The organism is Massilia sp. 2TAF26, assembly GCF_052115005.1.
GTDB lineage: Bacteria > Pseudomonadota > Gammaproteobacteria > Burkholderiales > Burkholderiaceae_D > Telluria.
The window spans coordinates 1-54422 of sequence record NZ_JBFRFV010000030.1 but is presented as its reverse complement, the minus strand read 5'-3'; the positions used below and the strand labels follow the sequence as shown (position 1 = coordinate 54422).

General features: G+C 65.2%; 56 protein-coding genes (1 of these 56 running past the window's edge). 27 read left to right on the top strand and 29 right to left on the bottom strand.

Features of this window, described 5'->3' with window-relative positions; translation table 11 throughout:
* The 3 genes from ctaD to AB4Z32_RS23235 all read right to left on the bottom strand — a co-directional run.
* Positions 1-824: the 5' portion of a cytochrome c oxidase subunit I gene (gene ctaD, locus AB4Z32_RS23245; protein WP_442124240.1), read on the bottom strand. It extends 793 nt beyond the left edge of the window; 824 of the gene's 1617 nt are visible here — the first part of the coding sequence; it begins with the start codon at positions 822-824; its stop codon lies beyond the left edge, outside the window.
* Between the two features lie 24 nt (positions 825-848).
* The gene (coxB, locus tag AB4Z32_RS23240; protein WP_442124239.1) at positions 849-2042 is read right to left on the bottom strand and encodes a cytochrome c oxidase subunit II; all 1194 of its coding nucleotides are present in this window, start codon (positions 2040-2042) and stop codon (positions 849-851) included.
* 346 nt (positions 2043-2388) lie between these two features.
* A complete protein-coding gene (locus tag AB4Z32_RS23235) occupies positions 2389-3312 on the bottom strand; it encodes a methyltransferase domain-containing protein (protein ID WP_442124238.1) in 924 nt (307 codons plus the stop codon).
* Positions 3313-3433: 121 nt separating this feature from the next.
* Here AB4Z32_RS23235 and AB4Z32_RS23230 point away from each other — a divergent pair, with 121 nt between their 5' ends.
* Complete coding sequence (locus tag AB4Z32_RS23230; RefSeq protein WP_442124237.1) at positions 3434-4237, top strand: ComF family protein; 804 nt, start codon at positions 3434-3436, stop codon at positions 4235-4237.
* Between the two features lie 32 nt (positions 4238-4269).
* Here the strand turns inward: AB4Z32_RS23230 and AB4Z32_RS23225 are convergent, their stop codons facing one another.
* Positions 4270-4890 carry a hypothetical protein gene (locus AB4Z32_RS23225; protein ID WP_442124236.1) on the bottom strand — a complete coding sequence of 207 codons (621 nt, stop codon included), beginning with the start codon at positions 4888-4890 and terminating at the stop codon, positions 4270-4272.
* Between the two features lie 187 nt (positions 4891-5077).
* Here AB4Z32_RS23225 and trmL point away from each other — a divergent pair, with 187 nt between their 5' ends.
* Together trmL and AB4Z32_RS23215 are read left to right on the top strand one after the other, a co-directional pair.
* Entirely contained in the window at positions 5078-5548 is a 471-nt protein-coding gene (gene trmL / locus AB4Z32_RS23220; RefSeq protein ID WP_442124235.1) for a tRNA (uridine(34)/cytosine(34)/5-carboxymethylaminomethyluridine(34)-2'-O)-methyltransferase TrmL, read from the top strand.
* Positions 5549-5638: 90 nt separating this feature from the next.
* Positions 5639-7234 carry a dienelactone hydrolase family protein gene (locus tag AB4Z32_RS23215; RefSeq protein WP_442124234.1) on the top strand — a complete coding sequence of 532 codons (1596 nt, stop codon included), beginning with the start codon at positions 5639-5641 and terminating at the stop codon, positions 7232-7234.
* 16 nt (positions 7235-7250) lie between these two features.
* On the opposite strand, the gene rfaE2 is transcribed toward AB4Z32_RS23215, so the two are convergent.
* Positions 7251-7733, bottom strand: coding sequence for a D-glycero-beta-D-manno-heptose 1-phosphate adenylyltransferase (gene rfaE2 / locus AB4Z32_RS23210; RefSeq protein WP_442124233.1), 483 nt, complete (start codon positions 7731-7733; stop codon positions 7251-7253).
* A 74-nt stretch (positions 7734-7807) separates the two neighbouring features.
* A complete protein-coding gene (locus tag AB4Z32_RS23205) occupies positions 7808-8989 on the bottom strand; it encodes a PilT/PilU family type 4a pilus ATPase (protein WP_442124232.1) in 1182 nt (393 codons plus the stop codon).
* Between the two features lie 120 nt (positions 8990-9109).
* Here AB4Z32_RS23205 and AB4Z32_RS23200 point away from each other — a divergent pair, with 120 nt between their 5' ends.
* Positions 9110-10057 (top strand): hydrogen peroxide-inducible genes activator, encoded by a 948-nt coding sequence (locus AB4Z32_RS23200; RefSeq protein ID WP_442124231.1) that lies wholly within the window; start codon positions 9110-9112, stop codon positions 10055-10057.
* Here the strand turns inward: AB4Z32_RS23200 and AB4Z32_RS23195 are convergent.
* A complete protein-coding gene (locus AB4Z32_RS23195) occupies positions 10035-10610 on the bottom strand; it encodes a hypothetical protein (protein ID WP_442124230.1) in 576 nt (191 codons plus the stop codon). The two genes, AB4Z32_RS23200 and AB4Z32_RS23195, sit on opposite strands and share 23 nt — an antisense overlap.
* A 134-nt stretch (positions 10611-10744) precedes the next feature.
* Here AB4Z32_RS23195 and ubiA point away from each other — a divergent pair, with 134 nt between their 5' ends.
* From ubiA to AB4Z32_RS23160, 7 genes are all read left to right on the top strand, one after another.
* Positions 10745-11599, top strand: coding sequence for a 4-hydroxybenzoate octaprenyltransferase (gene ubiA / locus AB4Z32_RS23190; RefSeq protein WP_442124229.1), 855 nt, complete (start codon positions 10745-10747; stop codon positions 11597-11599).
* A 40-nt stretch (positions 11600-11639) separates the two neighbouring features.
* Positions 11640-11960: a DUF883 family protein gene (locus AB4Z32_RS23185; protein ID WP_442124228.1), complete on the top strand. Its 321-nt coding sequence runs from the start codon at positions 11640-11642 to the stop codon at positions 11958-11960.
* 13 nt (positions 11961-11973) lie between these two features.
* A complete protein-coding gene (locus AB4Z32_RS23180; RefSeq protein ID WP_442124227.1) occupies positions 11974-12366 on the top strand; it encodes a phage holin family protein in 393 nt (130 codons plus the stop codon).
* Complete coding sequence (locus tag AB4Z32_RS23175; protein WP_442124226.1) at positions 12359-12649, top strand: hypothetical protein; 291 nt, start codon at positions 12359-12361, stop codon at positions 12647-12649. Before AB4Z32_RS23180 ends, AB4Z32_RS23175 begins: the two co-directional genes overlap by 8 nt.
* Positions 12650-12775: 126 nt before the next feature.
* Positions 12776-13291, top strand: coding sequence for a DUF4142 domain-containing protein (locus tag AB4Z32_RS23170; protein ID WP_442124225.1), 516 nt, complete (start codon positions 12776-12778; stop codon positions 13289-13291).
* Positions 13288-13830, top strand: coding sequence for a cytochrome b (locus AB4Z32_RS23165; protein WP_442124224.1), 543 nt, complete (start codon positions 13288-13290; stop codon positions 13828-13830). The genes AB4Z32_RS23170 and AB4Z32_RS23165 overlap by 4 nt, the downstream gene beginning before the upstream one ends.
* Before the next feature lie 169 nt (positions 13831-13999).
* Entirely contained in the window at positions 14000-15160 is a 1161-nt protein-coding gene (locus AB4Z32_RS23160; RefSeq protein ID WP_442124223.1) for a diguanylate cyclase, read from the top strand.
* A 12-nt stretch (positions 15161-15172) separates the two neighbouring features.
* On the opposite strand, the gene AB4Z32_RS23155 is transcribed toward AB4Z32_RS23160, so the two are convergent.
* The 4 genes from AB4Z32_RS23155 to AB4Z32_RS23140 form a co-directional block, all read right to left on the bottom strand.
* On the bottom strand, positions 15173-15892 hold the full coding sequence (locus AB4Z32_RS23155) for a hypothetical protein (RefSeq protein WP_442124222.1): 720 nt from the start codon (positions 15890-15892) through the stop codon (positions 15173-15175).
* Positions 15893-16003: 111 nt separating this feature from the next.
* The gene (locus AB4Z32_RS23150) at positions 16004-16198 is read right to left on the bottom strand and encodes a DUF1059 domain-containing protein (protein ID WP_442124221.1); all 195 of its coding nucleotides are present in this window, start codon (positions 16196-16198) and stop codon (positions 16004-16006) included.
* A gap of 72 nt (positions 16199-16270) precedes the next feature.
* Positions 16271-17086, bottom strand: coding sequence for a pyrroline-5-carboxylate reductase (proC, locus tag AB4Z32_RS23145; RefSeq protein ID WP_442124220.1), 816 nt, complete (start codon positions 17084-17086; stop codon positions 16271-16273).
* A 16-nt stretch (positions 17087-17102) separates the two neighbouring features.
* Entirely contained in the window at positions 17103-17804 is a 702-nt protein-coding gene (locus AB4Z32_RS23140; protein WP_442124219.1) for a YggS family pyridoxal phosphate-dependent enzyme, read from the bottom strand.
* 163 nt (positions 17805-17967) lie between these two features.
* On the opposite strand from AB4Z32_RS23140, the gene AB4Z32_RS23135 reads away from it, so the two are divergent.
* The 4 genes from AB4Z32_RS23135 to AB4Z32_RS23120 all read left to right on the top strand — a co-directional run bounded on the left by AB4Z32_RS23135 (position 17968) and on the right by AB4Z32_RS23120 (position 22594).
* The gene (locus AB4Z32_RS23135) at positions 17968-19011 is read left to right on the top strand and encodes a type IV pilus twitching motility protein PilT (RefSeq protein ID WP_442124218.1); all 1044 of its coding nucleotides are present in this window, start codon (positions 17968-17970) and stop codon (positions 19009-19011) included.
* A gap of 9 nt (positions 19012-19020) precedes the next feature.
* The gene (locus AB4Z32_RS23130; protein ID WP_442124217.1) at positions 19021-20157 is read left to right on the top strand and encodes a PilT/PilU family type 4a pilus ATPase; all 1137 of its coding nucleotides are present in this window, start codon (positions 19021-19023) and stop codon (positions 20155-20157) included.
* Positions 20158-20261: 104 nt separating this feature from the next.
* Positions 20262-22076, top strand: coding sequence for an L-lactate permease (locus AB4Z32_RS23125; RefSeq protein ID WP_442124216.1), 1815 nt, complete (start codon positions 20262-20264; stop codon positions 22074-22076).
* A 35-nt stretch (positions 22077-22111) separates the two neighbouring features.
* Positions 22112-22594, top strand: coding sequence for a glutathione peroxidase (locus AB4Z32_RS23120; RefSeq protein WP_442124215.1), 483 nt, complete (start codon positions 22112-22114; stop codon positions 22592-22594).
* 207 nt (positions 22595-22801) lie between these two features.
* Here the strand turns inward: AB4Z32_RS23120 and AB4Z32_RS23115 are convergent, their stop codons facing one another.
* The 7 genes from AB4Z32_RS23115 to AB4Z32_RS23085 are packed head-to-tail and all read right to left on the bottom strand — an operon-like array spanning position 22802 to position 30452.
* Entirely contained in the window at positions 22802-24868 is a 2067-nt protein-coding gene (locus AB4Z32_RS23115) for a glycoside hydrolase family 97 protein (RefSeq protein ID WP_442124214.1), read from the bottom strand.
* A 51-nt stretch (positions 24869-24919) separates the two neighbouring features.
* Positions 24920-25606 (bottom strand): pentapeptide repeat-containing protein, encoded by a 687-nt coding sequence (locus AB4Z32_RS23110; protein WP_442124213.1) that lies wholly within the window; start codon positions 25604-25606, stop codon positions 24920-24922.
* Positions 25607-25631: 25 nt separating this feature from the next.
* Positions 25632-25946 carry a hypothetical protein gene (locus tag AB4Z32_RS23105; protein WP_442124212.1) on the bottom strand — a complete coding sequence of 105 codons (315 nt, stop codon included), beginning with the start codon at positions 25944-25946 and terminating at the stop codon, positions 25632-25634.
* Positions 25947-25984: 38 nt separating this feature from the next.
* Complete coding sequence (locus tag AB4Z32_RS23100; protein ID WP_442124211.1) at positions 25985-26632, bottom strand: NMCC_0638 family (lipo)protein; 648 nt, start codon at positions 26630-26632, stop codon at positions 25985-25987.
* Positions 26629-27870: a glycolate oxidase subunit GlcF gene (gene glcF, locus AB4Z32_RS23095; protein ID WP_442124210.1), complete on the bottom strand. Its 1242-nt coding sequence runs from the start codon at positions 27868-27870 to the stop codon at positions 26629-26631. The genes AB4Z32_RS23100 and glcF overlap by 4 nt, the downstream gene beginning before the upstream one ends.
* 6 nt (positions 27871-27876) lie before the next feature.
* Positions 27877-28947 carry a glycolate oxidase subunit GlcE gene (gene glcE / locus AB4Z32_RS23090; RefSeq protein ID WP_442124209.1) on the bottom strand — a complete coding sequence of 357 codons (1071 nt, stop codon included), beginning with the start codon at positions 28945-28947 and terminating at the stop codon, positions 27877-27879.
* Between the two features lie 23 nt (positions 28948-28970).
* Complete coding sequence (locus tag AB4Z32_RS23085; protein WP_442124208.1) at positions 28971-30452, bottom strand: FAD-linked oxidase C-terminal domain-containing protein; 1482 nt, start codon at positions 30450-30452, stop codon at positions 28971-28973.
* Between the two features lie 74 nt (positions 30453-30526).
* Here AB4Z32_RS23085 and AB4Z32_RS23080 point away from each other — a divergent pair, with 74 nt between their 5' ends.
* Genes AB4Z32_RS23080 through AB4Z32_RS23065 form a run of 4 tightly spaced genes read left to right on the top strand, consistent with a single transcriptional unit; the run spans position 30527 to position 32940 of the window.
* The gene (locus AB4Z32_RS23080; RefSeq protein WP_442124207.1) at positions 30527-31081 is read left to right on the top strand and encodes a cob(I)yrinic acid a,c-diamide adenosyltransferase; all 555 of its coding nucleotides are present in this window, start codon (positions 30527-30529) and stop codon (positions 31079-31081) included.
* 13 nt (positions 31082-31094) lie between these two features.
* A complete protein-coding gene (locus tag AB4Z32_RS23075; RefSeq protein ID WP_442124206.1) occupies positions 31095-32249 on the top strand; it encodes a rhomboid family intramembrane serine protease in 1155 nt (384 codons plus the stop codon).
* Positions 32246-32749, top strand: coding sequence for a hypothetical protein (locus AB4Z32_RS23070; protein ID WP_442124205.1), 504 nt, complete (start codon positions 32246-32248; stop codon positions 32747-32749). Before AB4Z32_RS23075 ends, AB4Z32_RS23070 begins: the two co-directional genes overlap by 4 nt.
* Entirely contained in the window at positions 32725-32940 is a 216-nt protein-coding gene (locus tag AB4Z32_RS23065; RefSeq protein WP_442124204.1) for a hypothetical protein, read from the top strand. Before AB4Z32_RS23070 ends, AB4Z32_RS23065 begins: the two co-directional genes overlap by 25 nt.
* A gap of 88 nt (positions 32941-33028) precedes the next feature.
* Here the strand turns inward: AB4Z32_RS23065 and AB4Z32_RS23060 are convergent, their stop codons facing one another.
* From AB4Z32_RS23060 to AB4Z32_RS23045, 4 genes are read right to left on the bottom strand one after another with little or no spacing between them, the layout of a single operon-like run.
* Complete coding sequence (locus tag AB4Z32_RS23060) at positions 33029-33976, bottom strand: MYG1 family protein (protein ID WP_442124203.1); 948 nt, start codon at positions 33974-33976, stop codon at positions 33029-33031.
* 13 nt (positions 33977-33989) lie between these two features.
* The gene (gene dxs, locus AB4Z32_RS23055; RefSeq protein ID WP_442124202.1) at positions 33990-35861 is read right to left on the bottom strand and encodes a 1-deoxy-D-xylulose-5-phosphate synthase; all 1872 of its coding nucleotides are present in this window, start codon (positions 35859-35861) and stop codon (positions 33990-33992) included.
* Positions 35862-36770 carry a polyprenyl synthetase family protein gene (locus tag AB4Z32_RS23050; RefSeq protein ID WP_442124201.1) on the bottom strand — a complete coding sequence of 303 codons (909 nt, stop codon included), beginning with the start codon at positions 36768-36770 and terminating at the stop codon, positions 35862-35864. It lies immediately after the preceding gene.
* Positions 36767-37036, bottom strand: coding sequence for an exodeoxyribonuclease VII small subunit (locus AB4Z32_RS23045; RefSeq protein WP_442124200.1), 270 nt, complete (start codon positions 37034-37036; stop codon positions 36767-36769). Before AB4Z32_RS23045 ends, AB4Z32_RS23050 begins: the two co-directional genes overlap by 4 nt.
* Positions 37037-37437: 401 nt before the next feature.
* Between AB4Z32_RS23045 and AB4Z32_RS23040 the strand changes: the two genes are divergently transcribed.
* The 3 genes from AB4Z32_RS23040 to AB4Z32_RS23030 are packed head-to-tail and all read left to right on the top strand — an operon-like array spanning position 37438 to position 40345.
* A complete protein-coding gene (locus AB4Z32_RS23040) occupies positions 37438-38553 on the top strand; it encodes an aromatic ring-hydroxylating oxygenase subunit alpha (protein WP_442124199.1) in 1116 nt (371 codons plus the stop codon).
* Positions 38553-39470, top strand: a complete 918-nt coding sequence (locus AB4Z32_RS23035; protein WP_442124198.1) for a DMT family transporter — start codon at positions 38553-38555, stop codon at positions 39468-39470. The genes AB4Z32_RS23040 and AB4Z32_RS23035 overlap by 1 nt, the downstream gene beginning before the upstream one ends.
* A gap of 11 nt (positions 39471-39481) precedes the next feature.
* The gene (locus tag AB4Z32_RS23030; protein ID WP_442124197.1) at positions 39482-40345 is read left to right on the top strand and encodes a sulfurtransferase; all 864 of its coding nucleotides are present in this window, start codon (positions 39482-39484) and stop codon (positions 40343-40345) included.
* 102 nt (positions 40346-40447) lie between these two features.
* Here AB4Z32_RS23030 and AB4Z32_RS23025 read toward each other — a convergent pair whose 3' ends face one another.
* From AB4Z32_RS23025 to polA, 4 genes are all read right to left on the bottom strand, one after another.
* Entirely contained in the window at positions 40448-40579 is a 132-nt protein-coding gene (locus AB4Z32_RS23025) for a hypothetical protein (RefSeq protein ID WP_442124196.1), read from the bottom strand.
* Between the two features lie 96 nt (positions 40580-40675).
* Positions 40676-41425, bottom strand: a complete 750-nt coding sequence (locus AB4Z32_RS23020; RefSeq protein ID WP_442124252.1) for a ZIP family metal transporter — start codon at positions 41423-41425, stop codon at positions 40676-40678.
* 107 nt (positions 41426-41532) lie between these two features.
* Positions 41533-42345 carry a dienelactone hydrolase family protein gene (locus AB4Z32_RS23015; RefSeq protein WP_442124195.1) on the bottom strand — a complete coding sequence of 271 codons (813 nt, stop codon included), beginning with the start codon at positions 42343-42345 and terminating at the stop codon, positions 41533-41535.
* 89 nt (positions 42346-42434) lie between these two features.
* Positions 42435-45197, bottom strand: a complete 2763-nt coding sequence (gene polA, locus AB4Z32_RS23010; protein ID WP_442124194.1) for a DNA polymerase I — start codon at positions 45195-45197, stop codon at positions 42435-42437.
* A 153-nt stretch (positions 45198-45350) separates the two neighbouring features.
* Between polA and AB4Z32_RS23005 the strand changes: the two genes are divergently transcribed.
* The 3 genes from AB4Z32_RS23005 to AB4Z32_RS22995 are packed head-to-tail and all read left to right on the top strand — an operon-like array spanning position 45351 to position 47617.
* Positions 45351-45836, top strand: a complete 486-nt coding sequence (locus AB4Z32_RS23005; protein WP_442124193.1) for a hypothetical protein — start codon at positions 45351-45353, stop codon at positions 45834-45836.
* Between the two features lie 51 nt (positions 45837-45887).
* Positions 45888-46847: a homoserine kinase gene (locus AB4Z32_RS23000; RefSeq protein ID WP_442124192.1), complete on the top strand. Its 960-nt coding sequence runs from the start codon at positions 45888-45890 to the stop codon at positions 46845-46847.
* On the top strand, positions 46844-47617 hold the full coding sequence (locus tag AB4Z32_RS22995; protein ID WP_442124191.1) for a BPSS1780 family membrane protein: 774 nt from the start codon (positions 46844-46846) through the stop codon (positions 47615-47617). The genes AB4Z32_RS23000 and AB4Z32_RS22995 overlap by 4 nt, the downstream gene beginning before the upstream one ends.
* A 38-nt stretch (positions 47618-47655) precedes the next feature.
* Here AB4Z32_RS22995 and AB4Z32_RS22990 read toward each other — a convergent pair whose 3' ends face one another.
* Positions 47656-49986 (bottom strand): UvrD-helicase domain-containing protein, encoded by a 2331-nt coding sequence (locus AB4Z32_RS22990; RefSeq protein WP_442124190.1) that lies wholly within the window; start codon positions 49984-49986, stop codon positions 47656-47658.
* Between the two features lie 205 nt (positions 49987-50191).
* Here AB4Z32_RS22990 and AB4Z32_RS22985 point away from each other — a divergent pair, with 205 nt between their 5' ends.
* Together AB4Z32_RS22985 and AB4Z32_RS22980 are read left to right on the top strand one after the other, a co-directional pair.
* The gene (locus AB4Z32_RS22985) at positions 50192-50734 is read left to right on the top strand and encodes an SRPBCC family protein (protein WP_442124189.1); all 543 of its coding nucleotides are present in this window, start codon (positions 50192-50194) and stop codon (positions 50732-50734) included.
* 126 nt (positions 50735-50860) lie between these two features.
* A complete protein-coding gene (locus tag AB4Z32_RS22980) occupies positions 50861-51331 on the top strand; it encodes a hemerythrin domain-containing protein (protein ID WP_442124188.1) in 471 nt (156 codons plus the stop codon).
* Positions 51332-51539: 208 nt separating this feature from the next.
* Here AB4Z32_RS22980 and AB4Z32_RS22975 read toward each other — a convergent pair whose 3' ends face one another.
* Together AB4Z32_RS22975 and AB4Z32_RS22970 are read right to left on the bottom strand one after the other, a co-directional pair.
* Positions 51540-53639 carry a M13 family metallopeptidase gene (locus AB4Z32_RS22975; RefSeq protein ID WP_442124187.1) on the bottom strand — a complete coding sequence of 700 codons (2100 nt, stop codon included), beginning with the start codon at positions 53637-53639 and terminating at the stop codon, positions 51540-51542.
* Between the two features lie 140 nt (positions 53640-53779).
* A complete protein-coding gene (locus tag AB4Z32_RS22970; protein WP_442124186.1) occupies positions 53780-54271 on the bottom strand; it encodes a porin family protein in 492 nt (163 codons plus the stop codon).
* Positions 54272-54422 lie beyond the last annotated feature (151 nt).

Sequence of the window (54422 nt, the reverse complement as noted above, 5' to 3'; positions counted from 1 at the left end):
GCCGGCAGGATCATGATGTAGACCTCGGGGTGGCCGAAGAACCAGAAGATGTGCTGGTACATGACCGGGTCGCCGCCGCCTGCCGCGTTGAAGAAGGAGGTGCCGAAATGGCGGTCGGTCAGGGTCATGGTGATGGCGCCCGCCAGCACCGGCATCACGGCGATCAGCAGGTAGGCGGTGATCAGCCAGGTCCAGCAGAACATCGGCATCTTCATCAGGGTCATGCCAGGCGCGCGCATGTTCAGGATGGTGACGATGATGTTGATGGAACCCATGATCGACGAGGCGCCCATGATGTGCAGGGCGAAGATCGCCATGTCCATGCCCGGGCCCATCTGGGTCGACAGCGGCGCGTACAGGGTCCAGCCGGCGGCGGTGGCGCCGCCCGGCACGAAGAACGAGGTCGCCAGCAGGATCGCGGCCGGCGGCAGCAGCCAGAACGAGAAGTTGTTCATGCGCGCGAACGCCATGTCGGAGGCGCCCACCTGCAGCGGGATCATCCAGTTGGCGAAGCCGACGAAGGCCGGCATGATCGCGCCGAACACCATCACGATGCCGTGCATGGTGGTCAGCTGGTTGAAGAACTCGGGACGGAAGAACTGCAGGCCCGGCTGGAACAGCTCGGTGCGGATCATCAGCGCCAGCACGCCGCCCGAGAGCAGCATGGTGAACGAGAACCACAGGTAGAGGGTGCCGATGTCCTTGTGGTTGGTGGCGAACAGCCAGCGGCGCAGGCCGGTCGGATGGTCGTGTGCGTGATCGTGCGCATGGTCGTGCGCGCTCCGGTCATCGTGATTGTGTGCGTGATCGATGGTGGAACTCATTTCAGGGTCTCCGATTCCAAGCGCTTATTTGCCGCGGGCGGCCAGGACTTCCGACGGCTGGACGATGTTCTCGCCGGCCTTGTTGGTCCAGTTATTACGGGTATAGGTGATCACGGACGCGATGTCGGTGTCGGACAGCTGCTTCCATGCCGGCATGGCGCTCGGATACTTGCCGCTGTGCTTACCGTTCAGCAGCACGTTGATCTGCTCGGCCTTCGGACCCAGCACGACCGGCGAACCGACCAGCGAGGCGAAGGCGTTCGGCACACCCTGGCCGCTGGCCTGGTGGCAGGCCACGCAGTTGGCGGCGTAGATCTTCTCGCCCTTGGTCTTCAGTTCGTCGATGGTCCAGACCTTGTTCGGATCGTCGGCCAGGGCCGCCATTTCCTTCTTCTTGGTGTTGACCCAGGCGGTGTAGTCCTCGCTTGATACGACTTTCACGACGATCGGCATGAAGGCGTGTTCCTTGCCGCACAGCTCGACGCAGTTGCCGCGGTAGGTGCCGATCTTCTCGGCCTTGAACCAGGTGTCGCGCACGAAGCCCGGGATCGCGTCCTGCTTGACGGCGAAGGCCGGAATCGTCCAGGAGTGGATGACGTCGTTGGCGGTCAGCACCAGGCGCACCTTCTTGTTGACCGGCACCACCATCTCGTTGTCGACTTCGAGCAGGTAGGTCTCGGTGCGCGCGGTGGTCGGCGCCACGCCCGGCTCGCCGACGGCGCTGCGCGGGGTCGACAGGTTCGACAGGAAGCCGATGCCCTCGCCCTCGCCCTTCAGGTAGTCATAGCCCCATTTCCACTGCATGCCGGTGACCTTGATGGTCAGGTCCGGATTCGAGGTGTCCTTCATGGCGACGACCGCGTGGGTGGCGGGCAGCGCCATGCCGATCACGATCAGGAAGGGCACCACCGTCCATGCGATCTCGACGGCGGTCGATTCGTGGAAGGTGGCGGGTTTGTGGCCCAGGGATTTGCGGTGCTTGAACACCGAATAGAACATGACGCCGAACACGCCGATGAAGATGATCAGGCAGACGATCATCATCCAGTTGTGCAGGCTGTAGATATAGTCGCCGATGCCCGTTACGGCAGGCTGCATGTTGAGCTGGTGCTCGACCGGCCGCCCGATGACCTCGGGCTCGGCCCACGCCAGGGCCGGCATGCCGGCTCCTACCGCGAGACCGGACATCGCCGCTTTTAATCGCTTTGCATAAGTCATGTTGTCCCCAACCACCCAAAAAAATTGAATTTTCTTAAAGAGGCCGGCACTCCATGAACGAACTGCCGCCGCTCCGAAATCCTTCCTGCAAACTTCGACCATCAGGGACTACGCGACCTCGATGAACGCTTTTGCTCGGGCCCCGGACCGCACAACGCGGTTTCCGAAGCCTTTGGTGTTGCTGCAACCAGTTCGACTACACGCTGTTTTTGCTGAAGTTTTTAGCGTGATGACTGCTTAAGTCGAAAAAAGTGTCATTGATTATACTGAAATCGCTAATTTTTATTCAAGGAAAATTACCTCAACCGCATGATGATGCATGATGCACTGCGGCAATTTCGCGCGCTTACTGCGGACGCGGCGGCTGCTGGCGTGGCTGGAAACGCACGATCGCCTCGCCCGCCGCCGTGACTTTCGGCGCCGGCCGGAAGGCGTGGCCGTAGATGATCTCGAAGGTCAGGCCCAGTTTGCCGTCCGGACGGCGCTGGCTTTCCAGGGCGTCCAGCATGCGCTGCCAGGCCGCGCGCCCGACCAGGCCGCGGCGGCGCGTGGCCAGCGGATTGCCGCCGAAGGCGCGCACGTCAAGCAGCAGGGCCTGCGCGCTGTCGTAGGTGACCGTGATCTGCTCCATGTCCATGACCGGCGTGGTGAAGCCCGCCTCCACCAGCTGGTCGCCGAAATCGTGCATGTCGACGAAGGGCAAGGTGTGCGGGGTTTCGTCCATCGCCGCAAAGGCGTTGCGCAGCTCGAGGAAGGTATCCGGGCCGAAGTTCGAGAACATCAGCAGGCCGTCCACGCGCAGCACGCGCCGCCATTCCGCGAACACGCGGTCCGGCTGCGGATGCCAGTGCAGCGCCAGGTTCGACCATACGAGATCGACCGAGTTCGGACCAAGAGGCAGCTGGCCGAAGTCGGCGCAAACGAGATCGATGCCGCTCTTGGCCGGCAGCAAACGGCTGAGGAAGGAGCGCGGCGCCTGGCCGGCCCCGGCGGCGGCACGCAGCGTCGCCGGCACCGCGTCCACGCCCAGCACCTGGGCGGCGGGATAGGCTTTCTGCAGCGCGGCGAGATCGGCGCCGGTGCCGCAGCCGGCATCCAGCACCTGCTGCGGAGAATTCTTCACGAGCGACAGGCGCTCGAACATGCGTCCGGCGATTTCGCGGCGCAGGAAATCCGAGGGCGCCACGCGGGCGGGGTCGGCAAACAGCTGCTTGATGCGCGCCGGGTCGATCGGCGCACTCATCTTGGAGGGGGATTGGGGCGAAGCCATGGGTCAACTGCGGTCAAATTGGGACATGGCGGCAGTGTACATGATGGGGCCTGAACCGTTTGGCGACAGGCTCCTTATGCTCCGACACCCGCTGCCCCCGCTCCGCCGCTGGCCACGCGCCATGCTGGATCTGCTGCTGCCCTCGCAGTGCGCCCTGTGCGGAGGCGGCTGCGACGACGTCGTCTGCGCACCCTGCCAGGAACATTTTTGCCAACCGGCAAAAAATCGCTGCGCCCGCTGCGGCAATCCGTTAGTTACCCCGTCGTTTCCGCGCCCTACCCCGTCGTCCCCGCGCCCTACCCCGTCGTCCCCGCGCCCTACCCCGTCGTCCCCGCGAAGGCGGGGACCTCAGTTCCGCGAGCATAACGACAACAAAGAAAGCACCTGCCCCACCTGCCAGACCTACCCACCCCACTACGACGCCACCATCTTCGCCATCGACTACACCCCACCCCTGGACCACCTGGTCCTGCAACTGAAATTCAGCGCCCGCCTGCCGCTGGCCCCCTGGTTCGCCCGGATGCTGAGGGACGCCGTGCTGGCCCGCCCCGGGCACCCATTGCCCGACCTGCTGTGTCCAGTACCGCTGGGCCCAAACCGACTGGTCGAGCGCGGCTTCAACCAGGCCCTCGAAATCGCGCGGCCGCTGGCCGCCTCGCTGGGCGTGGCCCTGCAGCCGGCGCTGGCCTCACGCCGGGTCGATACGCGCGCCCAGTCCGGCGTCTCGCCGCACGAGCGCGCCGACAACATCCGCGATGCCTTCGTCATCGAAGACCCGGACCTGGCGGACGGCCGCCACGTCGGCATCGTCGACGACGTCATGACCAGCGGCAGCACGCTGGACGAGCTGGCGGCCACCTTCAAGCGCTTCGGCGCCGCGCGCGTGACCAATCTCGTGTTCGCGCGCACGCCGCCGCGCGCCTGAGGCGGCGGCGGTTGACACGGCGCGCGGACAGCTCAGGGCCCGGGATGCGGATTGTCGGGCAGCGAAGGCAGCGCGCTCAGGTACTCGTAGACGGCGTGCAGGTCATGCGTGGTCATCTTGCCGACCGTCGGCCAGGGCATCACCTGCAGGATCTGGCCTGCCGGATCGTGGGGATTGTGGCCGGTGCGCAAGGTCTGCACGAATTCGTCGCGCGTCAGGCCCGCCGGGCGCCCCTTGCTGTCCGGCGTCAGGTTGGCGGCGGTGATGGTCGGACCGAACATGCGGCCGCCCGACATGTATTGCTCGGCATTGATGCGCTCAGGCTGGCCCTGGAAGGGATCGCCGCCGGGGGAATAGCTGGGGTGGGTGTGGCAATCGACGCAGCCCATTGTGTTGACGATATAGCTGCCCTGCCAGACCATGCCGCGCGACTTGCCCTTCAGGTTCAGGATGACGCCGGCCGGCACGATTTCCCGGCCGCGCTGGACGCGGCCGTCGTTGTCGTCCAGTGTGGGGCTGGCAGCGCTGGCGCTGGCATTGGCGTTGGCATTACCGTTGCCGGGGCCGGCGCCGGCAAGCAGCGGCAGGGCAGCGGCCGAAGCCAGGACGATGGCCGCCCAGCGATGGCGGCGGGAAAAACCGGATCCGTTCATAGTTGCTCCTCGTGTCGAAGTACACCGTTGGGCCGAAAACGAATCCACTCAGTATAGGCAGAGCCTGTCAATACGCCAGGCGAATTCTGCCCATCGATCCTGATAGGACGACTTTGCAACAGCGATGCCGTTCTGCGCTATGCTCCCGCTTTCAAGGCATCCTGCCGTCGCCTTCAAGGAGAAGAATTTGTTTCACGTAGTACTGGTCGAACCCGAAATCCCACCGAACACCGGCAACGTCATCCGCCTGTGCGCCAACACCGGCGCCCAGCTGCACCTGATCGAGCCGCTGGGCTTCCCGCTGGACGACGCCAAGATGCGCCGCGCCGGCCTCGATTACCACGACTACGCGACCATGAAGGTGCACAAGAACTGGGACGCCTTCCTGGCGGACGCACAGCCGGACACCAGCCGCATGTTCGCCATGACCACCCACGGCTCTTCTCCCTTCGGCGACGCTGCCTTCAGGCCCGGCGACGTGTTCGTGTTCGGCGCCGAGTCGCGCGGCCTCGATCCGGCCCTGCGCGAAACCTTTCCGCCGGCACAGCGCATCCGCCTGCCGATGATGCCGGGGAACCGCAGCCTGAACCTGTCTAACACGGTGGCGGTGGTGGTCTACGAAGCCTGGCGCCAGAACGGCTACGCGGGCGGCGCCTGAGTTGCTCGCCGGGCTGGTAAATCTGCCAGCTATGCCGGCCGCGGGCCAGCGTCTAGGATGAGGGCCTTTCCATCTCATCCATTTTCCGCAATGTCCAAACTTCTTGCCCTCCTGCTGCTGGCCGCATCGGGCGCCGCTGGCGCCGCGGCCAGCGCCGCTGCCGGCGGCGCTGACCCCTTCGTCTTCTCGAACGACCCCGGGCCCTGGCCGGTCGGCGTGCAGGTCAAGTCGCAGTACGACTACAGCCGCGTCTACCGCCCCTCCTTCGACATGGTGACCGGCCAGCTTGAAACCCATGAGCGCGCGCGGCCGATCCAGGCTATCACCTGGTATCCGGCCGGCGCCAGGGGCAAGCCGCTCACCTGGCGCGACTACATGGCGACCAAGGCGACCGAAGATACACCCTGGCTCTCCGCCGCCGAGGTGCAGGCCGCGACCGAGACCACCATCGCCGGCAACACCGCCGGCCTGGCGCCCGCCGCGGCGAAACGCACGCTGGCGCAGCCGATGTGGGCCAGCAAGGATGCGCCCGCCGCCGCCGGCAAATTCCCGGTCGTGATCTACGCGCCCAGCTTCAGCGCCTCGGCAACCGAAAACGTCGACCTGTGCGAATACCTGGCCAGCCACGGCTACATCGTGATCGCAAGCAGTTCGATGGGGGCGCGCACCAGGGCCATGACGAGCGACCTCGAGGGCCTGGAGGCGCAGGCCGCCGACATCGCCTTCCTGATCGGCCAGGCCAGCCGGATGCCGCAGGCCGACGTGTCGCGCATCGCCGTGGCCGGTTACAGCTGGGGCGGGCTGGCGAACGTGCTGGCGGCGGCCCGCGACGACCGTATCCGCGCCCTGGTGAGCCTGGACGGTTCGGTACGCTACTGGCCCGAGTTCGTCGACGGCGGCAAGGACGCGGCCAAGTATGCGACGCCGGCGCGGCTGGCGGTGCCGATGCTGTTCGTGGCCCGTGAGCGCGACTCGCTCGAAACCCTGGCGAAGAAAAAGAAGAAGCTCGACTTCAACCTGTTGAACCAGATGACCTATGCCGACATGACCGTCGTGACGATGCATCCGATGGCGCATGCGGACTTCGCGTCGGACGGCCTGCGCTTCGTGAACGACAAGCGCTTCGGCGAGTACTCGCGCGACGAAGTCTCGATGGCGCACAGCTGGACCGCGCGCTACGTCGAACGCTTCCTCGACGCCTACCTGAAGAACGACGCGAAGGCAATGGCCTTCCTCGACAAGCAGCCCTCGGCCAACCAGGCGCCCGCGCACATGATGTCGGTGGAGCGCCGCAAGGGCGCGGGCACGGCGCCGACGCTGGAAGCCTTCGTGCGCGCCCTGCAGACCGGCGGCTACGAGCATGCGCAGGAGGTCTACGACAGGATGCGTGCTTCCAGCCCGGAGTTCAGCCTGGAACCGGTCTGGCTGAACGTGTACGGCTACCAGCTGCTGCGCAGCGGGCGCGTGAAGGAGTCGGTGCCGATCTTCCGCCTGGGGACGAAGCTGGCGCCGGACTGGGGCGGCATCGCCGACAGCCTGGCCGAAGCCTACGAGGCGGCCGGCGAGCACCAGCTGGCGATCGACGAATACCGCCGTGCACTGTCGCTCGATCCGTCGATCGGGCACTCCATCGAACGCCTGAAGGCGCTGGAAACGGGAGCGCCGGCGAAGGCCGCCGGCGGCTGAATCCTGGCTGCCGGGCTTATCCGCCGAACTGGCGGATCCTGGCGACCAGCCTGGTGGTCGAGCGGTCGTGCGCGAAGTCGATCGCGACCGCCTTGCCGCCCTGGGCGATGACTTCCTTCCCCTCCGGGATCTCGGTCATGACATAGTCGCCGCCCTTGGCGTAGATGTCGGGGCGGGCTTCCTGCACCACCTCCAGGGCGGTGTCCTCGTCGAACTCGACCACCAGGTTGACCGATTCCAGCGCGGCCAGCACGGCCATGCGGTCGGCCATGGTGTTGAGCGGACGGTCGTCGCCCTTGCCGAGGCGTTTCACGGAGGCGTCGGTGTTGACGGCGACCACCAGCGAGGCGCCCAGTTCGCGGGCCTGGGCCAGGTAGGTGACGTGGCCGCGGTGCAGGATGTCGAAGACGCCGTTGGTCAGCACGACGGGTTTGGGCAGGGCGGCGACGCGTTGCTGGAGGGCGGCGCGGGTGGTGAGTTTTTGTTCGAAGGTGGGCATGGGAACTTGGATCCCCGCCTTCGCGGGGACGACGGTCTTGAGTTGGCGGGTACTAAGCGATGCGCAAGTTTATCTTAGTTCGCGCCTTCTGCCGGTTCTTCCTCGATCATCATCGAGAGCTCGGCCTTCGCGGCCCCGGCGTCGCCGCCCGGTGCGCGGCGTTCGCCCGAGAGCTTGATCTGCAGGCGCAGGCCGTTGGCCGAGTCGGCGTTGCGGATCGCTTCGTCGTAGCCGATGTAGCCGGCGTTGTAGAGCTCGTACAGCGCCTGGTCGAAGGTGCACATGCCCAGTTCGCGCGACTTGTGCATGATTTCCTTGATGCCGTGGAAGTTCCCCTTCAGGATCATCTCGCTGATGGTCGGGGTGTTCAGCAGGATCTCGATGGCCGCCTTGCGGCCCTTGCCGTCCTCGGTACGGATCAGGCGCTGGGAGACGATGGCGCGCAGGTTCGCGGACAGGTCCATCAGCAGCTGCGGCCTTCTCTCTTCAGGGAAGAAGTTGATGATCCGGTCCATGGTCTGGTTGGCGTTGTTCGCGTGCAGCGTGCCGAGGCAGAGGTGGCCGGTTTCGGCGAAGGCGATCGCGTGTTCCATGGTCTCGGTGTCGCGGATCTCGCCGATCAGGATCACGTCCGGCGCCTGGCGCAGCGTGTTCTTCAGCGCGTTGTGCCAGGAGTGGGTGTCGACGCCGACCTCGCGGTGGGTGACCAGGCAGTTCTTGTTCTTGTGGACGTACTCGACCGGGTCCTCGACCGTGATGATGTGGCCGGCCGAGTTGGCGTTGCGGTAGTCGATCATGGCCGCCAGGGTGGTCGACTTGCCGGAGCCGGTGCCGCCGACGACCAGCACCAGGCCGCGCTTGGTCATCACGACGTCCTTCAGCACGTCCGGCAGGTCGAGCTTCTCGAAGGTCGGGATCTCGGAAGCGATCGTGCGCACCACCATGCCCACGCTCTGCTGCTGCACGAAGACGTTGACGCGGAAGCGGCACACGTTCGGCAGCGAGATCGCGAAGTTGCACTCCATCTCGGCCTCGAACTCGGCGCGCTGGCGCTCGTTCATCAGCGACAGGGCCAGGGCGCGCGTCACCTCGCCGGTCAGGCGCTGGCTGCTGAGCGGCTTCATGGCACCCTGGTGCTTCATGCTGGGAGGAAAGTCGGCGGAGATGAAGAGATCGGATCCGCCCTGCTGCTGCATGACGGTCAGCAGCTTGTGCATATACGCCTGGGCTTCCGCCGGGCCGAAGGTGGAGGACATGGTGGCCTTTTTATTAACAGCGGGCAACATCGCCCGGAGCGGCCCATTATATCGACAGGTTTCCCGCTAAAATAGTGTTCACCTACTTAACAAGCGGCAACCGTTGTAATCCTGAAGCTCATGACCCTGACCGAACTCAAATACATCGTTGCCGTCGCGCGCGCCAGGCATTTCGGCCACGCCGCCGAGGCCTGTTTCGTTGCACAGCCAACCCTGTCCGTCGCCATCAAGAAGCTCGAGGACGAACTGGGCGTGACGCTGTTCGAACGCGGCGGCTCCGAAGTCTCGGTGACGCCGCTGGGCGCCCAGATCGTGGCCCAGGCCGAGCGCGTACTGGAACAGACCGCCGCCATCAAGGAACTGGCCAAGCAGAACAAGGATCCGCTGTCGGGCCCGCTGCGCCTGGGCGTGATCTATACCATCGGCCCCTACCTGCTGCCGCCGCTGGTGAAGAACCTGATCGACAAGGTGCCGCAGATGCCGCTGGTGCTGCAGGAGAATTTCACGGTCAAGCTGCTCGACCTGCTGCGCCAAGGCGAACTCGACGCCGCCATCATGGCCCTGCCGCTGCCGGAACACGGCATGGCGGTGCAGCCGCTCTACGACGAACCCTTCGTGGTCGCGATGCCGAAGAATCACCCCTGGGCCACGCGCAAGGACATCTCCGCCGAAGACCTCAAGAGCGAGACCATGCTGCTGCTGGGCGCCGGCCACTGCTTCCGCGACCAGGTGCTGGAAGTCTGCCCGGAGATGGCCAAGTTTTCCTCGCCCAGCACCGGCAACGGCATGCAGCGCACCTTCGAAGGCTCGTCGCTGGAGACGATCCGCCACATGGTCGCCAGCGGCATCGGCCTGACCGTGCTGCCGCGCGCCTCGGTGCCGGACATGAAGGACCCGAACGGCATGCTGACCTTCGTACCTTTCCAGGATCCGGCGCCGTCGCGCCGCGTGGTGATCGTCTGGCGCAAGAGCTTCACGCGCCGCGCCGCGATCGACGCCGTGGTCAATGCCGTTGCCGAATGCGGCTTGCCGGGCGTGGAGATGGTCACGTTCCAGGACGTGGCCTGAGACGCGGCTGAACAGCGGGCACCGCAATGACGGCAGCGGCCGCCGGCGCCGGTTCGGGATGAAAGCCGGGCAGCTGGCAGGCGCCCGGCGCGGCCGGCTGGCGCGCCAGGATGTTTTCCAGCAGTTCCGTGCTGCGGCGCGGCGCGGCGGCGCCCACGGTGCAGCGCACCGGCTCCCAGGTCACGCCGGTCAGCCGGAATTCCATCGTCTGCACCTGATAGCCGTGTCCGCCCTGTTCGACGGCCACCACGACGATGTCGCCATTCACGGCGCCGAGCGCGAAGCGGCGCTGGGGCAGGCCGCCCCCCGGCACGTCGCCGGCATTGAAGCGGTCGCCGCGGTCGGCGATCCCGCCCTCCTCGCCCAGGCCCACGCCCAGCAGGGCCTGGATGCCGGCCGGCAGCTCGCGCAGCGACTGCGCCTCGGTCCAGTCGGCCGCGCCGCGATCCGCATCCCCTCGGCCGGCGCCGGCGCCCGCCCTGGCAGCCGCATCGGCCAGCGCACAACAGCCGAGCCCGATACCTGCCGCCACCACGATACTTGCGAGCTGCATCTCGTCCCCCCTTTTTTATTGTCGAAAGCCGGCATCGTAGCCCGCTCGAGCCCGTCATACCTTGTGCATAGTCGATCGTGCGCCATGAACAGGCTAAAATCCTGATCTTGCAAATTTTCAATTCAGAATCCGCGATGAACAAGCTGGCGCTCTACTTCCGCCTGATCCGTGCAGACAAGCCGATCGGCATCCTGCTGCTCCTGTGGCCGACCCTGTGGGCCTTGTGGATGGCATCCGGCGGGCGGCCCGACCCGATGGTGGTCGTCATCTTCGTGCTCGGCACGGCCCTGATGCGCTCCAGCGGCTGCGCGATCAACGATTACGCCGACCGCGACTTCGACCGCCACGTCAAGCGCACCGTCGACCGCCCGCTGACCAGCGGCCGCATCAAGGGCTGGGAAGCGCTGATGGTCGCGCTGGTGCTGGCGATCCTGTCCTTCCTGCTGATCCTGCCGCTGAATACGCTCACCAAGCAGCTCTCGGTGATCGCCGTGATCGTGGCCGGCAGCTACCCCTACTTCAAGCGCTTCTTCGCCATTCCCCAGGCCTACCTGGGCATCGCCTTCGGCTTCGGCATCCCGATGGCCTTCGCCGCCGTGCAGGACAGCGTGCCGGCGGTGGCCTGGTGGCTGCTGGTGGCGAACGTGTTCTGGGCCGTGGCCTACGACACCGAGTACGCCATGGTCGACCGCGACGACGACCTCAGGATCGGCATCCGCACCTCGGCGATCACCTTCGGCAAATACGATGTAGTCGCCGTCATGCTGTGCTATGCGGCGGCGCTGGGCATCGACCTGGTGTGCGGCTGGATGCTTGGCCTGCGCTGGTGGTTCGTGGGCGGCGTGCTGGTGGCGGCCGCGATGGCGCTGTATCACTACACCCTGATCCGCGGACGCGACCGCATGCGCTGCTTCGCCGCCTTCCGCCACAACAACTGGCTGGGCGCCGCACTGTTCGCCGGCGTCGCGCTGGATTATGCTTTAGGTTAATATTGACACTAATACACACCCACTTTCGACGAGGTTCACCATGATGGAAAAAATCCCGACCCAGACCGGCGCACGCGACCAGCTGCTGTCCGACCTGAAGACCGTCATCCATGACGCCGAAGCCTGGCTGCGCCACAGCGGCTCGCTGACCGGCGAAGAGCTGAAGGCGGCCAAGGCCAAGTTCGAACGCACCCTCGTCAAGGCCAAGGACGACATCATCCGCCTCGAAGAAGTCGTGGTCGAGAAGACCAAGGTCGCCGCCAAGGCCACCGACGAGTACGTCCAGGAAAACCCCTGGAAGTCGGTCGGCATCGCCGGCGCCGTCGGCGTCGTGATCGGCATGCTGATCGCCCGCAAGTAATCGGGCTGACCCCGTGGCGATCCTGGCGGCGGCAAGCCGTATAACCGCGACCCTGGTGGCCATGGTCGGCACGCGGCTGGAGCTGGCCGCCGTCGAATTCCAGGAAGACGCGCGCCGCCTGCTCGGCTACCTCGCGTGGGCGCTGCTGGCGGTGTTCCTGGCGGCCGGCAGCTTCATGCTGGTGGCGCTGTTCGTGATCCTGCTGTTCTGGGACGCCTACCGCCTGCAGGCGGTGGCCGGCATGGCCGTCCTGCTTGGCGCCGCTGCCTTCCTGATCGTGTCAAACGTACGCGCCAGGCTGAACGCCCAGACGCCCCTGTTCGCGGCCACGCTGGCCGAACTGCGCAAGGACGTCGAGTACGTGCGCCACACGGCCCACGCGCACGCGGAGGCCGCCAATGAATAAACCCTCCCTCGCCGCGCGCCGCGCGGAACTCGTCGAACGCTGCGCCGAGCAGCGTACCGGCCTGGCCTACGAACTACAGTCGCTGCGGCCGTCGAATGTGCTCGACCATCCGCTTGCCGGCTATGTGGCCGGCCACAAGAAACTGGTGCTGGGCGCCCTCGGCGCCGGGCTGGGCATGGCGCTGCTGCGCCGCAAGCGCCTGCTGGCGCTGGCCGCATCCGGCACCTCGGCCTGGCGCATGGCCCAGGGGGCGCTGGCGATGCTGGCGCGGCTGCGCCGGTAAACACCGTACGCAAGCCCACAGTGAATCGCAGAAACTACATTTGGTGTTGTGTCTAGTTTCAATCGGAACTCGTCGAAATACCTGTCGTGTTAGTGTTTGACTACCGAACACTCCTGCGAGGAAAACATGTCCAACGTCGTCGTTCGCCTGGCCGCAGCCGCTGCGGCGCTGTCTCTTGCCCATGTCGCCGTCGCTGCCGACCTGAGCCACAAGGATGAGAAATACATGACCAAGACCGCACATGGATTGATCTCCGAAGTCGCGATGGGTGAAATGGCCCAGAAGAATGCCGCCGATGAGCGCGTCAAGCAGTTTGGCAAGCGCATGATCGACGACCACGGCAAGGAGCTGGCGAAGCTGAAGCAACTGGCCAGCCAGAAGAAGGTGACCTTGCCCGACGACATGGATCATGGCCAGAAGAAGGAATTCGACAAGCTAGGCAAGCTGAGCGGCAAGGATTTCGACAAGGAATACGTGAAATACGAGGCCAAGGATCACAAGGAAGACGTCGAAGACCAGGGCAAGGAAATGAAGGCGACGTCGGACCCCGACCTGAAGAAATTCGCGACTGCCTCCTACGATACCGTGTCCAGGCACAAGGAAAGCATCGACGAGCTCCACCGCACACTGGGCGGAAAATGACAAGCCATGGCGCCGCAGTCTATACCCCGACGGCGAAAGCCCTGCACTGGACGATCGTCCTGCTGGTCACGATCCAGTTCGTGACGGCGCTGGCGATGCCGGATATCGGCCCGCACACGCAGCCCGACACCTGGATCGGCCTGCATTTTTCGATCGGTGTGCTGATACTTGTCGTGATGGCGGCGCGCCTGGTCCACCGTCTGATGTACCCGGTGCCGCTGGAAGCCTCACAGGCGCCAGCGTGGGAACGTGTGGTCGCCCTGTTGATACATCGGCTGTTTTACCTGATCCTGCTGACCGGTCCCTTGCTCGGCTGGGCATCGGCTTCTGCGCATCGCCTGACGGTAAGCCTGTTCGGATTGATCACGCTACCGTCGATTGCCGCACCGAAAGCACGCTGGGCGCTCACTGCGGGTGACGTGCATGCCACCGCCATGTGGGTTTTGCTGGCCCTGGTAGCCATGCATGCGGCGGCAGCGCTCTATCACCATGTCGTCCGCCACGATGCTACCTTGCGGCGCATGTTACCGGTCGAATAAGGGTTAGCCGGCGCATCGCGCAAGGTCCGCGATCGGGTCGATTCCATCCCGACGTGATAGTTTGTGATTTTTTCAATCAGGCAACCTGTTATGCTGGACAGACCGGCGACCCGTCCACCGGCGGACGGTCGCAACAAGCGTGTCTTCTAACCCAGCGCCAAGGCATGTCGTGAACACCCATCAGTCAATCAGCAAGTCGGACCTGGCTCTCGCTCGCGAAACCGGCTTTTCGGAATGTGCGATTGCGCTTCGTCGCGCACTCACCACCACGCCAGTCGGATGGCTGCTCGCCGTATGGTTCTGCTGGGGCCGTGTTCCCATCCATTCCATCGCCTTGTGGCTGGGGTGTGCTGCCGCGGTATGGGCTGGCAGTCTGGCGGTCTTGCAGCATATGATCGTCGTCGGCTCCCAGCTGGCGCTTCATCGCAATCGGCTTCGCTGGATCGCCGGGCTGGACGGCTTTGGCTGGGGTCTGCTTACCTGGTTCTTGATCGGGTATGACCCCACGCTCGACGCTACGCTGATGGCGCTGTTGTGCGGCGTCACGTCGATCAATGCACAGGTGTATGGCACCTATGTGGTGGCCTATTTCGGACAAATCGGCATCCTGTGGAGCATGGCGGTATTCGGGTTATTGCTGCTTACCAGCAGCCAGGGTGCGCTCGATTACGTTGCCGGCCTGAGCGTTTTCATCGCCCTCACCGCCTACTACACGCGCGCGATCTCACAACGCTTGATCGAAGGAATTCGCTTGCAGCACGCTAATGCCTCGCTGGCGTCGCAACTGCGCACGGCGCTCCACAAGGTCGAACTCGACGCGGCGACCGACGCGCTGACAGGGCAAGGAAACCGCCGGGCACTCGATGAAGAACTCAAGCGCCAGCTCGAGCGGCGCGCTGCCTCCGGCATAGCTTTTTCCATCCTGATGCTCGACATCGACTTCTTCAAGAATATCAACGATGAATTCGGCCACATGGTTGGCGACGATGTCTTGCGTGCTTTCGCGCAGAGGCTACGCGAATTCCTGCGTTCGGACGATTTCTGTGCGCGCTTTGGCGGCGAGGAGTTCGTCGTCGTTCTGCCGGACACGCCCTTGGCCGCAGCGCTGGAAATCGGAGAACGGATCTGTAGAGGTATTGCACATGCTCCCCTGTTGACCAAGCCGAGAGTGCAGGCAACGGTGTCGATTGGCGTAGCAACAATGGAGCCAGGACAGAACATCTGTGAACTGTTTGCCGCGGCGGATGCTGCCGTCTACCTAGCCAAGAACGGGGGGCGCAACCAGGTGCGCTCCCACATGCACATGCCGGTACAAGTCGACGGCATATGAAGCCGGCCGCTTTTACTGGACCAGGTGGCCGCCCAGCGTGTAGCTGATGCGGGCGTTGTCGGACCAGGCCTTGTCGCCCAGTTTTGCCGGATGCTTGTCCTTCGCCGACTGCACCAGGCGGCGCCCGCCGTCCTCGATCGTCACGCTATCGTAAGCGCCCTTCGGCGCCTCGACCTTCGTGGCTTCCAGCTCGTCGCAGATATTGAAGCCGAACAAGCTTGCGGCCCCGAGCGCCGCCCGGACCTTGAGTCCTTCCCCTTTCGCCATCGCCATCTGCGCCGCGCAGGCCAGGCGCAGGTCGCCCATGCGCTGGACGCCGTCCGGCAATCCAGGCGAGCGCACCTGCACCAGCGGGTGGTTGAATTCGCCTTTCGGGAAATTGCGGTTCACGACCACCATGGCGCCGTCGTCCTCGGCCAGGGTGCCGCGTGTCAGCGAGAAGCTGGTGTTGGACGCCATCGGCAAGGGAAGGCGGTGATCCGCGCCGACGATCTCGACCTGGTTGCCGCCCTGCGCGGCATCCACTTTCGGCAGGCGGAAGCTCATCGTGGCGCCCGGCGCCTGTTCGGCCGCGCGCTTTTCGAACACGCTCCGGGCCTTTTCCAGCAGGCTGAAACGCCATGCCATCGGCTTGGCTTCATCCGCATCGGTCTTATGCCCGACATTGATCGAATCGTTGGCGTGGACGCTGCCGGCGAGGGCCAGCAGGACCAGGAAAGAAGGGACGCGCATGAAAATAGCCCGGTTGCTTAGTAGATACTGAACATTAGCACGCCAGTATCCCCACCACCCGGGCGGTACGACGAACGGGCGATTTCGTGCGATGGCCGGTGCTAGCCCGGATTAATCGGGCGGCCTGCCCTCGTGCATGATCTTTTTCAGCTGCGTGCGCAATTCGGGCGTATCCGCATGCTTGTGCACGGCAACCGCATGCTGGGCAGCGGCTTCGATGAGCTCATCTTCACGGTCGGACGCGATCGTGATGCTGCAATTCATTTCGCTCGGAAACTCACGACAATCGATATATTTACGCGTCATGGCGCTCTCCTGGCTTGAGGTATTCAAGCGAAGTATAGGCCGCCCTGCACGGACATCAAGCGGAGAAGCCGCTTATCCCCTGCCCAGCTCCTCGCCCAGCTCGCGCCCGCGCGCCGCCGCCGCCTTCATGGCATCGACGATGGCCTGCTTCACGCCGGACGCTTCCATGCTGGCGATGGCCGCGTAAGTCGTGCCGCCCTTCGAGGTGACGCGCTGGCGCAGCACGTCGGCCGGCTCGCTGGACTGCGCCGCCAGCTGGGCTGCCCCGCTAAAGGTTGCCATCGCCAGCTCCCTGCCCTGCTCGGCGGACAGTCCCATCTCGACGGCCGCCTGCTGCATCGCCTCGAGGAAGAAGAAGACATAGGCCGGACCGCTGCCCGACACCGCCGTCACCGGATCGATCAGCTCTTCCGACTCCAGCCACACGGTCTTGCCGACCGCGCGCAGGATGCTGTCGGCGGCCGCCTTTTGCGCCTCGCTGACGCCGGCCATCGCCACCATCCCGGTGATGCCCTGGCCGATCAGGGCCGGCGTGTTCGGCATGGTGCGCACGATGGCGCCATAGCCGCCCAGCCAGCGCGACAGATCCGTGCCGCGGATGCCGGCCGCGATCGACAGCACCAGCGGGCGCGCATCCAGTTGCGACTGCAGGCGCAGCGCCACGTCGCGCATCTGCTGCGGCTTCACGGCCAGCACGATCACCTCGCTCGCTGCGACTTCGGCGGCGATCTCGGGCGCGGTCGTCACGCCGTACTGGGCGCGCAGCCTGTCCCGCGCTTCCGGATTGGGGTCGACCACGTGGATATCCGAGGCCTGCGCCACCTTGCCGGCCAGGCCGGCGATGAGGGCGGTGGTCATATTGCCGCCGCCGATGAAACTGATCTTCATACGATTCCTTGGAAACTTACTCGTAATGGCGTGCGCCGAAGATGGCACTGCCCACGCGCACGATGGTCGCGCCTTCCATCACCGCCGCGCGCATGTCGCCGGACATGCCCATCGACAGGGTGTCCAACTGGATGCCGGACTTGACGATGGCCTGGGCCAGCTCGCGCAGGCGCGCAAAGGGTTCCCGCTGCAGCGCCGGGTCTTCCTGAGGTTCGGGAATCGCCATCAGGCCGCGCAGGCGCAGGTTCGGCAACGCGGCGACTGCCTGCGCCAGTGCCGGCAGTTCTTCCGGCGCCACACCGCTCTTGCTGGCTTCGCCGCTGATGTTCACCTGCAGGCAGATGTTCAACGGCCCAAGTTCGGGAGGGCGCTGCTCGGACAGGCGCTGGGCGATCTTCAGGCGTTCGACCGTGTGCACCCAGGAGAAATTGGCGGCGATCGGGCGCGTCTTGTTCGACTGGATCGGACCGATGAAATGCCATTCCAGCGACGTATCCGGTAGCGCTTTTGCGACAGCCGCGATCTTGTCGATGCCTTCCTGCAGGTAGTTCTCGCCGAAAGCGCGCTGGCCGCAGGCGGCCGCTTCGAGCACGGCTTCCGCAGGGAAGGTCTTGGATACGGCCAGCAGCTGGACCGTCGAACGCGGCCTGTTTGCGGCCCGGCAGGCGGTCTCGATTGTCGCTTCGACAGCTTGCAAGTTCCCGGCGATTGTGGACATAATGGTTTTCTACAGGAAATATTTTTCGGTCTAAGCAAAGCGGCATAACGTCGTTCCCGCGAAGGCGGGAACCCAGGTTTGCATGAGTATCGTCGACGCAAACAGAACTTGGATCCCCGCCTTCGCGGGGACGACGACGATGCAGCACAAGGATTATATCTAAATGGACATCTCTGAACTCCTCGCCTTCTCGGTCAAGAACAAGGCCTCGGACCTGCACCTGTCGGCCGGCCTGCCGCCGATGATCCGCGTGCACGGCGACGTCCGCCGCATCAACCTGCCGCCGCTGGAGCACAAGGACGTGCACGGCATGATCTATGACATCATGAACGACGGCCAGCGCAAGCAGTACGAAGAGATGCTGGAGTGCGATTTCTCGTTCGCGATTCCCGGCCTGGCGCGCTTCCGCGTCAACGCCTACAACCAGGAACGCGGCGCGGCGGCCGTGATGCGTACGATTCCGTCCAAGATCCTGAGCCTGGAAGAACTGAACGCGCCGCGGATCTTCGCCGAGCTGGCCCTGAAACCGCGCGGCCTGGTGCTGGTGACCGGCCCGACCGGCTCCGGCAAATCGACCACGCTGGCGGCGATGGTCAACCACCTGAACGAGAACGAGTACGGCCACATCCTCACCATCGAGGACCCGATCGAGTTCGTCCACGATTCCAAGAAGTGCCTGATCAACCAGCGCGAAGTCGGCCCGCACACGCTGTCCTTCAACAACGCGCTGCGCTCGGCCCTGCGCGAAGACCCGGACGCGATCCTGGTCGGCGAGCTGCGCGACCTCGAGACCATCCGCCTGGCGCTGTCGGCGGCCGAAACCGGCCACCTGGTGTTCGGCACCCTGCACACCTCGTCGGCGGCCAAGACCATCGACCGTATCGTCGACGTCTTCCCGGCCGAAGAAAAGGAGATGGTCCGCGCGATGCTGTCGGAATCGCTGCAGGCCGTGATCTCGCAGACCCTCCTCAAGACCAAGGACGGCGCCGGCCGCGTGGCCGCGCACGAAATCATGATCGGCACCCCGGCGATCCGCAACCTGATCCGCGAAGCCAAGATCGCGCAGATGTATTCGGCGATCCAGACCGGCTCCAACGTCGGCATGCAGACCCTCGACCAGAACCTGACCGACCTCGTGCGCCGCAACGTGATCTCGTCCGCCGCCGCCCGCGCCGCGGCCAAGATCCCGGAAAACTTCCCGGGCTAAGGAACAGACATGGAACGCGACCAGGCCTCCAAATTCATGTTCGACCTGCTGCGCCTGATGGTCGGCAAGGGCGGCTCCGACCTCTTCATCACGGCCGGCTTCCCGCCCGCGATCAAGATCGACGGCAGGATGACGCCGGTCTCGAACCAGGCCCTGAACGGCAGCCACACGGCCGACCTGGCGCGCGCCATCATGAACGACAAGCAGGCCGCCGGCTTCGAACTGTCGAAAGAAGCGAACTTTGCGATCAGCCCCGGCGACCTGGGGCGCTTCCGCGTTTCCGCCTTCATGCAGATGGGCTGCGTGGGCATGGTGCTGCGCGTGATCACGACGACGATTCCAAAATTCGAGGACCTCGAACTGCCGGGGGTGCTGAAGGACGTGATCATGGCCAAGCGCGGCCTGGTGATCATGGTCGGCGCCACCGGTTCCGGCAAGTCGACGACGATGGCGGCGATGGTCGGCTACCGCAACGAGAACAGCTACGGCCACATCATCACCATCGAAGACCCGGTCGAATTCGTCCATCCGCACCGCAACTGCGTGATCACCCAGCGCGAAGTGGGCGTCGACACCGACAGCTTCGAGGCCGCGCTGAAGAACTCGCTGCGCCAGGCGCCGGACGTGATCCAGATCGGCGAGATCCGCGACCGCGAAACGATGGAACACGCGATCGCCTTCGCCGAAACCGGCCACCTCTGCCTGGCCACCCTGCACGCCAACAGCGCCAACCAGGCGCTGGACCGCATCATCAACTTCTTCCCGGAAGAGCGCCGCCAGCAATTATTGATGGATTTGTCGCTGAACCTGAAGGGCCTGATCTCGCAGCGCCTGATCCCGAAGAAGGAAGCCAAGGGCCGCGTGGTCGCGATCGAAATCATGCTGAACTCGCCGCTCATCTCCGACCTGATCTTCAAGGGCGAAGTCCACGAGATCAAGGAGATCATGAAGAAGTCGCGGGAACTCGGCATGCAGACCTTCGACCAGGCCCTGTTCGATCTCTACGAGGCGGACAAGATCAGCTACGAGGATGCGCTGCGCAACGCGGACTCCGTCAACGACCTGCGCCTGAACATCAAGCTCAACAGCAAGCACGCGAAGAACCGCGATTTCTCGGCGGGGACGGAGCATCTCGGCATCGTCTGAAGTGGCCGGCTGGCGACGCGCACAAAGAATGTATCTATGAAAACGCGCCAGCGCGTTCCATAATGTCATACACGTAGGCCAATCGATCATCCCGGGAGACGATCATGTGGCATCAGGTGTATGACCCCTTGGGCAACGCCGTCCTGTCGACCTTGGCGGCAGCCATCCCCGTCGCCGTGATGCTCGCGGCGCTCGCTTTCTTCCACATCAAGGCGCATATCGCCGCCCTGCTTGGCCTCGCCAGCGCACTGCTGGTGGCAATTTTCGCGTATGCAATGCCGCCGCCGACGGCGATATCGGCCGCCCTGTATGGCGCCGCCAACGGCCTGCTGCCGATCGGCTGGATCATCCTGAACGTGATCTTCCTGTACCAGCTCACCGAGCGTAAGGGCTACTTTAAGATCCTACAGGAATCGATTACCGGCATCACCACCGACCGCCGCCTGCAATTGCTGCTGGTGGCGTTTTCCTTCGGCGCCTTCTTCGAGGGCGCGGGCGGCTTCGGCACGCCGGTGGCCGTGACCGGCGCCATGCTGATCGGCCTGGGCTTTGCGCCGCTGGCCGCCTCCGGCCTGTCCCTGATCGCCAACACGGCGCCGGTGGCTTTCGGCGCGCTCGGCTCTCCGCTGATCGCGCTGGCCGGCGTCACCGGCCTCGACCTGCTTCAACTGTCGGGCATGGTCGGCCGGCAACTGCCCTTCTTTTCGGTGCTGGTGCCGTTCTGGCTGATCTGGGCTTTCTGCGGCTTTGCCGGCATGGCCGCGATCTGGCCGGCGGCCCTGGTGGCGGGCGTGACCTTTGCCGTCCCGCAATACCTGATCTCGAACTTTCACGGCCCGTGGCTGGTCGACGTCGGCGGCTCGCTCATGTCGATGCTGTGCCTGACGCTATTCTTGAAAGTGTGGAAGCCGGCGACGCTCTGGCATGACGCCGCGGGCAAACTCAAGTCCAGTACGGAAACCGCTACCCAAGCCTATGAAGGCGCTGGTACCGGTGCTGGAGCTGGAGCTGGCGCCGGTGCAGGCATGGGAGCCTACGCCGGTGCAGGGGCGGGTGCAGGCGGCGGCGCCTATGCCGGCGCCGATCCCGATTCCGATACGAACGGCACCGGCGGCGGCGGTGCAACGGGTCGCGCGCCGCTGGTCCACAACCATCCACGCTCGGCCGTGCTGAGGGCCTGGCTGCCCTGGCTGATCCTGTCGGTGCTGGTGTTCCTGTGGGGCATACCCGAGTGGAAGAAGCTGCTCGACGGTATCTCGGTCTTCAAGTACGACTGGCCGGCGCTGCACAAGGTGGTGCAGAAGATGCCGCCGGTGGCCAGCAAGCCGACTGCGGAGGCCGCCGTGTACACGCTCAACTGGCTGTCCGCCACCGGCTCCGGCATCCTCGCCGCCGCCGTCATTTCCGGCCTGGTGATGGGCTACAAGGTGCGCGAACTGTTCGCCGTCTACTGGGCCACGCTCAAGCTGATGCGCTTCTCGCTGCTGACCATTGCCGCCATGCTGGCGCTCGGCTATACCACCCGCTATTGCGGCCTCGACTCGACCCTCGGCCTGGCCTTCGCCAACACCGGCGTGCTGTATCCCTTCTTCGGCACCCTGCTCGGCTGGCTGGGCGTCGCGCTGACCGGTTCGGACACCGCCTCCAACGTGCTGTTCGGCGGCCTGCAGAAGACTTCGGCAACCCAGCTCGGTCTGAACCCGGTCCTGATGGCGGCGGCCAATTCCTCAGGGGGTGTGATGGGCAAGATGATCGATGCCCAGTCCATCGTGGTGGCTTCCACGGCAACCAAGTGGTACGGTCACGAGGGCGAGATCCTGCGCTACGTGTTCTTCCACTCGATCGCACTGGCCTGCCTGGTCGGCGTGCTGGTGACACTGCAGGCCTATGTTTATCCGTTCACTGCGCTGGTCAGGTAATATCCTCTGATCAACACTGACTACAGGAGTCCTTCGTGAATGTCTTCGATTTCCAGGCCACCTCACTCGACGGCAAGCCGGTCGACCTCGCCCAGTACCGCGGCAAGGTCCTCCTGATCGTCAACACCGCCAGCAAATGCGGCTTCACCCCGCAGTACCAGGGGCTCGAGACCGTGTACCGCGAACTGCACGGCCGCGGCCTGGAAGTGCTGGGCTTTCCCTGCAACCAGTTCGGTTCGCAGGAACCGGGTTCGGAAGAAGAGATCGGCGCCTTCTGCGAAAAGAACTATGGCGTGAGCTTCCCGATGTTCGCCAAGGTCGACGTCAACGGCGACGATGCGCATCCTTTGTTCAAGCACCTGAAGGGCGAAGCGCCGGGCGTGCTGGGCACCGAAGGCATCAAGTGGAACTTCACCAAGTTCCTGATCGGGCGCGACGGCAAGGTGGCCAAGCGCTATGCACCGCAGACCAAGCCGGAGGAGATTGCGGGGGAGATCGAGAAGCTGCTGGGGCAATGAGATTGTAAATCTGTAAGCTGACAAGTACGGCACAGGGTGGCGTTTGTTCATTTCTTTGCGTCGTTCACGTAACGTGAACAGACGAAAAAATTGAAACCTGTTTCGTTCTTGTGCCGCGCAAGCGCGACCGGATCACCGTCCACATGACCCGGCCGTTAGCATCGAGCGCCGAGACCGCAGCCACCTTGCGATATTCCTCTCTATGGTTCACCGTTTCGGCGTCAAGCGGATCGCCTGCCCGCCACCCGGCGCCAGCTTCAGCTGCAGCACGTCCTTCGCGGTCACGATACGCGTTTCAAGCACCAGGTCGAAACGATGCTCGTTGCGGTAATCGGCCGCATCGCCGTCGCGATAGATTTCGGCCACATACTGCTTGCCCGGGTCGAGGAAGGACAACGGGAAGGTCAGCGTGCGCGCCTGCCCATCGGTGACGGCGCCGACGTACCAGTCGTCCGACTTGCGGTCCTTGCGCGCGATGCTGGCGTATTCGCCGACCGCACCGTTGATCACTTTGGTCTCGGCCCAGTCGGTCGGCACGTCGCGGATGAACTTGAAGGCGGCCGGATACCTGGCGTAGTTCTCCGGCAGGTCGGCCGCCATCACGATCGGCGAATAGATGACGACGAAGTTGGCGAGCTGCTTGGCCTGGGTCGAGTTGAACACCTTGCCGTCCGCGCCCAGCAGGCTGAGGATGCCCGGCGTGTAGTCCATCGGACCGCTCAGCATGCGGGTGAAGACCAGCTTGGCCTCGTGGTCGACCGCGTTCGGCGGATTGCCCCAGGCGTTGTATTCGACGCCGCGTGCGCCTTCGCGCGAGATCCAGTTCGGCCAGGTGCGGCGCAGGCCGGTGTCCTTCACCGGTTCGTGGGTGTCGACGGCGATCCTGTAGCGCGCGGCATCAAGCACCGCTTTCTGGAAGTGGCGCACGCCTTCCTGCGAATCGTAATGGCCGAAGTGGATCTTGCCGTCCGGGCCCTGGAACTGCATGCTGCCGGCTTCGTGCACATAGCCGGACTTCACGCTGTCCACGCCCAGCTTCGCATACAGCCGGTACGCCGCGTCCATCTGCTTTTCGTAGGCCGGCAGGTTGCCGCCGGTCTCGTGGTGGCCGATCAGGCGCACGCCCTTCTGCTTCGCATAGGCGGCCAGCGCGGGCAGGTCGAAGTCGGGATAGGACTCGGTGAAGCTGAAGTCGGCGCCGCCGTGTCCCCAGTCGCTTTCCCAGCCGCGGTTCCAGCCTTCGACCAGCACGCCGCGGAAGCCGTTCTGTGCGGCGAAGTCGATGTATTTCTTGACGTTGGCCGTGTTGGCGCCATGCTTCGGTCCCGCGTTCCAGGTCGTGTGCTGCAGGTGCATGCTCCACCAGACGCCGACGAACTTCGACGGGTGTACCCAGGACACGTCGCCCAACTTGTTCGGTTCGTTCAGGTTCAGCTCGAGGTCGGACATGTAGAGGCCGGCCGCGTCGTCGGCGATGCGCAGCGTGCGCCACGGGGTCGTGAAGGCGCCATGCCGGACCACCGCCGGGCCGGTGCTCGACGGCGCCAGCTGGGCGCGCAGCTTCTGTCCTTCGACCTTGCGCACCCACATCGAGGCGTAATCGACCAGCGCCGCCTCGTGCAGGGCGAGGTGGGTGCCGTCCGCCAGGCGCATGGTCAGCGGGGTGTTGGCGGTGCCGATTTCCGCCAGCGGCGCCTTCTGGATCTGTTCTTCGAGGCCCGGCAGCTCGCCGGCCGGGATCCACCAGGCGGTAGCCGGCTGGGCGACCGCGAATTCGGTCAGCTCGTCGAGGATCTCGGTGTCGCGCAGCTGCGGCTGGTCCGGGAATTCGTAGCGGAAGCCGACGCCGTCGTCGTAGATGCGGAATACGATGGCAAGCGCGCGGTTGGCACGGTTCTTCTGCTCGACCTCGAGGCGCAGCTCACGGTAGTGGTTGCGCACGAAGCGGCGCTCGCCCCAGGGCTGCTCCCAGGTGTCGTCATGCTCGCTGACCTGCTTTGCGCGCAGGCTGAAGCCGCCCTCCAGCTTCGGTGCATTGGCCAGGTTGAAGCCCAGGCGCGACGGGCCGATGATCTCCTTGCCGCGGCGCTTGATGTCGTAACCCAGCTTGCCCATGCCGTCGATCTGGACGTCGACGCTGAGCACGTCGCCCGGCGAAGCCGCACTGGCCACCACCGCCTGCGCCCAGGCGGACTGGCCGGCCAGGCTGAGGGCGGCCGCTAGGGCCGTGGCAAACAAACGGAAATCAGGCTTGAAACGGGGACGAACGCGCATCGCTGACACCTCCACAAAAGAGATGTAATTTTACTACAGCCGAGTTCGGATTCAGGCGACGTTCAGGCCCATCGCCCTTACCAGTTCGGCCGCCTGGCGCGGCGAGATGGTGGCGCCGGCGAACTGCTTGGCGTTCGAGAGCTTCAGGCCGCCGAGGTCGGCCTCGCGCAAATCCGCATGGTCGAAGCGCGTGTCCTTGATGTGGGCATCGCGCAGGCTGCCGCCTTCGAACACGGCTTCGCGGAAGTCGCAACCGGACAGGTCGGCGTCGGCAAAATCCAGGCCCGTGAGCCTGGCCTTGCGGAAGGACATGCGGCGCAGGTCGGCGCCGATCAGCAGACTATCCTCGAAGGACAGGCCGAGCTGGCCGACTTCCTCGAAGCTGGCGCCGGTCAGCTTGCAGCCGCGGTAACTGCAGGAGGCCAGCTTGGCGCGGCGCCAGCTGGTGTTGTTCAGGTCGCAGGCTTCGAAGCGCGCGTCGACCAGGTCGGCGGCCTCGAAATCGGCATGGCCGCCGCGGCAGCGCCGCCAGCGCGTGCGCGCCAGGTTGGCAGCAAAGAAGGAGGTCTCGGCCACGGCGCAGTTGGCAAAGCCGCAGTCCTGCAGGTTCAGGCGCGACAGGTCGGCCTGCTGGAAATCGCATTCTTCGAATACCAGCAGCGCTTCCTGTGCGAGCAGTGCTTCGATGCGGTCGCGGCCGATGGTTTCGCCGCTGATGGTAATGGTTTGTTTCGACATGCTTGATGATGTTTGAAGCGGCGCTCTAGCGGGTCTCGACCAGCGCCGAGGCGTGGATGGTGCAGCCGCGGTGCACGTTCTCGAGGAAGCGGATCGCCTCCCCCAGCCGCGCCGTGGCCGGCAGCATGCGGCCCAGCGATTCGTCGTCGTTCAACTGGTCGATGCCGTAGGCGATCGCGCGCGAGACGTCGCGGGCCTCGCGGCCGTCGCTGTTGTAGAGCGCATCGTAGACGCCGATTTCTTCCCACAACGCGACGTAGCCGGGGCCGATCGAGTCCTGGAACGCGACCGAGGGCGCCGCATCCTCGTCCTGCGAGATCAACCGGAACACGAAACTCATGGCACCTCCGCCTTGCATAATTCGGGGCGCCGATCCTATCACGGCCTCGCGTTTCGCGTCGGACCGTCGGCAATCATCGCCACCGAACCCAGCGCCTGCAGCTCGGCCTTGGGCGATGCCGTGGTGGTGAGCATGAATTCCATCTTGCGGCGCGCGCCCGGCGGCGCCCAGGTCGAGGACACGGTGCGCATCTTGATCTTGTCCGCGCTCAGTTCGTCCCGGCTGGGGCCGCGCTTCGCCACCATCGGCTTGGGCGCATCGGCGACGATGTCGAGAAAGCCCTTCTCGATCGCGGTGGCGTTCGCACGGTGCGCGTGCAGCAGGCACAGGTTCTTCCCGGCCGGCAGGGCCAGCACGTAATTCCCCAGCTTGCCCTTGTACGGCACCGGCCAGGCGTCGCCGTCCATCCCGGCCAGGAACGGCTTGGCGTCTTCCGCCGGCAGCTTAGGCACCTTGTCGCGCAGCAGGCGGGCACGGAACTCGTCGAGGTCGCCGAAATGGCGCACGCACAGCTCGACGTAGAGGTTCAGGAAGCCGTCGGCGCCTTCGTCGGCGCCGGCGGCCTTCTTCTTGGCGGGCTTGGGCGCGGGCTTGGCGGCGTGATGGGCAGCAGGCTTGTGCGCCTGCCCTTCCCCCGCCAGGGCCGCCATCGGCAAGACCAGCAGCAAAGCTGCGAAGATCCTCATCGGCCCGGCGCCCCGGCCAGGGCGCGGTCGACCAGTTCGATCCAGTGCGTGACCGGCGTCTGCGTTCCCGACTGCAGGTGGGTGATGCAGCCGATGTTCGCGGACACGATTTCCTTTGCCCCGGTGGCTTCCAGGTTGGCGACCTTGCGGTCGCGCAGCGCATGCGCGATCTCCGGATGCAGCACCGAATAGGTGCCGGCCGAACCGCAGCACAGGTGGCTGTCCGCGCACAGCACCACGTCGACGCCGGCGGCGCGCAGCACGCCCTCGACCTTGCCGCGGATCTGCTGGCCATGCTGCAGGGTGCAGGGCGGGTGGAAGGCGATGCGTTCATTGATGCTGCCGGCCAGGCGGGCGCCGATCTCGCCTTCGAAATCCTGCATGACTTCGGACAGGTCCTTCGTCATCGCGCTGATGCGCGCCGCCTTCCCGGCATACTGCGGATCCTGGGCCAGCAGGTGGCCGTATTCCTTGACGGTGACGCCGCAGCCGGAGGCCGTCATCACGATGGCCTCGACCTTGCCGCCGTCGACGTAGGGCCACCAGGCGTCGATGTTGCGGCGCATGTCCTGCAGGCCGCCGTCCTGGTCGTTCATGTGGTAGCGCACCGCGCCGCAGCAGCCCGCCTTGGGGGCTTCGATCAGCTGCACGCCCAGCGCATCGAGCACGCGCGCGGTGGCGGCGTTGATATCGGGCGCCATCGCCGGCTGCACGCAGCCCGCCAGCGCCAGCATCTTGCGCGCATGCTCGCGCCGCGGCCAGACGCCCGCGCTGCGCGCCGGCTGCAGCTTGTCGCGCAGGCCGTGCGGCAGCAGCGGACGCGCCGCCTGGCCCGCCTTGAAGGCCGGCTTGAACAGTCTTGCGCGCGGCAGGAATTCCTTCAGCATGGTGCGTTTCACGCGGTCGCCCAGCGGACGGGCGACGCGCTCCTCGACCACCTTGCGGCCGATGTCGACCAGGCGCCCGTACTTCACGCCGGACGGGCAGGTGCTCTCGCAGTTGCGGCAGGTGAGGCAGCGGTCCAGGTGCAGCTGCGTCTTGCGGGTCGGCTGTTCGCCTTCCAGCACCTGCTTGATCAGGTAGATGCGGCCGCGCGGGCCATCGAGCTCGTCGCCCAACAGCTGGTAGGTCGGGCAGGTGGCGGTGCAGAAGCCGCAATGCACGCAGGCGCGCAGGATGGCTTCCGCCTCCTCTCCTTCGCGCGTGCCCTTGATGAAATCGGCGAGGTTCGTTTGCATGGTTCTTTAATACATCCGGCCGGGGTTGAAGATGTTCGACGGATCGAATCCGGCTTTCAGGCGTTCGTGGATCTTCGCCACGGCCGGCGCCAGCGGCTGGAACACGCCGACGCTTTTATCGCCGCCGCGGAACAGGGTCGCGTGACCGCCGCAGGCCTTCACCGTGGCGCGGATGCGCTCGCTTGTCGCGGCATCGCCGTCCGCGCGCAGCCAGCGCTGCGCCCCGCCCCATTCGATCAGCTGCGGACCTCCCAGCACGATGGCGCCATAGGTGGACGGTACCGACAGCCGCCAAAGCGGCGCATCGCCATCGAAGAAGGCATGGCGCTGCTCGCGCAGGCTGGCCCAGAAGGCCTCGCAGTCCGGCATGATGTGGCCGCCGTGTGCGGTGCCCAGCGAGCGGATGGCGGCATCGACCGCGGCCCGGGCGCCGGACAGGCGCAGCGCCAGCACGCCGTCAATCCAGCAGCTGGCCGAGATCGGCAGCGGCTGGCCGCCCCATTCGTTCAGCTTGCGGATGGCGTCGACCTCGTTCATCTCGAAGCGCAGCGTGGCTTCGCGGTAGGACAGCGGCAGCACCTTGACCGACACTTCCAGCAGCAGGCCGAGGGTGCCCAGCGAACCCGCCAGCAGGCGCGAGACGTCGTAGCCGGCCACGTTCTTCATCACCTGGCCGCCGAAGCTCAGGACGTCGCCCTTCCCGTCCAGCAGCTTCGCGCCGAGCACGAAGTCGCGCAGCGCGCCGCTGCTGGCGCGCCGCGGGCCCGAGAGGCCGGCGGCGATGGTGCCGCCCAGGGTCGCGCCTTCGCCAAAGTGCGGCGGCTCGAAGGCCAGCATCTGCTTGCGTTCGGCCAGCACGGCTTCGATTTCGGCCAGGGGCGTGCCGCAGCGCGCCGTGATCACCAGTTCGGTCGGCTCGTAATCGACGATGCCGGCATAGGCGCGCGTGTCGAGGATCTCGCCTTCGAGGCGCTGTCCGTACCAGTCCTTGCTGCCGCCGCCGCGGATGCGCAGCGCGCCCTTGCCTGCGGCCGCGGTCCGTACCTGGTCCTGGAATCGTTCAAGAGTCTGCTGCATAGTCAGTTTCAAAAGCGTCACTTTCAAAAACGCGGCAGGTCCGCGAACGGCAGCACGCCGCCGCTGACCCGCATCTTGCCCATTTCGGCGCAGCGCTGGAGGGTCGGCACCGCCTTGTTCGGATTCAGCAGCATGGCCGGGTCGAAGGCGCGCTTGACCGTGAAGAAGGCTTCCAGCTCGTTCGCGCCGAACTGCACGCACATCGAATCGATCTTCTCGACGCCGACGCCGTGCTCGCCGGTGATGGTGCCGCCGACCTCCACGCACAGGGCCAGGATGGCGGCGCCGAAGTCTTCCGCGCGCTGCAGCTCGCCCGGCTTGTTGGCGTCGAACATGATCAGGGGGTGCATATTGCCGTCGCCGGCGTGGAACACGTTCGCGCAGCGCAGGCCGTAGGTGTCCTGCATCGCTTCGATCCGGCTCAGCACGTGGGCCAGATGCTTGCGCGGGATGGTGCCGTCCATGCAGTAATAGTCGGCCGAGATGCGGCCGGCGGCCGGGAAGGCATTCTTGCGGCCGGACCAGAAGCGCAGGCGCTCGGCCTCGTTCTGCGACACCGCGATGGCGCTGGCGCCGGCCTGCTGCAGCACTTCCGTCATGCGTTCGATTTCCTCGGCCACTTCGAGCCCGGTGCCGTCCGCCTCGCACAGCAGGATCGCGGCCGCCTCGAGGTCGTAGCCGGCCTTCACGAAGGGCTCGACCATGCGCGAGGAGGTGCGGTCCATCATCTCCAGGCCGGCCGGGATGATGCCGGCCGCGATCACGCTGGCCACCGCGTTGCCGCCCGTTACCACGTCGTCGAAGGAAGCCATGATGACCTGGGCCAGCGCCGGCTTCGGCACCAGCTTGACGGTCACTTCGGTGACGATGCCGAGCATGCCCTCCGAGCCGATGAAGACGGCCAGCAGGTCCAGGCCCGGTGAATCCAGGCCTTCGCCGCCCAGTTCGATGACATCGCCTTCCATCGTACAGACGCGCACGCGCAACACATTGTGCACCGTGAGGCCGTATTTCAGGCAGTGAACGCCGCCGGAGTTCTCGGCCACGTTGCCGCCGATGGTGCAGGCGATCTGCGAGGACGGGTCCGGCGCATAGTAGAGGCCGAAGGGCGCCGCCGCTTCCGAGATCGCCAGGTTGCGCACGCCGGGCTGGACCACGGCGGTGCGCGCATAGGGTTCGACGCGCAGGATGCGGTTCAGGCGCGCGGTCGAGATCACCACACCGTCGGCCAGCGGCTGGGCGCCGCCGGAGAGGCCGGTGCCGGCGCCGCGCGGCACGATCGGCACCTTCAGCTCGCGGCAGACCTTCAGGATGGCCAGCACCTGCTCCTCGTTGTCGGGAAGCGTCACGATCATCGGCAGCTGGCGATAGGCCGCCAGGCCGTCGCATTCGTACGGCCGGGTATCTTCGGGGTCGTGCAGGACGCAACGCTCGGGGAGCACGGCGCGCAGGGCGCTGGCCACCTGGCGGCGGCGCTCGGGGTCGACTGGAATGGCGGGAATCATAAGCCGATTGTAAGCACTATTGCACTATTTTGGCGTATGCTCGCGCTATCTTTTTTTATAGGCAGGGCATAAGCATGGGCAATCGACTTTCGAAAATCGCGACCCGCACCGGCGACGACGGCAGCACCGGACTCGGCGACGGCAGCCGCACCGGCAAGGACAGCGCGCGCATCGCCGCGCTGGGCGACGTCGACGAACTGAATTCCTTCGTCGGCCTGCTGCTGTGCGAGGACATGCCGGCCGAGCTCAGGGAAGAGCTGATCTCGATCCAGCACGACCTGTTCGACCTCGGCGGCGAGCTGTGCATCCCGGGCTACCAGATGATCAAGGACGAGCACGTGGCGCGCCTGGACGGCCTGCTCGAGAAATACAATGCCGACCTGCCGATCCTGAAGGAGTTCATCCTGCCGGCCGGCTCGCGCGCGGCATCGACGGCCCACGTGTGCCGCACCGTATGCCGGCGCGCCGAGCGCAGCATCGTCGCGCTGTCGAAGACGGACACGATCAACGCCCAGCCGCGTCAATACGTGAACCGCCTGTCCGACCTGATGTTCGTGCTGGCGCGCGTGCTGAACCGCCACGGCGGCGGCAGCGACGTGCTGTGGCAGCACGAGCGCAAGCGCGGCTGACGGGGCGCCGCAGATGCAGGACAGCGGCAAGGCCGACGGCGTTTTCGAGGTCCGGTTCTACCGGGGCGGCGCGAACTGGCCCTCGAATCCCTTCCGGCTGCAGGGACGCGGCCAGCTGGCGATCGAGCCCGACTTCGTCTACGTGCGCGGCAGCAGCCACCGCTCGTTCCGCTTTCCGAAGAAGGAGGAGGAGCGCCTGCGCAAGGTCGACATCGTCAACGTGCGCACCGCGGGCGAGGACGTGATCTTCGACGTGGTCGGCGTCCAGGGCATGCAGGAAGTCGGCTTTTCCGCCGCCGGCCGCGATGCCGCGAAGGCCATCGCGGCGGCCCTCCCCTCGCGCTGCACGCCCGAGTTCGAGGTGGCGCATGCCGAGCGCGAGGTCTTCCATGACCGCATCGACTACTGGAGCCCGTCGACGCCGGTGATCTGGACCCTGCTGGCGGCCAACATCGGCATCTTCTTCCTGATGTGGCTGGAGCGTAAGGGCTTCGGCATGCCCTGGTTCAGGCCCCTGCCGGGCTGGGACTCGCTGGCCGCGGTGCAGGCCCACCTGCAGCTGTGGCAGCAGGGCATCCACAAGCTGATCGCGGCGCGCCAGTGGTGGCCGGATGCGCCCCCTGCCCTGCTCGCCGAGCAGCTCGTCAAATGGGGGTCGAACCTGCCGCGCAAGACCCTGGGCGAAGGCCAGTGGTGGCGCCTGCTGAGCTCCGCCTTCCTGCACGGCAGCCTGCTGCACCTTGGGATGAACATGCTGGTGCTGTGGCAGGCCGGCCAGCTGGTCGAGCGCATCTTCGGCAGCCTGCGCTTCGCCGGCCTGTATCTGCTTGCCGGCATCGGCGGCGGCCTTGGCAGCATGCTGTGGGGCCTGGTCTCCCAGCACCCCGTCAACAGCGTGGGCGCCTCGGGCGCGATCTTCGGCATCATCGGCGGCCTGTTCGCCTTCATCGGCCGCGAGCACAGCGGCGTGCCGCCGACCGTGGTGCGCGACCTGCGCGGCTCGGTCGGGCCCTTCCTGCTGTTTAATATCGGCGCCGGCTTCCTGTATCCGCACACCGACAACGCGGCCCACATCGGCGGCCTGGTGGCCGGCTGGCTGGCCGGCCACCTGCTGGCCCGCTCGCTGCACGTGCCGGCCCAGCATGCGGCCTCCCAAGGAACGTCATGACAGACGATTTCATCGGCATCTACGACGGCGCCCTGAGCAGCGAGCAATGCGCCCATATCCTGCAGCGCTTCGAGGCCAGCGACAAGGTCGTGCGCGGCCGCACCGGCAACGGCGTGGACGTGGCCAGGAAGGACAGCTGGGACCTCACCCTCACCCAGTACCCGGAGTGGCAGGACGTCGCCAGCCTGATGGCATCGAGCCTGCGGCGCCACCTGGCGCAGTACGTGGACCGCTACCGCGCGCTGGTGCTGGGCGCGCTGTCGCCGATGGTCGCGCATCCGGAAACCGGGCAGCCGGTCGCCCTCTCGCTCGACAACTTCGACGAATGCGGCCGCCCCCACCTGGACGCGCTGGTGCAGGCGATGTACCGCTGCGGCCCGATCAACCTGCAGAAGCACCTGCGCGCCAGCGGCGGCTACCACCACTGGCATTCCGAGATCTATCCGCAAACGCCAGCTGCGAGACCCTGCACCGGGTGCTGCTGTTCCAGTTCTACCTGAACGACGTGGCCGAGGGTGGCGAAACCGAATTCCTGTACCAGGGCCGCAAGGTGGAAGCGCGGCAGGGCCGCCTGATCATTGCGCCGGCAGGCTTCACGCATACGCACAAGGGGCATGTGCCGCATGGCGGGGACAAGTATGTGGCGACTTCGTGGATTCTTTATCGGCGGGCGGAGGAGTTGTTCAAGTGACGTCGTTCCCGCGCAGGCGGGAACCCAAGTTTTTCGAACCGCAACGAACCTGGATCCCCGCCTTCGCGGGGACGACGTTCTTGAGTTGCTAGTCTTGCCCCGCTTCCTTCAACGCCTGCAACGCCATCGCATGAATACCGTCATACGACTTGGCAGCAGCAATGAAGCGGCCGTTGTGGCAGAAGCCGGCATCCGGCACGCCGGTGACAAGCGCCAGGTCGGCGTCGCGCAGGCCGGCCCAGGATGCCGGCAGGTCGGCGCGGGCTTCGAAGGTGTCGGCGGTGGCCGGTACCGTGTGCAGCATGTAGCGCTGCTCGCCGATGTTATGGCTGATGACGAACAGGACCTTCGGCATTTCCTTGCGCACCACCGAGCTCCAGGGCAGCGCGCTGTTCTTCAGGTAGAGCAGCCGGCCGCCTTCCAGCACCTCGGCCTTGCGCACCTGCTCCAGCGCGAGCAAGGCGCCGACGCGGTACTTGACGGCGTTCGCCATCACGTCGACGAGGAAATCCATCGCGCGGCGGAACTGGCTCAGGCGGTAGGCGTCGGCGCGCTCGCCGTAGCCCAGCCTTTCCTCGTCCAGCCAGCTCAGGTTGTAGCCGGAGATTACCGCCGACAGGCCGTAGCCGCCCGGCGCATTTTTCGCCGCGCCGACGTCCGACAGGTCCAGGTACTGCACGATGTCGGCGTCGATGGCGTAGGCGATGTGCTGGGCGGTTTCGTCGCTGAGCTGCTGGCCGGTGTGCTTCGCCGCCAGCGCGGCCACGCAACGGGCGCCGTATTCGCGCCACACCAGGCCGGCGCTCGCATACGGCACGCCGGTCTGGCGGGCGCCGCTGAAGCCCTTCTGGTGGTGGTCGAAGCGCCCCAGGGCCGGGTCCCAGATGCCGCCGACGTCGATCACGACGTCGCCGCTCTCGATGATGACCGGGTCGCGCGTGCGCACCAGTTCGGCCTCGGGATACAGCACGTAGATGACGGCAACCGCCCAGGCGTCATCCGCATGGAATTTGCCGCCGTGGGTGACGATCAGCATGATCGGTCTCTGCTCAGTTGTTGTTCACGACCAGGCGCGGCTCGCCGATCCCGAAACGTTCGCGGATCGATTTGCCGATGCCGTGCGCGTCCAGGCCGACGGAAGCCAGCAGCACGCCCGGGTCGCCCTGGTCGATGAACTTGTCCGGCAGGCCCAGGATCAGCAGCGGCTTGACGATGGCCTCGAGCGCCAATGCTTCGGCGACGGCCGAGCCGGCGCCGCCCATGGTGCAGCCCTCTTCCACCGTCACCAGGTAGTCGTGGTCCTTGGCCAGGCGCTTGACCAGCTCGACGTCGAGCGGCTTCACGAAGCGCATGTCGGCGACGGTTGCGTTCAGGCCCTCGGCCGCTTTCAGGCTCGGGGCCACCATCGAGCCGAAGGCCAGGATGGCGACGCCCTTGCCCTCGCGCTTCACGGTGCCCTTGCCGAGCTCGAGGGAGGTCAGCTCCTGCTGGATGGCGGCGCCGACGCCGGCGCCGCGCGGATAGCGCACTGCCGCCGGGCCCGGGTAGTGATAGGCCGTGGTCAGCATCTGGCGGCACTCGTTCTCGTCCGACGGCGCCATGACGACCATGTTCGGGATGCAGCGCAGATAGGCCAGGTCGTAGTTGCCGGCGTGGGTCGCACCGTCGGCGCCGACCAGGCCGGCGCGGTCGAGGGCGAAGGTCACGTCCAGGTTCTGCAGCGCCACGTCGTGGATCAGCTGGTCGTAGCCGCGCTGCAGGAAGGTCGAGTAGATCGCCAGCACCGGCTTGACGCCTTCGGTCGCCATGCCGGCGGCGAAGGTGACCGAGTGCTGTTCGGCGATGCCGACGTCGAAGTAGCGGTCCGGATACTGCTGGTGGAAGCGCACCATACCCGAGCCTTCGCGCATCGCCGGCGTGATGCCGACCAGGCGTTTGTCGGCGGCGGCCATGTCGCACAGCCAGTTGCCGAACACTTCGGTGTAGGTGATCTTGGACGGCGCGGTGGCGGGCTTGATGCCCTCGCTCGGATTGAACTTGCCGGTACCGTGGTACAGGATAGGCTCGGCCTCGGCCAGCTTGTAGCCCTGGCCCTTCTTCGTCACCACGTGCAGGAATTGCGGGCCTTTCAGCCTGCGGATGTTTTCCAGGGTCGGGATCAGCGAGTCGAGGTCGTGGCCGTCGATCGGGCCGATGTAGTTGAAGCCGAATTCCTCGAACATCGTGGCCGGGACCACCATGCCTTTCGCGTGTTCCTCGAGCTTCTTGGCCAGTTCCAGCATCGGCGCCGGCAGCACGCTTTTTCCCACGTTCTTGGCGGCGGCGTAGAACTGGCCCGACATCAGGCGCGCCAGGTAGCGGTTCAGCGCGCCCACCGGCGGCGAGATCGACATGTCGTTGTCGTTCAGGACCACCAGCAGGTCGACGTCGTCCTCGACACCGGCATTGTTCAGGGCCTCGAAGGCCATGCCGGCCGTCATCGAGCCGTCGCCGATCACGGCGATCGCCTTGCGCTTCTCGCCCTTGATCTTGGCCGCCTGCGCCATGCCCAGCGCCGCCGAGATCGAGGTCGACGAGTGGGCGGTGCCGAAGGTGTCGTACTCGCTCTCGTCGCGCTTCGGGAAGCCGGACAGGCCGTTATGCTGGCGCAGCGTCGGCATGCGGTCGCGGCGGCCGGTCAGGATCTTGTGCGAATAGGTCTGGTGGCCGACGTCCCAGACGATGCGGTCTTCCGGCGTGTTGAACACGTAGTGCAGCGCAATCGTCAGCTCGACGGTGCCGAGGTTGGACGAGAGGTGGCCGCCGGTCTTGGACACCGAATCGAGCAGGAACTGGCGCAGTTCGGTGGCCAGCGGGGTCAGCTGGGTGCGCGGGAGCTTGCGCAGGTCCGCCGGGTCGTTGATGGTATCTAGCAGTTTCATTTAGGCCTTCCGCTGCACGATCAGGTCTGCCAGTTCGCGCAGCCGCAGTGCTTGTTCTCCGAACGGCGCCAGCGCTTCGTGCGCCTGCTGCCGCAGTTGTTCGGCCAGCGCCTTGGACGGCCCCAGCCCCAGAATCGTTACGTAAGTCGGTTTGTTCGCCGCCGCGTCCTTGCCCGCGGTCTTGCCGAGGGTGGCCGAGTCTTCGGTCGCGTCCAGCACGTCGTCCACCACCTGGAAGGCCAGGCCGATCGCGCGCGAGTATTCCTTCAATGCGTCCAGCTCCCGCGCATCGAGCTCGCGGCCGGCCAGTGCGCCCAGCAGCACCGAGACGCGCAGCATGGCGCCGGTCTTCAGCTGGTGCATGCGCTCCAGCTCTTCCAGCGTCAGGGCCAGGCCCACGCTGTCCAGGTCGATCGCCTGGCCGCCGCACATGCCGGCGGATCCGGCCGCCTCGGCCAGCAGGCGCAGCATCGTGACCAGGCGCGCCGGGGCGACCTCCTCGCTGCCGGCGAGTACTTCGAAGGCCTGGGCCTGCAGCGCGTCGCCGACCAGCAGCGCGGTCGCTTCGTCATAGGCCACATGCACGGTCGGCTTGCCGCGGCGGAGCGCGTCGTCGTCCATGCAGGGCATGTCGTCGTGCACCAGCGAGTAGGCGTGAATCATCTCGACCGCGCAGGCGGCGCGTGCGACGGCATCTTCGCTGGCGCCGAACAGCTCACCGGCGGCATGCGCCAGCAGCGGGCGCACGCGCTTGCCGCCGCCCAGCACCGTGTAGCGCATCGCTTCGTGCAGCTTGGCCGGCACCTGCACAGTCGCCGGCAGGAAGCGCTCGAGCGCGGCCTCGGTGCGGGTCTGCACGCCTTCCATCCAGGCGCGGAAATCGGAATGGGCGCTCACGGTCGGGCTCATTCGGCGTCCTCGCCGTCGGCGCTGAAGGGTTTCAGCATTTCGCCTTCGAGCACCTTGACCTGCGACTCCACCTTTTCCAGCTGGGCCGCACAGTAACGCACGAGCTCGGAACCGCGGGCATAGGCAGCGACCGAGGCTTCCAAGGGCAATTGTCCGCCTTCCATCTGCGTGACGAGCTGGGCCAGTTCGGCCATCGCCTGTTCGAAAGACTCGGGAGGAACGGCGGCCGGCGCTCCAGCGCTCTCCGCGCTTGTTTTATTTGGCATAATGACTTTAATCGGTTCGGGGCTCGACTTGCCTGGCGGCAGTGCAATGGCAATGCGCGAGGCGCAACAGTCTAATCGCTTATTGTAAACAATCCTACCCCTGCGTGACGGCGCGACAGTTGCCGTTCTCTTGCAAGCAAAGACACATTTTATCGCAAAGCGCCCACCGATTCATGAAAACGATGCATTTCCGGCAATTTTTGAGCATCCACGCACCACAAGCTCGCGCGGGACCGAGACCGGATGAGCCTTTACAGGCTATAATCTCCGGTTCTGTCTCCGAAATACCGTATTCCGTTCTTTAAGGCGCAGGAAAAGCCGCAAGTTTTTCAACGCCCCAAAAAATACTGGTTCTCGGATTCTTTCTCTTCTTTGGCTGATATCTGTAAAGGGGGGTTGGGATGTCCGATCTGGCTACCCACGCCAAGCTGGCGCGCTCGTGCGCGCAGCTTCCGGTAAATGTCTACTTCGACGAAGCGCTGTTGCAGCGCGAAATGCATCACCTGTTCCAGAAGGGCCCCCGCTACGTCGGGCATGAATTGATGGTTCCCGAGAAGGGCGATTTCGCGACCCTGAAGTCGGAGAACGAGGGCCGCATGCTAGTGCGCAATGCGCAGGGCATCGAACTGCTTTCCAACGTCTGCCGTCATCGCCAGGCGCTGATGTTCAATGGCCGCGGCAATGCCAAGAATATTGTCTGCCCCTTGCACCGCTGGACTTATGACCTGAAGGGTGAACTGATCGGCGCGCCGCACTTTGCCGACACGCCCTGCCTGAACCTGTCGAAGACGCCGCTGCAGAACTGGAACGGCCTGCTGTTCGAACAGAACGGCTACAACGTGATGGACAAGCTCAAGCAGCTGTCGGTGACCAGGGACCTCGATTTCTCGGGCTATATGTTCGACCACGTCGAGGTGCACGAGTGCGACTACAACTGGAAGACCTTCATCGAGGTCTACCTGGAGGACTACCACGTCGAGCCCTTCCACCCGGGCCTGGGCAACTTCGTCAGCTGCGACGACCTGCGCTGGGAATTCGGCACCGACTACAGCGTCCAGACCGTGGGCGTGCACCGCGGCCTGCAGAAGTCCGGCTCGCCGGCCTATAAGGCATGGCAGGAACAGGTCCTGAAGTTCAACAACGGGCAGGCGCCGAAGTACGGCGCAATCTGGCTGACCCTGTATCCGAACATCATGGTCGAGTGGTATCCGAACGTGCTGGTGGTGTCGACCCTGTGGCCGATGGGCCCGCAGAAGACCCGCAACGTGGTCGAGTTCTACTATCCGGAAGAGTTCGTGCTGTTCGAACGCGGTTTCGTCGACGCCGAGCGCGCTGCCTATATGGAAACCTGCGTCGAGGACGACGAGATCGCCCTGCGCATGGATGCCGGCCGCAAGATCCTGCTGGACCGCGGCGTCAGCGAAGTCGGCCCCTACCAGTCGCCGATGGAAGACGGTATGCAGCACTTCCACGAGTGGTATCGCAGTAAATTGGAAAACGTCCCACCAGGAATTTAATGCCAGCTCTCTGGATGTTGTTCGCCAGCTTCGCGTTCGCCGCCATGGGCGCGGGCGTGAAGCTGGCCTCCCCCCTCTACTCCACCTCCGAAATCGTGATGTACCGTGGCCTGGTCGGCACCGTCATCCTGTTCCTCACGATCCATCTGCAGGGCGGCACCTTCCGCACCCTCTTCCCCCGTCAGCATCTGACGCGCAGCCTGGTCGGCGTGATCTCGCTGTGGATGTGGTTCTTCGCGATCGGCAAGCTGCCGCTCGCCACCGCCGTCACCCTCAACTACATGGCGCCGATCTGGCTCGCCACCTGGATGTTCTTCATCGGCTGGTGGCATGCGAAGGGCGAGACCGAATGGCCGCTGGTGATGGCCATCGTGATGAGCTTCGTCGGCGTGACCCTGGTGCTGCGGCCGGCGGTCGAGACCAACCAGTGGCTGGGCGGTGCGATCGGCCTGGCGTCCTCGATCGTCTCGGCGATGGCCTATATGCAGGTGCGTAACCTGGGCCAGATGGGCGAACCCGAATACCGAGTCGTGTTCTATTTTTCGTTGACCACGTGCCTAGCCGGCTTCTTCGGCACGCTGCTCGAGAACGGCCCGGCCACGCCCTTCCACACGCATACCTGGCATAGCGGCCTGCTGCTGGTGGCGATCGGGGTGCCGGCCTTGCTGGCGCAGATGGCGATGACGCGCGCCTACCGCCTCGGCAAGGTGCTGGTGGTGGCCAACCTGCAGTACACCGGCATCATCTTCTCCAGCCTGTGGGGGATGCTGCTGTGGGGCGACGTGTTCGACTGGCACGTGTGGCTGGGGATGGGTGTGATCCTGGTCTCCGGCATCGCCGCGACGTTCTACAATACGAAGCGCACGGCGCGAGGCGCCGTCGTCAAGGATACCGATCCCATCGCCAGCGAACTTTAAGGAGACCGCCCGTGTACACGACCCTGATCGAACCCGCCGCCCTGGCCGCCCACGTCAACGACGCCGACTGGGTGATCGTCGATTGCCGCCACGACCTGGTGAACCTGGCGGCCGGACGCGACGCCTATGCGGCCGGCCACCTGCCGAACGCGCTGTTCGCCGACATGGAACACGAGCTGTCCGGCGCCAAGCGGGATGCAAGCGGCGCCTTCCGCGGCCGCCATCCGCTGCCGGAAAAGGATGACTTCATCGAACTGCTGCGCAGCTGGGGCGTGAACGACAACACCCAGGTCGTGGCCTACGATGCCCACGGCGGCATGTACGCGGCGCGCCTGTGGTGGATGCTGCGCTGGATCGGCCACGAAGCCGTGGCCGTGCTGGACGGCGGCCTGCCGGCCTGGCAATCGGCCGGCCAGCCGGTCATTACCGATGCGCCGTCGGCGCCTGCCCGCGGCACCATCGCCGCGCGCGAGCCGCTGGTGACGACGGTGGACGTGAACACGGTGCTGCACAATGTGGAACATGGCGGCCGCCAGGTCGTCGACGCACGCGCACCGGACCGCTTCCGCGGCGAGAACGAGACCATCGACCCGGTCGGCGGTCACATCCCCGGCGCGAAGAACCGCTTCTTCAAGGATAACCTGCAGGCGGACGGCCGCTTCAAGGCACCGGAACAGCTGAAGACGGAACTGGACGTGGCGGTAGGCGATCCGAACAACGCCATCATGCAGTGCGGCTCCGGCGTCACGGCCTGCCACAACCTGCTGGCGCTGGAAGTGGCCGGCATGCCGGGCGCGGCGTTGTACCCGGGATCGTGGAGCGAGTGGAGCGCAGATGCTGCGCGCCCGGTTGCTACCGGCGCTCAGAGAGCCTGATAGGAGATCCGACGCGGCGCGGCCAGTGTCCACCGGCGCCAGATAATCGTAGGGTGGGCACGCCGTGCCCACCGCCGTGCTCACGCTAAGCGCTGGGGGTTTTTAGTGACCGAAATCGTAGGGCGCCGGCAGGAAGTCCGCCAGCGTAAACACGACGACCGACAGCACCAGGATGCCGAGTACATAGCCGAACCGCGACGGCTTCTCGCGCAGCGCCACAACCAGTTGATTCACCAGCCTTGCCATTGCTTCCCCCACGTAGGTAAGCACTCAGCATAGGCCGCATCGAATCGCGATGTCAATATCAGGGCGCAAGAAAGCCCTGAAACCTCAGTGTCCGTGCGTCAGAAGCAGCACGATGACCACACCCAGGCCGATCAGCAGCACCTGCGGGATCGATTCGCGCACGGTGGCGCGGCGCTGCATCTGCGGCATCAGGTCGCTCACGGCGATGTAGATGAAGCCCGACGAGGCGAACACCAGCACATAGGGAATCAGGCCGCTGGCCCGGTCCAGGGTGTAGTAGCCGAGCACGCCGCCGACCACCGCCAGCAGGCTGCACAGCAGGTTGAACACATAGGCGCGCAGGCGCGAAAAGCCGGCGTTCAGCAGCACGATGAAGTCGCCGATCTCCTGCGGGATCTCGTGGGCGATGATGGCCACCCCGGTCAGGATGCCCAGCTTGGGATCGGCCAGGAAGGCCGCCGCGATCAGGATCCCGTCCGTGAAGTTGTGCATGCCGTCGCCGATCAGGATCATCCAGCCGGCCTTGCCGGCCTGGTGGGCGTCGTGACCGTGGGCGTGGTGATGGCCATCTCCCTCGTGATGATGCGAATGGCGCAGCAGCGCCACCTTCTCCAGCATGAAGAAGGCCAGCAGGCCGCCCAGCAGGGTCGCGAACAGCGCGCGCGGGTCGACGTGGGACTCGAAGGCTTCCGGCAGCGCGTGCAGCAGCGAGGTCGCGAGCATGATGCCGACCGACAGGCTGACCATGCGCTCGACGACTTTCGCGAGCAGGGCGAACGAGAAAACCGCGGCAGCCGTGATACTGACGACGCCGGCCACGCCGGTGGCCAGCAGGATGGAAATGAGAACGGGATCGATCGTGAAGCCTCTTGTTGTTCTTGGTGCGCCGCCGACGGGCGCAAGCCGGGCATTGTACCGTGCCCGGCCGCTGCCTGCCGGGATCAGGCCACGCCGTGCTTGCGGAACCAGGCCAGCGCGCGCGCCCAGCCGTCCTTCGCGTCCTTCTCGTTATAGCTCGGACGGTAGTCGGCATGGAAGGCGTGACCCGCATCCGGATACACCACGAACTCCGAGCCGCTCGCGCCCTCGGCCAGCGCCGCCTTCATCTTGTCGACGCTGTCGAGGGAGATGCCGGTGTCCCTGGCGGCGTACAGGGCCAGCACCGGCACGGTCAAGGCAGGCGCGATGTCGACCGGGTGCTGCGGCGTGTTGGCGGTGGCGTCGCCCGTCAGGCGGCCGTACCAGGCCACGCCGGCCTTGATCTTCGGGTTATGGGCCGAATACATCCAGGTGGCCCGTCCGCCCCAGCAGAAGCCGGTGATACCAAGCCTGTCGATGTCGCCGCCGTTCTCCGCGGCCCAGGCCACGCAGGCGTCGAGGTCGGCCATCACCTGCGCGTCCGGCGTTTTGTGGATGATGTTCTTCATCAGGGTGGGGATGTCGGCAATGGCCGACGGATCGCCCTGGCGCACGAAGAGTTCCGGCGCCAGCGCCAGGTAACCCAGCTTGGCGAAGCGGCGCGCGACGTCGGCGATGTGCTCGTGCACGCCGAAGATTTCGGAGATCACCAGGATCACCGGCAGATTCGATTTGCCCTCGGGCTGGGCGCGGTAGACCGGCACGGCCTGGCCATTCACGGTCAGCTCGACGGTGCCGGCGCTCAGGCCGGCGGTGTCGGTCTGGATCAGCGACTGGGCCGCAAGCGGTTGCGTGGCGGCGGCGAAGCGGTCGGCGTTCTTTACGAGGTCGTTCATGTGCATCCTCTGGTCGGGTAACAAAGGATGGCTATCTTAACGTAGGGTGGGCGCGGCCGGCGTGGGCACGGAGTGCTCACCCTACGTGCTTAATGCGCGGTTTCCCAGTTCGGGCCGACGCCGGTTTCGGCCACCAGCGGCACCTTCAGGGTCGCGACGCCTGCCATCAGCTCCGGCAGCTTCTGCTTGACCAGTTCCAGCTCGCCATCCGGCACCTCCAGCACCAGTTCGTCGTGCACCTGCATAATCATGCGGGTGCCGAGTTGTTCTTTCTCGAGCCAGTCCTGCACCGCGATCATGGCCAGCTTGATCAGGTCCGCCGCCGTGCCCTGCATCGGCGCATTGATCGCCGCGCGTTCGGCGCCGGCGCGGCGCGGGCCATTCGGCGAATTGATCTCCGGGAGCCACAGGCGGCGGCCGAACACGGTCTCGACATAGCCCTTGGCCTTGGCCGACAGGCGGGTCTCGTCCATGTACTGCTTGACGCCGGCAAAGCGCTGGAAGTAGCGCTCGATGTAGTTGCTGGCGGCGCCGCGCTCGATGCCCAGGTTCTGCGCCAGACCGAATGCGCTCATGCCGTAGATCAGGCCGAAGTTGATGACCTTGGCATAGCGGCGCTGCTCGCTCTCGACGTCTTCCGGCGCCAGGTTGAAGATCTCGGCGGCGGTGGCGCGGTGGATGTCTTCGCCCGCGGCGAAGGCACGCAGCATCGCCTCGTCGCCGGAGATGTGGGCCATGATGCGCAGCTCGATCTGCGAATAGTCGGCCGACACCAGCACGCAGCCGGGCGATGCCACGAAGGCTTCGCGGATGCGGCGTCCCTCGGCGGTGCGCACCGGGATGTTCTGCAGGTTCGGATCGTTCGAGGCCAGGCGGCCCGTGATCGCCACCGCCTGCGCGTAGTTGGTGTGCACGCGGCCGGTGTTCGGGTTGACCATCTTCGGCAGCTTGTCGGTATAGGTCGACTTCAGCTTGGACAGGCCGCGGTGCTCGAGCAGGATCTTCGGCAGCGGATAGTCCTCGGCCAGCTTCTGCAGCACCTCTTCGTCGGTGGACGGGGCGCCGGTGGCGGTCTTCTTGATCACCGGGAGCTGCAGCTTGCCGAAGAAGATCTCGCCGATCTGCTTGGGCGAACCGAGGTTGAAGGGGCCGCCGGCCAGTTCATAGGCCTGCTGCTCGAGTTGCGCGATGCGTGCTGCCAGTTCGCCGGACTGTTTGGCCAGCAGCTCGGCGTCGATCAGCACGCCATTGCGCTCGATCTTCTGCAGCACCACGGAGGTCGGCAGCTCGATCTTGCGGTAGATGTAGTTCAGGCCTTCGTCGCTTTCGACGTGGCCGATCATGGTCTGGTGCAGGCGCAGCGTGATGTCCGAGTCTTCGGCCGCATACTCCGTGGCGCGGCCCAGCTCGACCTGGTCGAAGCAGATCTGGTTCACCCCTTTGCCGCACACGTCGACGAACGGAATCGTGGTGTAGCCGAGATGGCGCATCGCCATGGTGTCCATGTCGTGCGGCTTGTGCGACTCGAACACATAGGACTGCAGCAGGGTGTCATGGACGATGCCTCGGATCTTGACGCCGTGGTTCTCGAAGATGTGGGCGTCGTACTTCAGGTTCTGGCCGAGCTTGGGCTTGTCCGGGTTTTCCAGCCAGGGCTTCATGCGCGCCAGGACTTCCTCGCGGCTCAGCTGCTCGGGCACGCCGGCGTAGCGGTGCGCCAGCGGGATGTAGGCGCCCTTGCCCGCTTCCACCGACAGCGAGATGCCGACCATCTCGGCCATCATCGGGTCGAGCGAGGTGGTCTCGGTATCGACCGAGGTCAGCTCGGCCTTGTCGATCAGTTCCAGCCAGCGCTCCAGCTGCTCTTGCGTGGTGACGGTCTCGTACTCGCCCTTGATGACCGGCATGCCGGGCAAGGTCGCGCTTGCGCCTTCCGGCGAATTCAGCGGCGCCGAAGGAGAAGACCCGGGCGAGACGAACCTTCCAGGATTGCCGTTGCCGAGTTCCTTCAGCATGGTCTTGAAACCGTAGCGCTGGAAGAAGTCGCGCAGCGCGTCCTTGTCTTCCGGGCGGCCGACCAGGGTTTCCTCGATCGACACCAGGTGCTTGGCCAGGTCGCAGTCGGTCTTCACGGTGATCAGTTCGCGGCCCTTCGGCAGCCATTCCAGCGCCGCCTGCAGGTTCGCGCCCACCGCGCCGCCGATGGTGTGCGCGTTCTCGATCACGCCGTCCAGGGAGCCATGCAGGGTCAGCCACTTCACGGCCGTCTTCGGGCCGCACTTGTTCACGCCGGGGACGTTGTCGACGGTGTCGCCGATCAGGGTCAGGTAGTCGATGATGCGGTTCGGCGGCACGCCGAACTTGGCCAGCACCCCGGCTTCGTCGAGCTTCTCGTTGCTCATCGTATTGATCAGCATGACCTTGTCGTTGACCAGCTGGGCCAGGTCCTTGTCGCCGGTCGAGACCACGGTGTTCATGCCGCGCGCGGTGGCCTGGGCGGCCAGGGTGCCGATCACGTCGTCGGCCTCGACGCCTTCGACCATCAGGATCGGCCAGCCCATGTGGCGCACCACTTCGTGGATCGGCTCGATCTGTTTGCTCAGGTCTTCCGGCATCGAGGCGCGGGTGGCCTTGTACTCGGGGTAGAGGTCGTCGCGGAAGGTCTTGCCCTTGGCGTCGAACACGCAGGCGATGTAGGCGGCCGGGAAGTCGGCGCGCAGGCGGCGCAGCATATTGACCATGCCGTGCATCGCGCCGGTCGGGTGACCGTCGGGGCTGCGCAGGTCGGGCAGCGCGTGGAATGCGCGGTACAGGTAGCTGGAGCCGTCAACGAGAAGCAGGGTATTGTCCATGGAGGGTCGGAATGAGCAAATGTGCGCCATTATCGCAGAATCGGATTCCCATCCATATGGGGCCGGTTCGCTCTTTTCAGATGCTTTTCACATGCATTTCACTGGTGGGCTGCGCTGTTTGTTACAATGAACCAAACGTCAAAGGTGATCACCATGCCACGCATTTCCTCCCGCCTGCCCCTTCTCGCACCTTGCCTGGGCCTGCTGCTGGCCGCGCAGGCCGGATCGGCACTGGCCCAGCAATCGTCCCAGCCGACGCCGCCGCAGTCGACGCAGAACCAGGCGCCGCCCAAGCTCGAGCGTGTCGAACCGGGCAGCGATGTGCCGGCGACCAATATCCCCTCGCGCGAGCGCACCCAGATCAAGGAAAGGCGCGACGGCGGCCAGGTCACCGAAGTCGAGGTGACCAGCAGCGGCAGCCACTATTACATGAAGCCGAACAACCCGCCGGGCAATGCGGTGCCGGGCAGCGCGAGCGGCAATTCGATCCGCGCGCCGCAATGGAAGGTGGGAGAATTCGACCTGTCGGGCAAGCGCAAGGCCCCCGCCGAAAACGGGAGCAATGCGCCGACCACCGCCGACGCACCGCCGCCGCCTCCGCTGCCGGCCAACGCGACCGCCGGACCCGAGAAGAAATGACGACCGGCCGCCTTTGTGCGGCTGCCACAGCTACCCAATAATTCGTGAACGATGGCAGTTTTCACCTCGGTCACACTGGACGACCTGAGCCAGTGGATCAAGCAGTTTCCTCTCGGTAAAGCCCTGGCGCTGAAAGGCATCGCCAGCGGCATCGAAAACAGTAACTTCTTCCTGACGACCGAGCGCGGCGAATTCGTCCTGACGATTTTCGAGAACCTCGACTTCGAGCAGCTGCCCTTCTACGTGCAGTTGATGCGCCACCTGTCGGAGCGCGGCATTCCGGTGCCGGCGCCGGTGCCGAACGACCAGGGAGAACTGGTGATGGCGCTGCACGGCAAGCCGGCCGTCGTCGTCAGCAAGCTCGACGGCAGCTCGCAGATGGACCCGCAGCCCGTGCATTGCGCCGAAGTCGGCACCATGCTGGCGAAGATGCACCTGGCCGGCCGGGACTTCCCGCTGCGCCAGCCGAACCTGCGCGGCCTGGACTGGTGGATCGAGACCGTGCCCAAGGTCCTGCCCTTCCTCGACGCCGATGAAGCCGTCCTGCTGGAATCGGAACTGGCCTTCCAGCGCGGGTTCGCCGCCGGCCCCGTCTACGCCGGGCTGGCCCAGGGTCCGGTCCACGCCGACCTGTTCCGCAACAACGTGATGTTCGTCGGCGAGCGTCTGAGCGGCTGCTTCGACTTCTATTTTGCCGGCTGGGACAGTTGGCTGTTCGACATCGCCGTCACCGTCAACGACTGGTGCATCGACCTCGACACCGGCCGCCTCGACCAGGACCGCGTGCTGGCGCTGACCCGCGCCTACCACGCCGCCCGCCCCTTCACCGAGGCCGAAGCCCAGGCCTGGCAGCCCATGCTGCGCGCCGCGGCCCTGCGTTTCTGGCTGTCGCGCCTGTACGACTTGCACCGTCCGCGCGAAGCCGAGATGCTGACGCCGCACGATCCCACCCACTTCGAACGCGTGCTGCGCGAGCGCATTGCCGTTCCCGCCCCGGGTATCACAGCATGAGCACACTGCCCGCACGTACCGGCTGGGATTGGCTGAAACGGGGCATGGGCCTGTTCCGCAAGCAGCCGGCCGCCCTCACCACCCTGCTGTTTGCCAGCATCCTGCTGGCGATCGGCATCAGCGCCGTGCCCATCATCGGCCCGATCATCGTGGTGGTGCTGATTCCCTCGTTCTCGATGGCCTTCATGCAGGCCTGCCTGATGATCGACAACGGCGACCGCGTGACCCCGGCCGTGCTGCTGACGGGCTTCCGCAAGCCGGTGCTGGGCGGCCTGTGCAAGGTGGGTGTGATCTATCTCGGCGTCTTCCTGGTGCTGACCCTGATCGCGCTGATGATCACGCCGGAATCGCTGCGCCAGCTGCCGGGCAACATCAAGCTCGACCCGAAGGACAAGCTGCCCTTCTCGCTCGGCGACGTCGCCGCCGTGTTCGGCCTGCTGATCCTGGAGACGGTGTCGCTGCTGACCCTGTGCTTCGCCGCCCCGCTCACCTACTGGAAACAGATGGGACCGGGCAAGGCCACCTTCTACAGCTTCTTCGCCGTGATGCGCTCGGCGCGCGTGTTCGGCGTGCTGCTGCTGTCCTGGTTCGGCATCTTCACCCTCATCACCTTCGTGGTGGTGAACCTGTTCAGCGCGATCGCGCTGGCCCAGGTGGTGCTGATGTGGCTGATGTTCCTGTTTATCCTGTTCCTGCAGTGCGCGATCTACGCCGGCTACCGCGACATTTTCGGCAAGCCGGCCGCTGGCAAAGAGACGCAGCCGGCGTAATGCGTGGGCTCGGGGGAGCCCACCCTGCGGTCAAACGATCACCGCGCAAGCTTCTCCAGCTTGGCCACCGACAGGTCGAGCATCTTCATCCCCGCCCCGCCGAAGTTGATCAGGGCGCGCGGGCTGCCCGCCCCGCCCTCGATGTTGACGATCACGCCCTCGCCGAAGCGCGCGTGCGACACGGCTTCGCCGATGCGCCAGCCGATGCCCCCGTCGTTACTCTTGCTGCTTGAAGACTTCTGCTTGATCTGCAGGGCGATCTGGTTGTCGCTGCCGCCCTCGCGGAAGCTGGCGTCGTCCCAGGCGGTGGTCGACTTGCGGCCGGCGAACCAGTTGGTCTGCACCCGCGGCGACAGCCACTTCAGCGATTCTTCCGGCAGCTCGTCGAAGAAGCGCGACTTCATGTTGAAGCGGGTCTGGCCGTGCAGCATGCGCTGCTGGGTAAAGCTCATGTACAAACGCTTGCGCGCGCGCGTGATCGCCACGTACATCAGGCGGCGTTCCTCGTCCACGCCGTCCAGCTCGCGCGAGCTGCTCTCGTGCGGGAACAGGCCTTCTTCCAGGCCGGTGATGAACACGGCGTCGAATTCCAGGCCCTTGGCCGAGTGCACCGTCATCAATTGCATCGCATCCTGGCCGGCCTGGGCCTGGGCGTCGCCCGCTTCCAGCGAGGCGTGGGCCAGGAAGGCCGACAGCGGCGACATCACGGTGGCCAGCGGCGCATCGGCATCCAGCACCTCGACGCCGTCGGCGTTGACGATGGCCGCGCCGCTGCTGGCCAGCGCCTGCGGACCCAGGTGGGCCGGGGCGTTCACGCCGAAGCCCTCTTCCTGCACGAAGTGGGTGGCGGCGCTGACCATCTGCTCCAGGTTTTCGATGCGCTCCGCGCCTTCCTTTTCCTTCTCGTAGTAGGCCAGCAGCGTGCTGCGCTCCAGCACCACCTTCACCATTTCCGGCAGCGGTAGCTGCTGGGTCTCGAAGCGCGCGCTCTCGATCAGCTTGACGAAGTTGCCCAGCGCAGTGCCGGCCTTGCCGGTCATGTAGGGCACCGCCGCATACAGCGACACGCCATAGCTCTCGGCCGCCATTTGCAGCTGCTCGAGCGAGCGCGCGCCGATGCCGCGGGTGGGGAAATTCACCACCCGCAGGAAGGCCGAATCGTTGTGCGGATTGTCCATCAGCTGCAGGTAGGCGATCGCGTGCTTGACCTCGGCGCGCTGGAAGTAGCGCAGGCCGCCGTACACGGTATAGGGCAGGCCGGCCGCGAACAGCGCGTGCTCGATCACGCGGCTCTGCGCGTTCGAGCGGTACAGGATCGCGATCTCGCTCCTCGGCATGCCCTCGGCCATCAGGCTCTTGGCTTCGTCGATGATCCACTGCGCCTCTTCGAGGTCGCTCGATGCCTCGTAGATGCGCACCGGCTCGCCCTGCCCCGCGTCGGTGCGCAGGTTCTTGCCCAGGCGCCGCGTATTATTCGCGATCAGGAAGTTGGCGGTGTCGAGGATGTGGCCGTGCGAGCGGTAGTTCTGCTCCAGCTTGATCAGGTTCTTGACCTCGAACTCGCGCTCGAAGGCCTGCATATTGCCGACGTTGGCGCCGCGGAAGGCGTAGATGCTCTGGTCGTCGTCGCCGACCGCGAAGATCGCGCCGCCGGCCGCCTCGCCGTGGCCGGCCAGCAGTTTCAGCAGGTTGTACTGCAGGTCGTTCGTATCCTGGAACTCGTCGACCAGGATGTGGCGGAAGCGCATCTGGTAATGCTGGCGCAGCGGATGATTACGCTGCAGCAGTTCGTAGGCGCGCAGCAGCAGCTCGGCAAAATCGACCACGCCCTCGCGCTGGCACTGCTGGTCGTAGGCGTCGTAGAGCTCGACCATGCGCTTTTGCACGTGGTCGTAGGCCTCGACCTGGCTGGCGCGCAAGCCATTGTCCTTGGCGTTGTTGATGAAATACATCAGGTCCTTGGCCGGGTACTTCTCGTCATCGACATTCAGGGCCTTCAGCATGCGCTTGATCATCGACAGCTGGTCTTGCGAATCCAGGATCTGGAAGCTCTGCGGCAGCGCGGCGTCGCGGTGATGGGTGCGCAGCAGGCGGTTGCACAGGCCGTGGAAGGTACCGATCCACATGCCGCGCGTGTTCACCGGCAGCATCGCCGACAGGCGGCTCAGCATTTCCTTCGCCGCCTTGTTGGTGAAGGTTACCGCCATCAGGCCGGCCGGCGACACCTGGCCAGTCTGGATCAGCCAGGCGATCCGGGTGGTCAGCACGCGGGTCTTGCCCGAGCCGGCGCCGGCCAGGATCAGGGCGCTCTGGGACGGCAGCGTGACCGCGGCGAGCTGTTCGGGATTCAGATTGTCGAGGAGATTCATGCGGGCATTATAAACGTCGGGATGGGCCGCAGGCGTATATTGGGCACAAATTTACTGGTTATATATACAGTATCGCAACAGTTTCCACAAGGCTCGCTAGCGCCGCCCAAACGGGACTTATCGTAAGTTACGGGCAGATGTGTTCACTAGCCGGCCTGATCCGGCTGTTATTTATCGAAGCTCTACTCGTAACAAGGAGGCAACAATGCTGAATCGAGTCGTTACTGTGGCCGCGCTGGCGGTCGGCGGCATGATGCTGTCGAAAAAAATGAAAAATCGTGGTTCGAACATGGGTTCCTCGATCGTCGAGACAATCGAAGTCAACGTGCCGGTGAGCACTGCTTACAATCAGTGGACCCAGTTCGAGGACTTCCCGCAATTCATGAGCAGCGTGCACGAGATCCGCCAGCTGGACGACAAGCACCTGCACTGGAAGGCCAATGTGGCCGGCGAAGAAAAGGAATGGGATGCCGAGATCACCGAGCAGATCCCGGACAAGCGCATCGCCTGGCGCAGCGTCACCGGTGTGCCGAACGGCGGCGTGGTCACCTTCCACAAGATCTCGGATGACGTGACCCGCATCGCCCTGCAGATGGATTACCAGCCGGAAGGCCCGCTGGAAACACTGGGCGACGCCTTCGGCGCCGTGCGCATGGAAGCTCGCGGCAACCTGCAGAAGTTCAAGGAAATGCTGGAATCGCGCGGCAAGGAAACCGGCGCCTGGCGCGGCAAGATCGCGCAGCATTGATCGGGCTCCGGCCCATCCGAGCGCCGCCTGCGGGCGGCGTTTTTTTTCCGGATTGCCGGCCCTAAACGGATCGTGCCCTCGCGAAGACCGGGAGTAGGATGGCACTCCTTTTCAGGAGACCCCATCATGGACAATGTTGACCCGATCCAGGCTTTGACGCGCGACCACGACATGGTGCGCAAGCTGGCCGACACCTATCTCAACAGCAGCGACATGGACGTGAAGAAGCAGTCGGCCATCCAGTTGCTGCAAGCCATCCACACCCATTCGCGGCTGGAAGAATCGATCTTCTATCCGAACGTGCGCTGCCTCGACGACAACCTCGTACGCCACTTCGAACAGGACCACCTGAAGGTCGACGACCTGCTGGCCACCTTGCAGGGCATGCAGCCGGACGAACCGCGCACTGAAGCGCTGATGCGCGAGATGCTCAACGCGGTGCTCAGCCACATCGACGAGGAAGAGCAGCAGCTGTTCCCGCGGCTGCAGCGGTCGAATGTCGATATGTCGGACATTGGTTTGCAGATGCAGTCGTTCGAGGCGAATCTGATTCACATGCAGGCGCAGGCCAGCGATCAGGGGACGCGGCGGCGTTGAGGCCACGCATACCTGAACGTCGCCCCCGCGCACTTGATCGTCGCCCCCGCGCAGGCGGGGGTCCAAGTTTGCCTGAGCTGACGTAACGCACGCAGGACTTGGGTCCCCGCCTTCGCGGGGACGACGTGGTTAATGCGCGGGGACGACGTGGTTAATGCGCGGGGACGACGTGGTTAATGCGCGGGGACGACGTTGTTTTAGTGCACGGTCACCACACCCTGCACCGCTTCTCCTTCACCATCGGCTGCCCCGGCTTGCAGTGGAAAGCCTCCTGGAACTGCGGCATGTTCACCACCAGGCCGTTCACGCGGAAGCGGCCCGGCGAGTGCGGGTCGGTCAGGGCTTTTACGCGCAGGTTTTCCGGGCGGTCGTTTTCGCAGGCCCATTGGGCGTTACCGACGAAGAAGCGCTGTTCCGGGCTCAAGCCGTCGCGCAGGGGCTGGGCCTGTTGCGGCATGCTGGCCATCTCCTCCTTCCACGCCATCCAGCCCAGGATCAGGCCGCCCAGGTCGGCGATGTCCTCGCCCAGGGTCAGCTTGCTGTTGATCTTGATGTCGTCCACCACCGTGTACTGCGCGTACTGGTCGACGATGCACTGGGCGCGCTCTTCGTATTCCTTGGCGTCCTTCTTCGTCCACCAGTCCTTCAGGTTGCCCTTGGCGTCGAACTGGCGGCCTTCGTCGTCGAAGGCGTGGGTCAGCTCGTGGCCGATGGTGCCGCCGGTGTTGCCGTAGTTCGGCGCATCGTCCATCTTCGGGTCGAACAGCGGCGGCTGCAGCACGCCGGCCGGGAAGTTGATGTCGTTCATCTGCGGATCGAAATAGGCGTTCACCGTCGGCGGGGTCATCGACCATTCGCCGCGGTCGAGCGGCTTGCCGATCTTGGCCAGCTGGCGCCGCGATTCGAACATATTGCCGCGCTCGACGTTGCCGGCGAAGTCGCCCGGCTTCACCTCATAGCTGCCGTAGTCGCGCCACTTGTCCGGATAGCCGATCTTGTTGACGATCGCGGCCAGCTTTTCCTGGGCGCGCTTCTTGGTTTCGGGACTCATCCAGTCGAGCGATTCGATGTCCTTCTTCATCGCCTCTTCGACCTGGCGGGTCATGTGCAGGGACTTGGCCTTCAGCTCGGGCGAGAAGGCGCGGCTGACGAATTCCTGGCCCAGCGCTTCGCCGAGCTGGCGGTCGACCAGGCCCACGCAGCGTTTCCAGCGCGGCGGCTGTTGCTGGACGCCGCGCAGGGTCTTGCTGAAGAAGTCGAAGTGTTCCTGGTCGAAGCGGGACGCCAGCGCCGGCGACAGATTGCGCGCCACGTGCCACTGCAGATAGGTGCGGGTGGCGTCGATGTCGCTGCTCTTCCACATCTTCGCCAGCGCCTTGAAGAAGGCCGGTTCGGTGACGTTGAAGGTGTTCTGCTTGCCCTGCCCGATCTCGCCCAGGTAGGTGTGCCAGTCGAAGCCCGGGGTCAGGGCCTGCAGCCCCCTGGCGTCGAGCTTGTGGAACAGCTTGTAGGGGTCGCGCTTGTCGACGCGCGACAGCGAGGCCCTGGCGAGTTCGGTCTCCATCGCCATCACGCGCTCGGCCTTGCGCTGCGCCAGCTCCGGCGCGTCGCCCAGCAGCTTGAAGGTGTTGGCGATGTGGAGGATGTACTTGGCGCGCACCTCTTTCGACTTGTCGTCGATCTTGAGGTAGGAATCGCGGTCAGGCAGGCCCAGGCCGCCGGCGCTGGCGAAGGCGATCACGCGGGTCGAATCGCCGAAGTCCTGGCTCGATCCGAAACCGAAGTAGAGGCCCTGGTCGGCCAGCGCCAGGTGCAGGCGCGCCAGCACGCGCGGCAAGTCCTTGTTGGAACGCAGCGCCGCGATCTGGTCGAAATAGGGTTTCAGCGGTTCGGCGCCGCGCGCCTCGATGGTGCGCTCGTCCATGCAGGCGCCGAAGTAGTCGCCGATCTTCTGCTGGTTGGCGTTGCGGCCGTCCTGGCGCTTCGACAGGTCTTCGAGGATGCCCCACAGGAAGCGCTGGTTGTCCTGGGCCAGCTTGCCGTAGACCGACCAGCGCGCCTGGTCGGCGGGGATCGGATTGTTCTTCATCCAGCCGCCGCAGGCGTACTGGTAGAAGTCGACGCAGGGATCGGCGCTGCGATCCATCGAATTCACGTCCAGCCCGGGCGTGTACGGGAATTCCTTGGCCGGACGTTCGGCCGTCGTCGGTGCGGCGGTGGCGGGTGCGGTTGCCGGCGTATTCTGGGCATGTGCCAGCGCAGCGGCGCCGGCAAGGGATAAAACGACAGCTAAACGTGCTGGGCGCATGGCATGGACTTTAAAAAATATAAACGTCCGTATGCTGCCATACCGCTCCCGAAAAATAAATGGCACACGTTCCGAAAATCGAAACATGTGCCACTTGTTTTAATAAGCGGACGATGAATTACCGCTTATTCCCCTCTCAATTAAAACTTGAAGACGACGCCGACGCCGTAATTGGTCGAATCGCTGGACGGCTTCAGCACTTCGAAACGGCCCGAAATGGTCGGGGTGAAGCTGTAGCTCAGGCCGGCACCGTACATGACGCCGCTGGTGTCGTCGCCATAGGACCGGCCGCCGTAGCTGGCTTCACCGCGCAGTTGGTTGTAGCCCAGGCGGCCATAGACCTCGACCTGGTTGCCCAGCGGGTAGGAACCGACCACCGACACGTGGGTCTGCTTGGCTTTGACGTTGACGCCCAGCACATCCCAGCTGCCCAGCTGGCGATAGCCCAGCTCGATGGCAAAATTCTGGTTGAAGCCATAGCCGAGGAAGCCGCCGACGCTGGCCTTGTTGTCGCTGAGGCCATCGAGCTTGGTCGAGCCAAGGTCCAGGCCGCCATAATAAGCGGTCGGTGCAGCGAAAGCGGAAGATGCCGCGAAGGCCATTGCCGCGGCGGCAGCGATTTTCTTGAACATGTTAATTGTTTAGTTTCGTGTGATCATGTTCCGCGTCGTAGCTGGCCTTTGTTTCGTGCAAAGGCTATGCTGGCTGACKTGATTGCTGGGTTCAGCAGTCCCAGTGATCAATCCCACCAGGAGCAGTTTGCAGCATGAGTTCACGCATCCA

Excerpts from the sequence above, each read along its gene's own strand:
- AB4Z32_RS23195 (WP_442124230.1), bottom strand. The coding sequence starts at position 10,610 with ATGCAGCTCGCAAGTATCGTGGTGGCGGCAGGTATCGGGCTCGGCTGT.
- dxs (WP_442124202.1), bottom strand. The coding sequence starts at position 35,861 with ATGAAACTGCTAGATACCATCAACGACCCGGCGGACCTGCGCAAGCTC.
- AB4Z32_RS23100 (WP_442124211.1), bottom strand. The coding sequence starts at position 26,632 with ATGAGGATCTTCGCAGCTTTGCTGCTGGTCTTGCCGATGGCGGCCCTG.
- AB4Z32_RS23050 (WP_442124201.1), bottom strand. The coding sequence starts at position 36,770 with ATGAGCCCGACCGTGAGCGCCCATTCCGATTTCCGCGCCTGGATGGAA.
- AB4Z32_RS23040 (WP_442124199.1), top strand. The coding sequence starts at position 37,438 with ATGTCCGATCTGGCTACCCACGCCAAGCTGGCGCGCTCGTGCGCGCAG.
- AB4Z32_RS23080 (WP_442124207.1), top strand. The coding sequence starts at position 30,527 with ATGGGCAATCGACTTTCGAAAATCGCGACCCGCACCGGCGACGACGGC.
- AB4Z32_RS23085 (WP_442124208.1), bottom strand. The coding sequence starts at position 30,452 with ATGATTCCCGCCATTCCAGTCGACCCCGAGCGCCGCCGCCAGGTGGCC.
- AB4Z32_RS23015 (WP_442124195.1), bottom strand. The coding sequence starts at position 42,345 with ATGAACGACCTCGTAAAGAACGCCGACCGCTTCGCCGCCGCCACGCAA.
- ubiA (WP_442124229.1), top strand. The coding sequence starts at position 10,745 with ATGAACAAGCTGGCGCTCTACTTCCGCCTGATCCGTGCAGACAAGCCG.
- AB4Z32_RS23170 (WP_442124225.1), top strand. The coding sequence starts at position 12,776 with ATGTCCAACGTCGTCGTTCGCCTGGCCGCAGCCGCTGCGGCGCTGTCT.
- AB4Z32_RS23115 (WP_442124214.1), bottom strand. The coding sequence starts at position 24,868 with ATGCGCGTTCGTCCCCGTTTCAAGCCTGATTTCCGTTTGTTTGCCACG.
- proC (WP_442124220.1), bottom strand. The coding sequence starts at position 17,086 with ATGAAGATCAGTTTCATCGGCGGCGGCAATATGACCACCGCCCTCATC.
- AB4Z32_RS23005 (WP_442124193.1), top strand. The coding sequence starts at position 45,351 with ATGCCACGCATTTCCTCCCGCCTGCCCCTTCTCGCACCTTGCCTGGGC.
- AB4Z32_RS22990 (WP_442124190.1), bottom strand. The coding sequence starts at position 49,986 with ATGAATCTCCTCGACAATCTGAATCCCGAACAGCTCGCCGCGGTCACG.
- AB4Z32_RS23205 (WP_442124232.1), bottom strand. The coding sequence starts at position 8,989 with ATGTCCTCCACCTTCGGCCCGGCGGAAGCCCAGGCGTATATGCACAAG.
- AB4Z32_RS23175 (WP_442124226.1), top strand. The coding sequence starts at position 12,359 with ATGAATAAACCCTCCCTCGCCGCGCGCCGCGCGGAACTCGTCGAACGC.
- AB4Z32_RS23035 (WP_442124198.1), top strand. The coding sequence starts at position 38,553 with ATGCCAGCTCTCTGGATGTTGTTCGCCAGCTTCGCGTTCGCCGCCATG.
- AB4Z32_RS23110 (WP_442124213.1), bottom strand. The coding sequence starts at position 25,606 with ATGTCGAAACAAACCATTACCATCAGCGGCGAAACCATCGGCCGCGAC.
- AB4Z32_RS22995 (WP_442124191.1), top strand. The coding sequence starts at position 46,844 with ATGAGCACACTGCCCGCACGTACCGGCTGGGATTGGCTGAAACGGGGC.
- polA (WP_442124194.1), bottom strand. The coding sequence starts at position 45,197 with ATGGACAATACCCTGCTTCTCGTTGACGGCTCCAGCTACCTGTACCGC.
- glcE (WP_442124209.1), bottom strand. The coding sequence starts at position 28,947 with ATGCAGCAGACTCTTGAACGATTCCAGGACCAGGTACGGACCGCGGCC.
- AB4Z32_RS23225 (WP_442124236.1), bottom strand. The coding sequence starts at position 4,890 with ATGAACGGATCCGGTTTTTCCCGCCGCCATCGCTGGGCGGCCATCGTC.
- AB4Z32_RS23000 (WP_442124192.1), top strand. The coding sequence starts at position 45,888 with ATGGCAGTTTTCACCTCGGTCACACTGGACGACCTGAGCCAGTGGATC.
- AB4Z32_RS23185 (WP_442124228.1), top strand. The coding sequence starts at position 11,640 with ATGATGGAAAAAATCCCGACCCAGACCGGCGCACGCGACCAGCTGCTG.
- AB4Z32_RS23165 (WP_442124224.1), top strand. The coding sequence starts at position 13,288 with ATGACAAGCCATGGCGCCGCAGTCTATACCCCGACGGCGAAAGCCCTG.
- AB4Z32_RS23140 (WP_442124219.1), bottom strand. The coding sequence starts at position 17,804 with ATGTCCACAATCGCCGGGAACTTGCAAGCTGTCGAAGCGACAATCGAG.
- AB4Z32_RS23105 (WP_442124212.1), bottom strand. The coding sequence starts at position 25,946 with ATGAGTTTCGTGTTCCGGTTGATCTCGCAGGACGAGGATGCGGCGCCC.
- AB4Z32_RS23125 (WP_442124216.1), top strand. The coding sequence starts at position 20,262 with ATGTGGCATCAGGTGTATGACCCCTTGGGCAACGCCGTCCTGTCGACC.
- rfaE2 (WP_442124233.1), bottom strand. The coding sequence starts at position 7,733 with ATGCCCACCTTCGAACAAAAACTCACCACCCGCGCCGCCCTCCAGCAA.
- AB4Z32_RS23155 (WP_442124222.1), bottom strand. The coding sequence starts at position 15,892 with ATGCGCGTCCCTTCTTTCCTGGTCCTGCTGGCCCTCGCCGGCAGCGTC.
- AB4Z32_RS23230 (WP_442124237.1), top strand. The coding sequence starts at position 3,434 with ATGCTGGATCTGCTGCTGCCCTCGCAGTGCGCCCTGTGCGGAGGCGGC.
- AB4Z32_RS23070 (WP_442124205.1), top strand. The coding sequence starts at position 32,246 with ATGACAGACGATTTCATCGGCATCTACGACGGCGCCCTGAGCAGCGAG.
- AB4Z32_RS23135 (WP_442124218.1), top strand. The coding sequence starts at position 17,968 with ATGGACATCTCTGAACTCCTCGCCTTCTCGGTCAAGAACAAGGCCTCG.
- coxB (WP_442124239.1), bottom strand. The coding sequence starts at position 2,042 with ATGACTTATGCAAAGCGATTAAAAGCGGCGATGTCCGGTCTCGCGGTA.
- AB4Z32_RS23045 (WP_442124200.1), bottom strand. The coding sequence starts at position 37,036 with ATGCCAAATAAAACAAGCGCGGAGAGCGCTGGAGCGCCGGCCGCCGTT.
- AB4Z32_RS23235 (WP_442124238.1), bottom strand. The coding sequence starts at position 3,312 with ATGGCTTCGCCCCAATCCCCCTCCAAGATGAGTGCGCCGATCGACCCG.
- AB4Z32_RS23060 (WP_442124203.1), bottom strand. The coding sequence starts at position 33,976 with ATGCTGATCGTCACCCACGGCGGCAAATTCCATGCGGATGACGCCTGG.
- AB4Z32_RS23075 (WP_442124206.1), top strand. The coding sequence starts at position 31,095 with ATGCAGGACAGCGGCAAGGCCGACGGCGTTTTCGAGGTCCGGTTCTAC.
- AB4Z32_RS22985 (WP_442124189.1), top strand. The coding sequence starts at position 50,192 with ATGCTGAATCGAGTCGTTACTGTGGCCGCGCTGGCGGTCGGCGGCATG.
- AB4Z32_RS22970 (WP_442124186.1), bottom strand. The coding sequence starts at position 54,271 with ATGTTCAAGAAAATCGCTGCCGCCGCGGCAATGGCCTTCGCGGCATCT.
- AB4Z32_RS23130 (WP_442124217.1), top strand. The coding sequence starts at position 19,021 with ATGGAACGCGACCAGGCCTCCAAATTCATGTTCGACCTGCTGCGCCTG.
- glcF (WP_442124210.1), bottom strand. The coding sequence starts at position 27,870 with ATGCAAACGAACCTCGCCGATTTCATCAAGGGCACGCGCGAAGGAGAG.
- AB4Z32_RS22975 (WP_442124187.1), bottom strand. The coding sequence starts at position 53,639 with ATGCGCCCAGCACGTTTAGCTGTCGTTTTATCCCTTGCCGGCGCCGCT.
- AB4Z32_RS23215 (WP_442124234.1), top strand. The coding sequence starts at position 5,639 with ATGTCCAAACTTCTTGCCCTCCTGCTGCTGGCCGCATCGGGCGCCGCT.
- AB4Z32_RS23200 (WP_442124231.1), top strand. The coding sequence starts at position 9,110 with ATGACCCTGACCGAACTCAAATACATCGTTGCCGTCGCGCGCGCCAGG.
- AB4Z32_RS23150 (WP_442124221.1), bottom strand. The coding sequence starts at position 16,198 with ATGACGCGTAAATATATCGATTGTCGTGAGTTTCCGAGCGAAATGAAT.
- AB4Z32_RS22980 (WP_442124188.1), top strand. The coding sequence starts at position 50,861 with ATGGACAATGTTGACCCGATCCAGGCTTTGACGCGCGACCACGACATG.